This window comes from Nonomuraea mangrovi, assembly GCF_042681425.1.
In the GTDB taxonomy this organism is placed as follows: domain Bacteria; phylum Actinomycetota; class Actinomycetes; order Streptosporangiales; family Streptosporangiaceae; genus Nonomuraea; species Nonomuraea mangrovi.
Genome location: NZ_JBHUFV010000061.1, coordinates 1 through 57,671, shown reverse-complemented (window position 1 = coordinate 57,671; position 57,671 = coordinate 1). Strand labels below are relative to the sequence as shown.

46 protein-coding genes (1 of these 46 running past the window's edge) are annotated in these 57,671 nt (G+C 72.3%); 22 read left to right on the top strand and 24 right to left on the bottom strand.

Annotation, left to right across the window (positions count from 1 at the left end; all coding sequences use genetic code 11):
* On the top strand, positions 1-173 hold the end of the coding sequence (locus ACFSKW_RS39115) for a GMC oxidoreductase (protein WP_379578738.1). It extends 1,561 nt beyond the left edge of the window; the window shows 173 of its 1,734 coding nt (coding positions 1,562-1,734); its start codon lies beyond the left edge, outside the window; it ends in the stop codon at positions 171-173.
* 127 nt (positions 174-300) lie between these two features.
* On the opposite strand, the gene ACFSKW_RS39110 is transcribed toward ACFSKW_RS39115, so the two are convergent.
* Positions 301-2,247, bottom strand: coding sequence for an alpha-amylase family glycosyl hydrolase (locus ACFSKW_RS39110; RefSeq protein WP_379578736.1), 1,947 nt, complete (start codon positions 2,245-2,247; stop codon positions 301-303).
* An 87-nt stretch (positions 2,248-2,334) separates the two neighbouring features.
* Between ACFSKW_RS39110 and fxsT the strand changes: the two genes are divergently transcribed.
* From fxsT to ACFSKW_RS39095, 3 genes are read left to right on the top strand one after another with little or no spacing between them, the layout of a single operon-like run.
* Positions 2,335-5,451, top strand: a complete 3,117-nt coding sequence (fxsT, locus tag ACFSKW_RS39105) for an FxSxx-COOH system tetratricopeptide repeat protein (RefSeq protein ID WP_379578734.1) — start codon at positions 2,335-2,337, stop codon at positions 5,449-5,451.
* A 38-nt stretch (positions 5,452-5,489) separates the two neighbouring features.
* Entirely contained in the window at positions 5,490-6,203 is a 714-nt protein-coding gene (locus tag ACFSKW_RS39100) for a DUF72 domain-containing protein (RefSeq protein ID WP_379578733.1), read from the top strand.
* An 11-nt stretch (positions 6,204-6,214) separates the two neighbouring features.
* A complete protein-coding gene (locus ACFSKW_RS39095) occupies positions 6,215-7,180 on the top strand; it encodes a magnesium transporter CorA family protein (protein ID WP_379578731.1) in 966 nt (321 codons plus the stop codon).
* On the opposite strand, the gene thrS is transcribed toward ACFSKW_RS39095, so the two are convergent.
* Positions 7,158-8,357, bottom strand: coding sequence for a threonine--tRNA ligase (gene thrS, locus ACFSKW_RS39090; RefSeq protein WP_379578729.1), 1,200 nt, complete (start codon positions 8,355-8,357; stop codon positions 7,158-7,160). The genes ACFSKW_RS39095 and thrS overlap by 23 nt on opposite strands.
* 124 nt (positions 8,358-8,481) lie before the next feature.
* Positions 8,482-8,946, bottom strand: a complete 465-nt coding sequence (locus ACFSKW_RS39085; RefSeq protein ID WP_379578727.1) for an adenylyltransferase/cytidyltransferase family protein — start codon at positions 8,944-8,946, stop codon at positions 8,482-8,484.
* 236 nt (positions 8,947-9,182) lie between these two features.
* On the opposite strand from ACFSKW_RS39085, the gene ACFSKW_RS39080 reads away from it, so the two are divergent.
* Positions 9,183-9,608, top strand: a complete 426-nt coding sequence (locus ACFSKW_RS39080; RefSeq protein ID WP_379578725.1) for an ATP-binding protein — start codon at positions 9,183-9,185, stop codon at positions 9,606-9,608.
* Here the strand turns inward: ACFSKW_RS39080 and ACFSKW_RS39075 are convergent.
* From ACFSKW_RS39075 to ACFSKW_RS39065, 3 genes are read right to left on the bottom strand one after another with little or no spacing between them, the layout of a single operon-like run.
* Positions 9,605-10,504, bottom strand: a complete 900-nt coding sequence (locus tag ACFSKW_RS39075; protein WP_379578723.1) for a helix-turn-helix transcriptional regulator — start codon at positions 10,502-10,504, stop codon at positions 9,605-9,607. The genes ACFSKW_RS39080 and ACFSKW_RS39075 overlap by 4 nt on opposite strands.
* On the bottom strand, positions 10,486-13,263 hold the full coding sequence (locus ACFSKW_RS39070) for a trypsin-like peptidase domain-containing protein (protein ID WP_379578721.1): 2,778 nt from the start codon (positions 13,261-13,263) through the stop codon (positions 10,486-10,488). Before ACFSKW_RS39070 ends, ACFSKW_RS39075 begins: the two co-directional genes overlap by 19 nt.
* The gene (locus ACFSKW_RS39065; RefSeq protein ID WP_379578719.1) at positions 13,260-13,568 is read right to left on the bottom strand and encodes a CU044_2847 family protein; all 309 of its coding nucleotides are present in this window, start codon (positions 13,566-13,568) and stop codon (positions 13,260-13,262) included. Before ACFSKW_RS39065 ends, ACFSKW_RS39070 begins: the two co-directional genes overlap by 4 nt.
* Positions 13,569-13,710: 142 nt before the next feature.
* On the opposite strand from ACFSKW_RS39065, the gene ACFSKW_RS39060 reads away from it, so the two are divergent.
* Positions 13,711-14,289, top strand: a complete 579-nt coding sequence (locus ACFSKW_RS39060) for a phosphatase PAP2 family protein (RefSeq protein WP_379578718.1) — start codon at positions 13,711-13,713, stop codon at positions 14,287-14,289.
* A 64-nt stretch (positions 14,290-14,353) separates the two neighbouring features.
* Here the strand turns inward: ACFSKW_RS39060 and ACFSKW_RS39055 are convergent, their stop codons facing one another.
* From ACFSKW_RS39055 to ACFSKW_RS39030, 6 genes are all read right to left on the bottom strand, one after another.
* The gene (locus tag ACFSKW_RS39055) at positions 14,354-15,700 is read right to left on the bottom strand and encodes a class I adenylate-forming enzyme family protein (protein ID WP_379578716.1); all 1,347 of its coding nucleotides are present in this window, start codon (positions 15,698-15,700) and stop codon (positions 14,354-14,356) included.
* Entirely contained in the window at positions 15,697-16,926 is a 1,230-nt protein-coding gene (locus ACFSKW_RS39050; RefSeq protein ID WP_379578714.1) for a cytochrome P450 family protein, read from the bottom strand. The genes ACFSKW_RS39055 and ACFSKW_RS39050 overlap by 4 nt, the downstream gene beginning before the upstream one ends.
* Before the next feature lie 2 nt (positions 16,927-16,928).
* A complete protein-coding gene (locus ACFSKW_RS39045; RefSeq protein WP_379578712.1) occupies positions 16,929-18,020 on the bottom strand; it encodes an NAD(P)/FAD-dependent oxidoreductase in 1,092 nt (363 codons plus the stop codon).
* Entirely contained in the window at positions 18,017-18,964 is a 948-nt protein-coding gene (locus ACFSKW_RS39040; RefSeq protein WP_379578710.1) for a cucumopine synthase-related protein, read from the bottom strand. The genes ACFSKW_RS39045 and ACFSKW_RS39040 overlap by 4 nt, the downstream gene beginning before the upstream one ends.
* 258 nt (positions 18,965-19,222) lie before the next feature.
* Positions 19,223-20,491: a M20/M25/M40 family metallo-hydrolase gene (locus ACFSKW_RS39035; protein ID WP_379578708.1), complete on the bottom strand. Its 1,269-nt coding sequence runs from the start codon at positions 20,489-20,491 to the stop codon at positions 19,223-19,225.
* Positions 20,492-20,623: 132 nt separating this feature from the next.
* Positions 20,624-21,697, bottom strand: a complete 1,074-nt coding sequence (locus tag ACFSKW_RS39030; protein WP_379578706.1) for a C39 family peptidase — start codon at positions 21,695-21,697, stop codon at positions 20,624-20,626.
* 97 nt (positions 21,698-21,794) lie between these two features.
* On the opposite strand from ACFSKW_RS39030, the gene ACFSKW_RS39025 reads away from it, so the two are divergent.
* From ACFSKW_RS39025 to ACFSKW_RS39015, 3 genes are all read left to right on the top strand, one after another.
* Positions 21,795-23,144, top strand: coding sequence for an SWIM zinc finger family protein (locus tag ACFSKW_RS39025; protein WP_379578704.1), 1,350 nt, complete (start codon positions 21,795-21,797; stop codon positions 23,142-23,144).
* Between the two features lie 102 nt (positions 23,145-23,246).
* Positions 23,247-25,700 (top strand): hypothetical protein, encoded by a 2,454-nt coding sequence (locus ACFSKW_RS39020; protein WP_379578702.1) that lies wholly within the window; start codon positions 23,247-23,249, stop codon positions 25,698-25,700.
* Complete coding sequence (locus ACFSKW_RS39015; RefSeq protein ID WP_379578700.1) at positions 25,697-28,591, top strand: hypothetical protein; 2,895 nt, start codon at positions 25,697-25,699, stop codon at positions 28,589-28,591. The genes ACFSKW_RS39020 and ACFSKW_RS39015 overlap by 4 nt, the downstream gene beginning before the upstream one ends.
* A gap of 71 nt (positions 28,592-28,662) precedes the next feature.
* Here ACFSKW_RS39015 and ACFSKW_RS39010 read toward each other — a convergent pair whose 3' ends face one another.
* From ACFSKW_RS39010 to ACFSKW_RS39000, 3 genes are read right to left on the bottom strand one after another with little or no spacing between them, the layout of a single operon-like run.
* Positions 28,663-29,781 (bottom strand): DUF5925 domain-containing protein, encoded by a 1,119-nt coding sequence (locus ACFSKW_RS39010; RefSeq protein WP_379578698.1) that lies wholly within the window; start codon positions 29,779-29,781, stop codon positions 28,663-28,665.
* A gap of 43 nt (positions 29,782-29,824) precedes the next feature.
* The gene (locus ACFSKW_RS39005) at positions 29,825-31,396 is read right to left on the bottom strand and encodes a serine/threonine-protein kinase (RefSeq protein ID WP_379578696.1); all 1,572 of its coding nucleotides are present in this window, start codon (positions 31,394-31,396) and stop codon (positions 29,825-29,827) included.
* A 10-nt stretch (positions 31,397-31,406) separates the two neighbouring features.
* On the bottom strand, positions 31,407-32,090 hold the full coding sequence (locus tag ACFSKW_RS39000) for a GntR family transcriptional regulator (RefSeq protein WP_379578694.1): 684 nt from the start codon (positions 32,088-32,090) through the stop codon (positions 31,407-31,409).
* Between the two features lie 117 nt (positions 32,091-32,207).
* Between ACFSKW_RS39000 and ACFSKW_RS38995 the strand changes: the two genes are divergently transcribed.
* Positions 32,208-34,040 (top strand): CASTOR/POLLUX-related putative ion channel, encoded by a 1,833-nt coding sequence (locus tag ACFSKW_RS38995; RefSeq protein ID WP_417629464.1) that lies wholly within the window; start codon positions 32,208-32,210, stop codon positions 34,038-34,040.
* Between the two features lie 107 nt (positions 34,041-34,147).
* On the opposite strand, the gene ACFSKW_RS38990 is transcribed toward ACFSKW_RS38995, so the two are convergent.
* The gene (locus tag ACFSKW_RS38990; RefSeq protein ID WP_379578690.1) at positions 34,148-34,813 is read right to left on the bottom strand and encodes an NAD(P)-dependent oxidoreductase; all 666 of its coding nucleotides are present in this window, start codon (positions 34,811-34,813) and stop codon (positions 34,148-34,150) included.
* Positions 34,814-34,906: 93 nt separating this feature from the next.
* Between ACFSKW_RS38990 and mtnA the strand changes: the two genes are divergently transcribed.
* The 5 genes from mtnA to meaB all read left to right on the top strand — a co-directional run bounded on the left by mtnA (position 34,907) and on the right by meaB (position 42,668).
* Positions 34,907-35,845, top strand: coding sequence for an S-methyl-5-thioribose-1-phosphate isomerase (gene mtnA, locus ACFSKW_RS38985; RefSeq protein ID WP_379578688.1), 939 nt, complete (start codon positions 34,907-34,909; stop codon positions 35,843-35,845).
* An 85-nt stretch (positions 35,846-35,930) separates the two neighbouring features.
* Complete coding sequence (locus ACFSKW_RS38980) at positions 35,931-37,796, top strand: peptidoglycan-binding protein (RefSeq protein WP_379578687.1); 1,866 nt, start codon at positions 35,931-35,933, stop codon at positions 37,794-37,796.
* Between the two features lie 69 nt (positions 37,797-37,865).
* Positions 37,866-39,536: a methylmalonyl-CoA mutase family protein gene (locus tag ACFSKW_RS38975; protein ID WP_379578685.1), complete on the top strand. Its 1,671-nt coding sequence runs from the start codon at positions 37,866-37,868 to the stop codon at positions 39,534-39,536.
* Positions 39,533-41,659 (top strand): methylmalonyl-CoA mutase, encoded by a 2,127-nt coding sequence (scpA, locus tag ACFSKW_RS38970; protein WP_379578683.1) that lies wholly within the window; start codon positions 39,533-39,535, stop codon positions 41,657-41,659. The genes ACFSKW_RS38975 and scpA overlap by 4 nt, the downstream gene beginning before the upstream one ends.
* Positions 41,660-41,699: 40 nt before the next feature.
* Positions 41,700-42,668, top strand: coding sequence for a methylmalonyl Co-A mutase-associated GTPase MeaB (gene meaB, locus ACFSKW_RS38965; RefSeq protein WP_379578682.1), 969 nt, complete (start codon positions 41,700-41,702; stop codon positions 42,666-42,668).
* A gap of 93 nt (positions 42,669-42,761) precedes the next feature.
* Here the strand turns inward: meaB and ACFSKW_RS38960 are convergent, their stop codons facing one another.
* The 4 genes from ACFSKW_RS38960 to ACFSKW_RS38945 are packed head-to-tail and all read right to left on the bottom strand — an operon-like array spanning position 42,762 to position 46,291.
* On the bottom strand, positions 42,762-44,819 hold the full coding sequence (locus ACFSKW_RS38960) for a CehA/McbA family metallohydrolase (protein ID WP_379578680.1): 2,058 nt from the start codon (positions 44,817-44,819) through the stop codon (positions 42,762-42,764).
* A 49-nt stretch (positions 44,820-44,868) separates the two neighbouring features.
* Positions 44,869-45,255: a hypothetical protein gene (locus ACFSKW_RS38955; protein ID WP_379578678.1), complete on the bottom strand. Its 387-nt coding sequence runs from the start codon at positions 45,253-45,255 to the stop codon at positions 44,869-44,871.
* Positions 45,252-45,665 carry an acyl-CoA thioesterase gene (locus ACFSKW_RS38950; protein ID WP_379578676.1) on the bottom strand — a complete coding sequence of 138 codons (414 nt, stop codon included), beginning with the start codon at positions 45,663-45,665 and terminating at the stop codon, positions 45,252-45,254. The genes ACFSKW_RS38955 and ACFSKW_RS38950 overlap by 4 nt, the downstream gene beginning before the upstream one ends.
* Before the next feature lie 2 nt (positions 45,666-45,667).
* Positions 45,668-46,291: a TetR/AcrR family transcriptional regulator gene (locus tag ACFSKW_RS38945; protein ID WP_379578674.1), complete on the bottom strand. Its 624-nt coding sequence runs from the start codon at positions 46,289-46,291 to the stop codon at positions 45,668-45,670.
* Between the two features lie 116 nt (positions 46,292-46,407).
* On the opposite strand from ACFSKW_RS38945, the gene ACFSKW_RS38940 reads away from it, so the two are divergent.
* The 3 genes from ACFSKW_RS38940 (at position 46,408) to ACFSKW_RS38930 (ending at position 49,678) form a co-directional block, all read left to right on the top strand.
* Positions 46,408-47,034: a TetR/AcrR family transcriptional regulator gene (locus ACFSKW_RS38940; protein ID WP_379578672.1), complete on the top strand. Its 627-nt coding sequence runs from the start codon at positions 46,408-46,410 to the stop codon at positions 47,032-47,034.
* Entirely contained in the window at positions 47,031-48,089 is a 1,059-nt protein-coding gene (locus ACFSKW_RS38935; RefSeq protein ID WP_379578671.1) for an acyltransferase family protein, read from the top strand. Before ACFSKW_RS38940 ends, ACFSKW_RS38935 begins: the two co-directional genes overlap by 4 nt.
* Positions 48,090-48,274: 185 nt before the next feature.
* Positions 48,275-49,678: a bifunctional phosphatase PAP2/diacylglycerol kinase family protein gene (locus tag ACFSKW_RS38930; RefSeq protein WP_379578669.1), complete on the top strand. Its 1,404-nt coding sequence runs from the start codon at positions 48,275-48,277 to the stop codon at positions 49,676-49,678.
* A gap of 115 nt (positions 49,679-49,793) precedes the next feature.
* Here the strand turns inward: ACFSKW_RS38930 and ACFSKW_RS38925 are convergent, their stop codons facing one another.
* Complete coding sequence (locus ACFSKW_RS38925) at positions 49,794-51,560, bottom strand: AMP-dependent synthetase/ligase (RefSeq protein WP_379578668.1); 1,767 nt, start codon at positions 51,558-51,560, stop codon at positions 49,794-49,796.
* Positions 51,561-51,675: 115 nt separating this feature from the next.
* The gene (locus ACFSKW_RS38920; RefSeq protein ID WP_379578666.1) at positions 51,676-51,822 is read right to left on the bottom strand and encodes a hypothetical protein; all 147 of its coding nucleotides are present in this window, start codon (positions 51,820-51,822) and stop codon (positions 51,676-51,678) included.
* A gap of 25 nt (positions 51,823-51,847) precedes the next feature.
* On the opposite strand from ACFSKW_RS38920, the gene ACFSKW_RS38915 reads away from it, so the two are divergent.
* The 3 genes from ACFSKW_RS38915 (at position 51,848) to ACFSKW_RS38905 (ending at position 55,090) form a co-directional block, all read left to right on the top strand.
* Positions 51,848-52,423 (top strand): CGNR zinc finger domain-containing protein, encoded by a 576-nt coding sequence (locus tag ACFSKW_RS38915; RefSeq protein WP_379578664.1) that lies wholly within the window; start codon positions 51,848-51,850, stop codon positions 52,421-52,423.
* Between the two features lie 131 nt (positions 52,424-52,554).
* Positions 52,555-54,126, top strand: coding sequence for an ABC-F family ATP-binding cassette domain-containing protein (locus ACFSKW_RS38910; RefSeq protein ID WP_379578662.1), 1,572 nt, complete (start codon positions 52,555-52,557; stop codon positions 54,124-54,126).
* A gap of 37 nt (positions 54,127-54,163) precedes the next feature.
* A complete protein-coding gene (locus ACFSKW_RS38905; protein WP_379578660.1) occupies positions 54,164-55,090 on the top strand; it encodes a hypothetical protein in 927 nt (308 codons plus the stop codon).
* 288 nt (positions 55,091-55,378) lie between these two features.
* Here the strand turns inward: ACFSKW_RS38905 and ACFSKW_RS38900 are convergent, their stop codons facing one another.
* A complete protein-coding gene (locus ACFSKW_RS38900) occupies positions 55,379-55,654 on the bottom strand; it encodes a TFIIB-type zinc ribbon-containing protein (protein WP_358143616.1) in 276 nt (91 codons plus the stop codon).
* Between the two features lie 59 nt (positions 55,655-55,713).
* Positions 55,714-56,577 carry a phosphotransferase gene (locus ACFSKW_RS38895; RefSeq protein ID WP_379578658.1) on the bottom strand — a complete coding sequence of 288 codons (864 nt, stop codon included), beginning with the start codon at positions 56,575-56,577 and terminating at the stop codon, positions 55,714-55,716.
* 456 nt (positions 56,578-57,033) lie between these two features.
* On the opposite strand from ACFSKW_RS38895, the gene ACFSKW_RS38890 reads away from it, so the two are divergent.
* Complete coding sequence (locus ACFSKW_RS38890; RefSeq protein WP_379578656.1) at positions 57,034-57,546, top strand: P-loop nucleotide/nucleoside kinase family protein; 513 nt, start codon at positions 57,034-57,036, stop codon at positions 57,544-57,546.
* The last annotated feature ends 125 nt before the right edge of the window (positions 57,547-57,671 follow it).

Below are 57,671 nucleotides of genomic sequence, written 5' to 3'. Positions count from 1 at the left end.
GCATCGGGGCCGACGCCGCCACCGGCGTGGTCGACCCCGACCTCAGGGTGTACGGCAGGCGCAACCTCTACGTGTGCGACCTGTCGGTCTTCCCGACCTCGCCCGCCGCCAACCCCTCGCTCACCCTGGCCGCGCTCGCGATGCGCTTGTCCGACCGGCTCGTCAACGGCTGACGCGCCGCCGATGAGGGCGGTGGGCCGGTGCCCCGTTCCCTCCCGGTGGCCGCCGTCCTGCCGGCCTGCGGACGGGTGCCTGATCCGCCGCGGGCGGCGGCGCGAACCGTCGCCCCCGGCGGGGCCGTCAGCGGTTGACGGCTACCAGGACCGACAGCGGCGGCAGGTCGTGGATCTCCACGTAGCGGGCCCCGTCGGGCGCGGCGAGTACGGGCACCGTCGACCCGACGGGGTGCTTGGTGCCGCCGCCCAGCTCCGCCGTGTTCGCGACGACGGTGAACGCCGTGACACCCGCGTTGATCCCCGCGTCCACGTGCAGTCTCGCCGTACGGGAGGCGTGGCCCGGGTTGATCACGCACAGCGCCTCGTCGTCGGCGAGGATGCGCGACCAGCCGACCACCTCGCCGGGTTCGGGCGCGGTGAAGGAGCCGTCCTGCCTGCCGAGTCTGCGCAGGTACTGCCGCCCCGCCGACAGGACGGGGTGCTCCTTGCGGGCCCGCAGCAGCATCCTGACGCGCTGGTAGACGTCGTTGTCCTGGTCGAAGACGTGGCGCCCCGAGGTGCCGAAGGGTCCGAAGCCGGGCAGGTCGGGGTCGGGGGCGTGCCCGCCGAGGACGCGTGGATGGTCGGGCCCGAACATCGCCTCGCGCAGGTAGATGTCGCCCGCCAGATCCCTGACGCCCCATCCGGGCAGCCACTTGCGCTCCTCCTGCTCGGGCCCGGTCAGGCCCTGCTCCATGCCGTAGTACAGGCAGGGGATGCCGAGGAGGAACAGCAGCAGGCCCGCGCCGACGACCGTCCGCGAGGGCGAGGACTCGGCGGAGCCGAACCGTGACTGCGGGAAGATCGCCAGGTCGTCGTGGTCGTCGAGCATGGAGACGTAGCGGCTGCCGAGCGCCCTGTGGGTGATGTCGAGCGGCAGCGTGAAGCGGCCGAACAGGTCCTCGGCCCTGGTCTGTCCCTCGGCGACCGAGCGCAGCGTCGCCCGGGTCTCGCCCGTCTCCAGGACGGCCGACAGGTTCTGCCCCACCAGCTTCAGATACTTCTCCTGGATGGTGTCGCCGCCGCCCACCTCGCCGACGATGAGGAAGTTCGACTTGCCGATCTGCTCGGCGTACTCCCTGATCGCCCCGCAGAAGGCGCGCGCGTGTTCGAGCGGGACGTGCTTGAGCGTGTCCACCCGCAGGCCGTCGAGGTCGGCGAGGGCGATCCAGTACTTGTAGATCTGGATCATCGTCTGCAGCCTGCTCGGCATGTCGATGTCGCGGCTGAACCAGTCGGCCCTCCTGTAGGGGGCGTTCGGGTCCTCGTCGCCGCCAGGGCCGAAACTGCCGCCGTCGCCGCCGGCCCGGGTGTAGGCGTCGTGGTGCTGCAGTTCCTCCGGCCAGACCCCGTGGTCGGGCAGCGAGGGCGAGGCCCCGTGCGGCAGCCTGCCGCCCCTACCGTCGCGCCACGCGCCGAAGGCGTAGGCCGGGCTCTCCCTGTACGGCGGGCGCCGCTCGTAGCGCGGCGCCCCCTCCTCACCGAGGTCGTAGTCCCACGTCTCGCCCGAGTGGTTGAGCAGCACGTCGAGGATGACCCTGATGCCGCGCGCGTGCGCCTGCTTCACCAGGTCGACCAGGTCGGCCCGGCTGCCGAGGCGCGGGTCGACCTCGAGGAAGTCCTGCACCGCGTAGCCGTGGTAGTCGTCGGGTTCGGCAGGGGCGCCCTCGACGCCGGCGACGGGGCGCTGCTTCCACACCGGACCGATCCACAGCGCCGTTACGCCCAGATCGTCCAGATACTCCAGCCGTGAAGCGACCCCCGACAGCGTGCCGCCCTGGTAGCGTTCCCGTCCTGATCTGGCCCACCGGTCCCAGCGCCATCCCTGGGGCCTCGCGGCCCACAGGTCGGTCCTGTCCAGGAGCGGGCGCTCGGTCTCCCTGCCGTCGCTGAATCTGTCGGGGAGCAGGAAGTAGATGACCTCACTCCGCCAGTCGACGGGGGAAGGGTGGTAATCCTGCCGCTCAGGCCACGGAGCCTCCCCGATCCTGCGCGGCGCGGATTGGCCGACGATCTCCTCGACGGTCGCCATAGGTGGCGCACCTCCAGATTCGTTTGGTTTCAGCCCAATGTGTGACGCGTTACAGTCGCTTGCAAGCATTCAGAAGGGAAGCGCAGCATGGAAGCCCGCGTGGAGATCGGGATTCTCGGCACGCTCGAGGTCTTGGTCGACGGCGTCCCTGCTGCGCTCGGCGGTCACCAGCGCGCGGCCATCCTCGCGGTGCTGCTGCTCCACCACGGTGACGTGCTCAGCGCCGACCAGCTGATCGACCAGGTGTGGGCTGGTCGTCCGCCGCGCAGCGCCACCAACACCCTGCACGCCCACGTCTCCAGGTTGCGCAGGACGCTGGGCGGCACCGCGCTGCTGCAGTCGCACGGGCCCGGCTACCGTCTGGTGATCGACCCCGAGCGGGTCGACGCGCACCGCTTCGAGAGCCTGGTGACGCGCGGCAGGGACGAGCTGGCCAAACAGGACTGGAGCGAGGCCGTCACCGTGCTCGACAGCGCGCTGGCGTTATGGCGCGGCCCCGCGCTGGCCGACTTCGGCGCCGACCCGTGGGCGCAGTTCGACGCGATCAGGCTGGAGGAGCTGCGTTACGCGGCCGAGGAGGGCCGCACCGACGCCGAACTGGCGCTCGGCCGTCACGCCGAGGTGCTGCCCAGGCTCGAGCAGCGCGTGGCCCGCCATCCGCTCAGGGAACGCTCCGCCGCCCAGCTGATGACCGCGCTCTACCGGTGCGGGCGGCAGGGTGAGGCGCTGAACGTCTACGAGCGCGTGCGCAGGGTCCTGGCCGACGAACTCGGTGTCGACCCCGCTCCCACCCTGCAGGCGCTGCACCAGGCCGTCCTCACCCACGACCCTTCGCTGACCGCTCCCGCCCACACGCAGGGCGCGGCCCCCTCCCGGTCGGCCAGGCCGTCCGCCCCGCGCCGCGTCTCCAACCTGCCCGCCCGCAACCGCGTCTTCTCCGGGCGTGAGGACCTGCTGGCCGAGCTCGGCCGCGCGCTGGCCTCCAGCCGCGCCGTCGCCCTGTACGGCCTGGCCGGCGTCGGCAAGACCCAGGCGGCCGTGGAGTACGCCCACAGGAACGCCGCCGACTACGACGTGACGTGGCGCGCTTCGGCCGCCGAGCCGCTCGCTCTGGCCGGCGCCATGGAGGACCTCGCGCTGCGCCTGGGCGTCCGCGAGCGCGCCGACAGGGGCGAGCTGGTCACCGCGCTGCGCGACAGGCTGGCGGGCATGGGCAGGTGGCTGATCGTCCTCGACGACGTCGAGGACGCCTCCCTCCTCGAACGGCTGCTGCCCGACGGCGGCGAGGGCCACGTGATCATCACCTCGCGCAACCCGGCGTGGGGGCTGCACGCCGTGCCGCTGCGGATCGACCCGTTCTCCAGGGAGGAGTCGGTCGCCTTCCTCGAGCGGCGCCTCGGCCTGCCCGGGCGTTCCTCGGGCGCGCCCGAACTGGCCGACCAGCTCGGAGACCTGCCGTTCGCCCTGGAGCAGGCCGCCGCCTACAGCGAGCAGACCGGCATGACCTTCGAGGAGTACGCCGACCTGTTCCGGCGCAGGGCCGACAAGCTGCTGAGCAGGGCGGGGGAGCGCGACCAGACCTTCTCCACCGCCTGGCAGCTCGCCTTCGAGCGCGTGCGGGCCGCCTCGGCCTCGGCCACCGAGCTGCTCTACCTGTGCGCGTGCCTCGGCGGCGACGGCCTGTCGCTGCGGCTGCTGCGCGGCCTGGCCGGGGTGCTGCCGCCCGCCCTGGAGGCGGCCGTCGCCGACGAGGTCGGCCTGCAGGACGCCATCGCCCACCTGCTGCGCCACTCCCTCGTCGACCGCGACAGGGGACGGCTGCGGATGCACAAGATGGTCAGCGTCGCCGCCATGGCCACGCTGTCGCGGGAGGGCCGGCAGGAGTGGCTGCTGCGCGGCGTCCACCTGGTCGAGGCCACGGCGCCGGCCGATCCGGAGAACCCGACGAACTGGCCGCACTGGGACGAGGTGCTGCCCGGTCTGATCCACCTGGCGGGGCAGTCGGACAACCTCGACACCGTGCCGCCCGCCCTTCCCCAGTTGCTGTGCGGCGCGGGCCGCTACCTGACCACACGCGCGGCCTTCGACAGGGCGGCGTGGCTGTTCGAGACCTCGCTGACGCTGCTGCGACGCGCGGGCGGCTCCGACTCCGATCTCGCGGCCGTGCTGACCGAGCAGGGCAAGCTGCTGGAGGTGGTCGGCGACCTGGAGGGCGCGAGGACCGCGCAGGAGCAGGCGCTCACACTCGCCGAGGGCGCCTTCGGCCCCGAGCATCCGGGCGTCGCCTACGTGCTGAAACGCCTCGGCGACGTGCTGGTCTGCCAGCGGAGGCTGCCCGAGGCCAGGCAGACGCTGGAACGCGGCCACGGCATCCTGGCCGCCCGCGACGACGCCGACGGCAGGGAGCTGGCCAGGATCGGCCGCGACCTGGGCTTCGCCGCGTGGCTCGCCGGTGACCTGGCCGCCGCCCAGCAGTGGCTGACCAGGTCGCTGACCGCCTCCCGCAGCCTGCTCGACCCCGGCCACCCCGACGTCGCCCACGCGCTGTCGGGCCTGGGCCTGGTGCTGCAGGACGCCGGCCGCGCCGAGGAGGCCATCAAGCTGCAGGAGCAGGCGCTGGCGCTGCTGGCCGGCGTCTACGGCGAGGAGCACCCCGAGGTGGCCCACACCCTCGACAAGCTCGGTTACGCGCTGCGCCTGGTGGGCCGCTTCGACGAGGCGAGGATGAGCCACGAGCGCGCGCTCGCCATCCTCGAGGCCTGCTACGGCCCCGTCCACGGCGAGGTCGGCATGCCGCTCACCAACCTCGGCCTGGTCTACCAGGACATCGGCGACCACGACATGGCCCAGGCGCACCAGGAACGGGCCATGAGCGTCTTCTCCTCGGTCTTCGGCCCCGACCACCCGCACGCCCAGCTGGGCGCGCGCAGGCTCGGCGTGGCCAGGCTCCTCGGCGGCCGCGTGGTGGAGGCGAGGGAACTGCTCGAACGGGCCGTGTCCGGCACCGAGCGGGCGCTCGGCCCCGGCCATCCCGACGTGGGGCGCGCCCTGCTCGACCTGGCCGCCGTCCACGAGCACCTCGACGACCTGGCCGCCGCGGCCGAGTGCCGTACGCGCGCGGAGAGGATCCTGTCCGCCGCCTACGGCCCCGACGCCCTCCAGAGCGGCGGAGGCTCGCCGTCGCTGCCCGCCGGATCCGGCTGAGGCCGCCTGGCTTGCCGCGGCAGGGGTAGAGGCCCGGCATGGAGACGCTCGTGGGGACCTCCGGCTGGCAGTACCGCGACTGGCGGGGCGTGCTGTACCCGGAGAAGGTGCCGCAGCGGCTGTGGCTGGAGACCTACACGCAACACTTCCGCACGGTCGAGAGCAACAACGCCTTCTACCGCCTGCCGTCCACGCGGACGTTCGAGGAGTGGGCCGAGCGCACACCCGACGGGTTCGTGATGGCGGTCAAGGCCAGCAGGTACCTCACCCACATCAAGCGGCTGACCGACCCCGAGGAGCCGGTCGAACGGCTGATGGGCGCGGTCGAGGGCCTGAAGGGCAAGCTCGGCCCGATCCTGCTGCAGCTGCCGCCCACGCTCAAGGCCGACCCCGGCAAGCTCGACCGCTGCCTGGCCTGCTTCCCGCGCAGGGTGCGGGTGGCGGTGGAGTTCAGGCATCCCTCGTGGTGGACCGACGAGGTCAGGAGCGTGCTGGAGGCCCGCGAGGCGGCGCTGTGCTGGGCCGACAGGGAGAGCAGGGTGCTGAACCCGCCGTGGCGGACCGCGAGGTGGGGCTACGTCAGGCTGCACGAGGGCAGGGCCACCCCCAGGCCCGCGTACGGCGAGGCCGCGCTCCGAACATGGGCGCGACGCGTGCACGAGGCCGGATGGCGGGAGGCCTACGTCTACTTCAACAACGATCCAGGAGGTGCCGCCGTCCGCAACGCCGCGCGGTTCGCCGAGCTCGTCTAAGGTGGACGGTCATGGTGCGAACCCGCCTTTATCGCGACGGCGTCCTCGTGTCGGAGGGCTTTCCCGTCGCGGAGGTCTCCGACCACGTCTCCGACCCCGGCAACGTCGTCTGGTTCGACCTGTGCGCGCCCACCGCCGCCGACCTGGAGAGCGTCGCCGAGGAACTGGGGCTGCACACGCTGGCGGTGGAGGACGTCTTCCAGGAGCACCAGCGGCCCAAGGTCGACGTCTACGACAGCCACCTGTTCATCACCTCCTACTGGCTGCACCTGGAGGACGGCAGGCTCCACTCCGTCGAGGTCGACGCCTTCGCCACCCGCAACGCCCTGGTGACCGTGCGCGAGAGCGAGCACTTCGACATCGGCAAGGTGACCGCCCGATGGGACGCCGCCGGCGCCCTGGCGAAGAACGGGGTCTCCTTCCTGCTCCACGGCCTGCTCGACTACGTCGTCGACGCGCACTTCGAGCTGGTCGAGCACTTCGACGAGCAGGTCGAGAAGCTGGAGGAGCAGCTGTTCGAGGAGCGCCCGATGACCAGGGAGGACGCCAGGAGGATGTTCACCCTGCGCAAGAACATGGCGGGGCTGCGCAAGGTGGCCGCGCCCATGCGCGAGGTGGTCAACACGCTGTTCCGGCGTGACCAGCTGCTGGCCACGCCGGAGATGGCGCCGTACTACCAGGACCTCTACGACCACGTGCTGCGCGTGGCCGAGTGGACCGAGAACCTGCGTGAACTCATGAGCAACCTCCGTGAGACCCACATGTCACAGCAGGGGTTCAGGCTCAACGAGATCATGAAGAAGCTCACCAGCTGGGCGGCGATCATCGCGGTGCCCACCATGATCACCGGCTACTACGGCCAGAACGTGCCGTACCCGGGGTTCGGGTCGGGCAGCGGGTTCTGGAGTTCGACGATCATCATCGTGATCGCGTCGGGGGTGCTCTACGTGGCGTTCAAAAAGCGGGGCTGGCTCTAGCCGCCATCCAGGCCAGCAACTGCGCGATCGGCCTGGCCTCCTGCCTGCTGCCGTCGCGCAGCCGCAGCGCCGCCTCGCCCAGCCCCGCCTCGGCGGGGCCGACCACCAGCTGGTAGGGCACCAGCCTGTGCGACCTGATGCGCGCCCCCAGGGTGCCGTGGTCGGGCGCCGCCATCGACGCGCGCAGACCCGCTGCCACGCCGCGCCGTACCAGCTCCTCGGCCGCGGGGACCTCGGCGTCGGTGACGGGCAGCACCACCGCCTGGACGGGCGCGAACCAGGCGGGGAAGGCGCCGCCGTGGATCTCCACGAGGTGCGCCATCAGGCGTTCGAGGCTGCCGACCAGGCTCCTGTGCACCATCACGGGCCGGTGGAGCGCCTGGTCGGGGCCGATGTAGGACAGATCGAAGCGGCCGGGCTGGAACAGATCGACCTGGACGGTCGACAGGGTGCTCTCGCGCCCCTGAGGATCGACCACCTGAATGTCGATCTTCGGGCCGTAGAACGAGCCCTCGCCGCGCTCCTCGTCGAAGGCGCGGCCCCGGGCACGCAGCGCCTCCCGCAGGATGGCCTCGGCGCTGCTCCACATGGCGGGGTCGTCGACGTACTTGGCGCCGTCGCCCCTGAGCGAGAGGCGGTAGCGGGCGGGCACGACGCCGAGCTGCCCGTGGGCGGCCTCGATCAGGTCGAGCGCGGCCGACACCTCGGCGGCGGCGGCGTCCAGCGGGCAGAACACGTGGCCGTCGTTGAGCTGGATGGCCCGCACCCTCGACAGTCCGCCCAGCACGCCCGACAGCTCGCCCCTGTACATGCCGCCGAGCTCGGCCAGGCGCAGCGGAAGATCCCTGTGGCTTCGCGGCCTGGCGGCGAACATCAGCGCGTGGTGCGGGCACAGGCTGGGCCGCAGCACGAACTGCTCGCCGCCGACCTCCATCGCGGGGAACATGTCGTCGCTGTAGTGCGCCCAGTGCCCCGATCTCTCGTAGAGCTCGCGCTTGCCGAGCACGGGCGAGTTGACGTGCTGGTAGCCGTTGCGGCGTTCGAGCTCGTGCACGTAGTCCTCGACAGCCCTGCGCACGGCGGCGCCCGCGGGCAGCCAGAACGGCAGTCCCGAGCCGATCAGCGGGTGGGTGTCGAAGAGGTCGAGCTCGCGGCCGAGCCTTCGATGGTCGTTCATGATGAACCCTTCGGAAAACGAGGGCGAACGACCAGCGATCCCCGGGCGTTCGCCCGGGGAGCATGGAATCAGCGCGCCGGGAACGGGTCCGGCGTCGTCGTGACGATGGCGCGCTGCATGGGGGTCATCCTAGCCCAGCGTTGACGATCCTGGTCGTCGAACGGCCGGGGATCATCTCCAGCTCCCAGCAGCGCGCGCCCAGGAGCGCCGCGGCCGCGCACCTGCCGCCCGCGTGCGGATCGCCCGCCGTGTGCGCGAGCGCGCCGGGCTGCATCGGGGCCAGCAGGTCGATGTAGTCCTCGGGGCCGTGCGCCTCCGGCGGGCCGGTCACGATGAACACCCCCGACACCGAGCGCAACTCCGCCAGCACCTCGGCCCGCTCGGCGGCAGGGTTCAGCGGCCTGCTCGGGCCCTTCCACGCGCGCACGCGCGGATCGTCCTCCACGCCGACGACCAGCGGCAGGCCGCGTTCGGCCACCGACCGCAGGTAGCGGACGTGGCCCACGTGCAGGATGTCGAAGACACCCGTCACGACCGCTGCGCCAGGCTGCTCGTACGGCTGCACCCAGACGGCCTCCAGGCTGCTCACGCCCAGGTTCCCCTTCCAGTCGCCTCATCCGATCGCAGCGTACTCGGTCGGCCGCCCCGGTTGACGACCCGCCCGCCGGTGAGGAGGAAGCGCGGATCGACGACGGCCAGGCCGGAGCGTGATGGCGCCGGACCTGATCCGGTTCCGCCCAGCAAGAGCATTCCTACCTTTTCGTGACGCCTCCTGCCCGCGGGGCGCCGCGTCCTTACAAGGTCGCCGCAGTCGGGGAGGTCGCCGTGGAACCGCCGGAGTACGACAGTTGGACCCTGCCAGGAGCACCCGACCAGGTCGCCACGGCCCGCCGCCTGGTGACCACCGCCCTCGGATCCGGACATCCGCTGCACGACGACAGCGTGCTGCTGACCAGCGAGCTGGTCACCAACGCCGTCGTGCACTCCGCCTCGCGTGACGGCGGCACCTTCACCCTGACCGTGCTGTCCACCGGGACGAGGGTGCGCGTGTGCGTCAAGGACGGCGGGTCCGAAGGGCCGCCGTGCGCCTGCCGTACCGCCTCCCCGACCGCGCAGAACGGGCGGGGCCTGCCGTTGCTGGAGGCGCTCAGCCACCGCTGGGGCTACACCAGGGAGAACGGCGTCAACACCGTCTGGTTCGAACTGCTGCTCGTCACCGTGCCCGCGGGCTGGGCGGCGGCGGGCGTCTAGAGGTCGATCACGCACAGGCCCTCCGCGAGGGCCTTGGTGGTGACCCTGGTACGGCTGTCGCAGCCCAGCTTGGCGAAGATGTGCTCCAGGTGGGTGGTGACCGTGCGGACGCTCAGCACGAGGGCGGCGGCGATCTGCGGGTTGGAGTCGCCCGCCGCCACCCTGGTCAGCACCTGCACCTCCCGCCCTGTCAGCTCGTAGGGCAGGCAGCAGGCCCGCTCGGCCACCACCACCCCCTGAAGCTCGCCGTGCGAGCCGACGCCCGCGCGCAGCATCCGCACCTCCCGCCACTGGCCGCCCGAGTCCTGCCAGAGGCCGTGCCTGCTCAGCTCCCGAGAGTCGAGGAAGGCCCGGGCGTGGGCGGCGATGGCCGGGTCGGCGGCCACCACGTCCGACCTGGCCGCGCCCGCCACGTCGCGCACCACGCCGCCGCGGTCGAAGGCCACGGCGGCGAAGCCGCTCGGCAGCCCGACGGGGTCGATCACGCACCGCGTCAGGTCGGTGACGTGGGCCAGCGTCGGCGACAGCGCCGCCATGACCGTCCGCGCGTGCTCGGGGAAGCCGGGCGCCGACAGGTGCAACAACCCCGTGTAGCGGCCCTCGGCCAGCAGCAGCGGCGTGGTCAGCCCCTGCCGCCAGCCGTAGGAGGCCAGCTGCGCGGGGTCCATCGGGTACGGCTCGCTCCCCCCGCCCCGCCGTTCCCTGATGACGGGGACGCCGCTCAGCCCGTCGGAGACCAGGCTGCGGTGCCGTCCCGTGACCGGGTCGAAGGCGACGAACTCGTAGGCGTCCAGCGGGATCACCCGGCGTAGCGCCCGCATCGCGCCATGCGCGCCCTTACGGCCCGCCACCTGGAACCCGACCTCGGCGCAGGCGCTCAGCGTGATCTGATCCACCGCGCCATCATGTCGCATCGCCGCCGATGCCGGCTGTCCAAGGTCGGGTCGGCGGCCAGCCGCGACAGCAGCGCGGGGTCGCCCAGCTGCTCGGCGGCGAAGACCCGCCACTGCCGGCCGAGGCCGGGGTCGGCGGCCAGCCGCGCCTGGTCCTGCCCCCAGAAGACGCGGTGGAAGCCGCCGAGCGTGGGATCGTTGGCCAGCTCGTCCAGCGCCGCCCTGCCGTCCTCGGGGCACCAGTCCTGCAGCAGGAGGCAGGCGAAGACCCTGGGCAGGGCGGGCACCCGCGGATCCCGAAGCGCCGCCCACGCCTGCTCGGGATCCTTGGCGCGGGCCACGTGCGCCATGCGCTCCCACGCCTGGTCCGGCGCGGGAGGAAACGGGTCGGGGGTGCCGGGCCGCAGCTCCTTGAGCCGCTCGAACGCGGCTCTGCGCCATGTCACCCCGACCGTGCCGTCCTCCAGCAGCGCCGCGTACAGGTCGGCCTCGTCCAGATCTCTCGCGCAGGCGAGGCGGTCGTCGTCGTCCATGCTCGGATCGGCGCTGAGCGCCCGCAGCAGTTCGGGCTGCCCGAGGAAGCGCGCGATGCCCAGCCGGTCGTGGCTCCTGTTCGCCGGGTCGGCCGCCTGCCTGCCCAGCAGCGCCCGCCCCTCCTCGGGCGCCACGTCGAGCAGCTCGGCCATGTGCCCGCCCGCGTCGTGGATCGTGAAGCCGCCCACCTCGGGGTCGGCGGCGAGCCGGGCGAGCGCCTCCAGGCCCGCGGACCTGTTCAGCAACGCCAGTGAGGTGGCGGCCAGGACACTGTCGTCGGCCCATTCCCAGCCGAACTCCCTCAGCGCCTCCGGCACCGCCTGGAGGCGGCCTTCGACGACCTCACGCAGCGTCCGCTCGGCCGCCTCCAGCGTCCCGCCGCGGACGGCGACGCCCTCGCGGGCCAGCGCCGCCACCAGCCTGGCGTGGGCCAGGCGGGGCAGCAGGAACCTGTGCGGGACGGGCTCGGTCAGGTCGACACCCCTGTCCTTGAGCAACGCCGCCATGAACAGGTCCAGCGAGTTCTGCCTGCCCGCGCCGAGCATGATCCGCCAGCGGGCCAACCGGCCCGGCCGCCGCTCGGCCAGCCGGCAGGCGGCCAGGTACTCGGCGATCGTCCTGTGCGCGAACGCGAAGCCGCCGGAGCGCTCCACCATGAGACCGCTGCGGCGCAGCATCTCGGCGGGCGCCAGGTCACCGGGGTCGGCGTCCTCGGTGATCACCTTGAGGGCGACGTCCGTCAGCAGCCGCCTGTCGCCTTCCCTGCCCGCCTTGCCCAGCAGGATCCCCACGAACCGCTCGTACAGCTCGGCCCTGGTGGGCGGCAGCGGGTTGCCGGGGGACTCGGCGAACACCAGGCAGATCATGGTGGCGATGAGCGGGACGCGGGCCAGCGGACCGAGCGACAGCCGCGTCATGAAGCGCTCGACCATGGCGGGCACGTCGTCCAGGCCCAGCGCGGTGAACCAGCGCGTGGCCAGGACGGGGAGCTGGGCGTCGGCGAGGGGCTGGATCTCCACGACGGGGAAGCGCTCGCCGTACAGGACGGACAGCTCGGCCTGGGGCAGCGGGCGGCTGGTGACCACGAACCTGTAGCGGTCGTCGCGCCACCACCTCGCCACGGCGCGCAGCACCCGCGCCCGCGCCTCCTGCCCCTGGAGCTCGTCCACGCCGTCGACCAGCACCAGCCACGGCACGCCTGGCGCGGCATGCCGGGCCAGGAGCTCCGCCAGGTCGAGATCGTCCACGCTGGATCCGAGCGTCGCGTAGACGCCTTCGGCCAGGGCCCTCGGCAGCGGCAGGTCGCCGGCCAGCGCCGCCGCGGGGACGAGCACGGGTACCCGCCGGTCGTCGGCCGCCAGTGCCAGCAGGTGCCTGAGCAGACTCGACTTGCCGGCACCTGGCCCGCCGACCACGAGGCCGCCGCCGTACTCGTCGACCAGGGACGCCGCGTCGAGGTGGCGGGCCGGGCCCGTGGCCGCCAGCGCGTCGGCCTGCTGGCTGACGTAGACGGTGTCGAGGCGGGGCGCGAACGCGACGCCCAGGCCGTACGGATGGCGGCCCGCCTCCGTGCGCGCGGCGGCCAGATACGAGCGCACCCTCGGGCCGAGCGCCTGCCAGCCGCCGGCGCCGATCTGCTCGTCGTCCAGCAGGCCGAGCCAGCCGGGCGCGGTCGACAGCGACGGCAGCGCGCTCCTGATCACGGGGACGGGCACGAGCCTGGCGCCTGGAGGCCCGCCCGCGGGTTGGTCGGAGCGGCGCAGCAGGCCGCACACCCCGCCCGTGCGCCAGTTCAGCACGGGCGCGCCGCTGAAGCCCTCCATGGCGCGTCCGTGCGTCACCCTCAGCAGGTCGTCCCTGCCGCGCAGGCGTGAGGGGCCGTCGTAACGGAAGGAGACCGAATCGCCCGAGCGGTAGGGGCCGCCAGGGAAGCCGAACGCCCACAGCTCGTCGCCGGGCTCGGCCTCGGCCGACAGCCCCGCCCACAGGTCCGCCACCTCGCCGTCGCAGCGCAACAGCGCCAGATCGAGATCGGGCAGCCACTCGGCCACCCGGAGGGAGAGCTCCCGCTCGTTCCAGCGCCCCGTGACGGGGTCATCGGGGTCACTCACGACGTGCGCGCAGGTCAGGACCTCGCCGGGCCCCACGAACACTCCCGAGCCGACCAGGTCGCCCGACTCCAGCGCCACGCAGACCGAGCGAGTCGCGGCCGCGAGCCGCGCCCTCACGTGGCGGGCTCCTCCCATTCGAGCGTCACCTTGATGGAGGAGGTCGCGCTGCCCTTGCCGAGCACCGCCACCAGACTGCCGGTCTCCGCGGCCACCTCGCAGCCGAACTCCACGGAGAAGCGCGACGCGCCGCTCTTCTTCAGCGACTCCGTCAGCGAGGAGGAGAAACGGGTGAGGGCGTCGGTCACGTCCTGGAGGGAGGCGGCGGTGCGGCGACCGGCGATCTCGCGCTCCGCGCCGTCCCCGGTGACCTCGACGTACATCTCCACTCCCTCGCCAAGGGAGATCGGCATTCTGTCTCGCACGAGATCAACTGTGGCCCAAACGCCGTCCGGGCGCCAGGTCGAACTCCGCACGGAAGGACGGGGCCGGTGCTCTGATTGCCTCCACCGTCCGGCTCGTGACAGGTTGGATGACCATGAACCGAGACGGGGGTACGCGCGGGTGATGACCAGGATGGCCGGTTGGGTGACCGAGGCGTTCGCCCCCCAGGTGCTGGTGATCGCCATGCCTCCCGCCGTCGGGCTGATCGCCCAGGGCTGGAGCGGCGCCGCCTGGGGGCTGCTCGCCTCCGCCCTCTGCGGCGGCGTGCCCGCCACCGTCATCGCCGTCGGTGTCCGCATGGGACGGCTCGACTCCCGCCACCTGGTCGACAGGTCCCGCCGTACGGGACCGCTGCTGGCGGCCGTGGCAGCCGTGCTCGTCGCGCTGGTCCTGCTGGTCCTGCTGGGCGCCCCCACCCTTCTGGTCGCCACCGTCACCGCGATGCTGGCCGCCCTCGCGGTCACCGTGCCGGTGACGCTGCGCTGGAAGATCTCCTTCCACGCGGCCGTGTCGGCCGGAACCGCCGTGGTCCTGGCCCACGTGCTCCCGCCTGTTCCGACGGCGCTGGTGGGCGGCGCGCTGGTGGGCCTGGTGTGCTGGGCCCGCGTCCGCCTCGCCCACCACAGTCCCGCCCAGGTGATCGCGGGCGCGCTGGTGGGCGTCGCGACCACGTGGGGCACCCTGGCCGCCTTCGGCGTGTGACGCGCCTCCACATGAGGCCGCGATGACGACGGGCGGGCGTCGTCATCGCGGGGTCTCGATACCGTCAGGTGGTCGCGGGCTCGGCACCGCCGGCTCGCCTGACCACCGTGCCGGCCACCGCGTGACCGCCTTCACACGGCACCCCGAGGACGGCGGCGTCCGCCACGGCAGGGTGGCTGGTCAGGACGTGCTCGATCGGGTGGGCGTAGACGCCGTCGGCCGGCCTGTTGTCGACGCGGTCGACGAGGAACAGGTAGCCGTCGGCGTTCAGGTGGCCGAGGTCGCCGGTGCGGACCCAGCCGTCGCGCAGCGTCGCGGCGGTGCGCGCGGGATCGCCGACGTATCCGCTCATGATCTGGGTCGACTGCACCCACACCTCGCCGACCTGGCCGACCCGCAGCGCGCGGCCCTCCAGGTCGCGCACGCACACCTCGACGCCCTCGAGGGGCCGCCCGACCGAGGTCACCCGGTCGGGGCGCAGATGGTCGAGCGGCGACAGGGTGGTGACGAAGCCGGCCTCGGTGAGCCCGTAGCACTGCAGTGCCACGGGTCCGAGCCCCATCACCACCTCCCTGCTGCGCGTCGGCACCGCGGCCGCGCCGCCGTACAGCACCAGCCTCAGGGTGCCGGGTCCCTCGCCGAGCGCCACGGGTCCCATCCGGCCTGCCAGCTCGTACAGCTCGATCGGCCGGCCCGCCAGGGTGTGCGTGACGCCCTCCCCGGCGATCATCTCGTGTTCGCGGCCCACGTCGGCGTCGTCCAGCAGGACCGCGGTGCCGCCCGTCGCCAGCGTCCACAGCACGAGCTGGTCGGGCACGTAGTGGCCGGGCGCCACGAGGAAGCGCCACGGCTCGGGCGCGAGCGTCGCCCGCGCCGCCGCCAGGTGCGCCCGCTCGGCCCTCTGGCTGAAGGCGACGGCCTTTGCGCCGCCTGTGGTGCCGTTGGTGAACGCCACCGCGGACAGCGACTCGGGCAGCACCTTCGGCGGGCCGACGAGGCCGCCGTGCGGCGTCGAGAACAGGTCCGCGTCGAGCCGGTAGACGATCGGCACGGGGTAGGCGTCGAGCAGCCGCTCGGCGTCGTCCTGCCGGCAAGGCTCGTGGAGCAGGACCGTGGTGCCGAGCATGCGCATGGTCTTGACCGCGGCCTCGATCGGCAGTCCCGGCAGCAGGTGGACGACGGGGCAGCCGAGCTCGAGCATCACGAGCCTGGCGACGGTGCTCTCGGGCTGCCGGCCCGACATGCAGGCGATCGTGTCGCCGCGCCGTACCCCGCGGGCCCGCAGCACGGCCGCCGCGCCCGCCACCATCTCCAGCACGTCGTCGCCGGTCAGACGGCGCCGCCCGCACACCAGCACGTCACGCGGGCCCGCCGCCCTGACGCCCGCGAAGACGCTCTGGCCGAGGCTCATTCCGCCCTCCTTCCGAGGACCACGGGCAGGTGCCTGGTGCTGTTGCCCAGCACGGTGCCGAGCGGCCGCCAGCCGTTCTCCTGGTTGGCCAGCCGGATGTCGGGGAAGGCCGCGAACAGCGCGGCCAGCGCCACCTCGCCCTCCAGCCTCGCCAGCGGCGCCCCCAGGCAGAAGTGCGATCCGTGCCCGAACGACAGGTGGCTGGGCGTGGGGGCGGTCACATCGAACCGGTCGGCCCGCTCCCCGTAGCGGTCGGGATCGCGGCCCGCCGAGGCGAAGCAGCCGATGACGGCCTCGCCCTTGCGCACCGGCACCCCTTCGATCTCGAGATCCCGTACGGCGTAGCGCATCGGGAAGTGCGCGATCGGCGAGTCCCACCGCATGGTCTCCTCGACCACCGCGCTCCACGGCCACGCCCCCGAGCGGACCGCGGCGAGCTGCTCGGGATGCGTCAGCATGACCCGGGAGGCGTTGGTGATGAGGTTGACGGTCGTCACGTGCCCCGCGATGAACAGCAATTCGACCGTGTCCAGCACCTCCGATCGGGTGAGCCGCGCGTCGCCCTCCTGCTCGGAGGCGGCGATCAGGTCGGTGATCAGATCCTCGCCCGGCGTCTCGCGCCGCATCTCGATGATCTCGTCGAGCAGCCTGTACAGCTGTTTGCGGGCGTCGGTGACGTCGTCGGGGGTGTCGCCGACCCTGGCGGCCACGTCGGTGAGCTCGTGGAGTTCGTCCCGCAGTGAGGGCGGGACGCCCATCAGCTCGGAGATGACGTCGCGCGGTATCGGATAGGCGAACTCCAGCCGCAGGTCGACAGGGCCCGGCGGCATGGCCGCCAGCCGGTCGATGTGATGGGCGACGAACTCGGCGATCCTCGGACGCAGCTCCTGCACCCTGCGGGCGGTGAACGACCTGGACACCGGTGAGCGCAGCCGGTGGTGGTCCTCACCCTCCGCGTTCAGCATGGACGTGTCGAACGCGAGCCTGCTGACCGCGGTGTCGAGGGGCGCGGCGGCCTTGGCCGCCGGGTCCCAGTATCTGATGTCCCTGGACAGGTCGGGGTGGGTGAGGACGACGGCCAGCGTGGCGTAGCGGGTGGCCGCCCACGCGCGCACCCCCTCGACCTCCACCGGGATCAGCGGTCCCGCCTCCCGCAGCCGCACGTTGTCGGCGTGCACGTCGGGGGTGGCGGGGTCGAGGACGAATTCGGCGTGTTCGATGTCCATGGTCACCCCACTCGGTCTGGCCTTGCGGTCAGCATGGTCGTGTCGAACCCGGGATCCTTTCCGAGATAGAGGTCGCGCACCAGCTCGCCCGCAGCGGGCGCGTTGCACAGGCCGTGGCCGGAGAAGCCCGCCGCGTACAGGAACGCGGGCGGCCCTGGCAGGTGGCCGATGAACGCGGTGCGGTCGGGGCTGGCGTCGCGGACGCCGGTGACGGCCGTGTACAGCCCGGACCCCGTCAGGCTCGGATAGACGACGGCGAGCTGGGCGGCGACGCGCCGCCGCCACGCGCCTCTGTCGGGACCCGGGTAGCCCATGCCGATCAGCAGCCCGTCGCCGCGCATTCGTACCAGCAGGCCGCTGGCGGCGTGCAGGGTGATCGGGATGTCCGGCATGGGCGGCAGCGGATCGGTCGTGAGCAGTTCCTGGACGATCGGCTCGGTGAGCGGCAGGTCCACTCCCGCCGAGCGGGCGAGTGGGGCCGACCACGCGCCGGCGGCGCACACGACGGCGTCGGCCGTGATCGCGCCGCCGGCGGTCTCCACCCTGCCCGCGTCGGCGTCGATGGCCGTGACGGGGACGCCGGTCAGCAGCCGCGCACCGGCCCGCCTGGCCGCCTCCGCGTAGCCGTCGACGATCGCGGCGGTGTCGGAGACGTACGCCTCGGCCGACCAGGCGGCCGCCAGCAGCGGCAGGTCGCCGCTGATGAGCGGGTTGAGCCGCCTGGCCTGGTCGGCGTCGATCAGCTCGACGTCGACTCCCGCCGCCCGCTGGGCGGGCAGGTCGGCCTCGAAGGCCGCTATCTGGTGCTGTTCGGTGAACAGCACCAGATAGCCGACGCGCCGCAGCGGCAGGTCGAGGCCCGGCCGGATGGAGAAGTCGCGATAGGCGGAAAGGCTCCGCACGGCCATCGCCGAGCTCACCGGGTTGCCGGCGAAGTAGGCGCGCACGACGTCCGCCGTGGCCCGCGACGCGCCCGATCCGAGCGCGTCGCGTTCGAGCAGCATGGTGCCGACGCCGGCCTCCGCCAGGTGGTAGGCGATCGACAGTCCGATCACCCCGCCGCCGACGACCACGACCTGTGCGTGGGTGGTCATGCGACCGCGCTCTCACGGCGCAGGTGGTCGCCCAGCTGCCACGGGAACAGGTGCAGGTTCCAACCGCCGAGGCAGTTGACGTAGAGCGCCATGTGCGCCATGAGGGCGACGAAGTCGTCGCGGTCGTCGATTCTGTCGATGCGATCGAGGACGCGCTGGGTGAAGGACCACACCTTCTCCAGGCCGCAGTACCCGAGGAACTCTCCGGGGGTGGCGATCAGGAGGCGCGCCATGTGGCGCAGCGCCTCCAGCGACATGTTCTCGTAGGCGGCGCGCACCAGGCCGCCGTAGCTGGCGTAGCCCAGAGGGCGGGTCTCGCCGTTGACGAACAGCACCGTCGTCAGGACGGTCTGGAAGCTGCCCGCCCCCGAGGGGATGCGGCCTTCGTGCAGGTCGACGAGTTCCTGTGGCGGCTCCAGCCAGTTCCGTTCGGTCTCGGCGTGCAGGTCGCCGATCAGCGCGTCGGTCTCCTGGTCGCGGGCCTTCAGGCGCGGCAGGCTGTGCCCGCCGGCCCCGCCCGCCCTGCGTACTTCGGCGATGACGGGCTTCTTGGTCGTGTAGACCGCCTCCCACACCGCGTGGCCCGCCTCGACGAGCGAGTCGAGGTCGTCGGGGAGGATCCTGCCGATCGGGGTGGCGGGCATCGGCTCGGTCAGCTCGCCGTACTTGATGCCGAGGTGCTGCAGGCGCGAGGCGAAGATCGTGCCGTCGGGTTCGAAGCGCCGGTCGTCGACCTTGTAGGTGGCCGCTTGGTGCAGCAGCCCGTGGACCGGGGCGACGTGGTAGAGGTGGTGACCCGCCACCAGGGCGTGGCCCTGCAGGCTGCGGTACGGCAGCGCGTCCCACAGGCTTTGCGCGAGAGCGGCGTTGCGCTCATCGAGTTCGGCGGTCACGGTGATGCCTAGTCCGGGCCAGCCGATTTCTACGCGTTTCGGATTAGTCACAGTATGTGATGCTAGCAGCACGTTTAGTAGCCATACAGCCGAAATGTCCGATTTGACGGTGCGCTGACCGTCCCCAGGCGCGGCCGTTCCCACCGCTTGTCACAGTCGCCCGCCTGGGTCATCGGCCCGCGCGGCCGTCCCGGAACGCCGGGTCCGCATACCGGAACGGCGGCACGGGGCGGGCGGATGCACCCGCCCCGGACGGCCGAACGACGAACGGGGCGGCCCGGCCGGAAGACCGTCGACCGCCCCGGCCGGTCAGGCGTGAGTGAGCAGGCGGGTCAGGACACGGGTGCCGAACTCCAGGCCCTCCACCGGCACGCGCTCGTCCTTCCCGTGGAACATGCCGAAGTAGTCCAGGTCGGGGCGCAGCATCAGCGGCGCGAAGCCGTACCCCTTGATGCCGATCCTCGCGAAGGACTTCGCGTCGGTGCCCCCGCTCATCACGTACGGCACCGGCCGCGCCCCTGGATCCTCGGCCACCAGCGCCGCCCCCAGCTCGTCGAAGAACGCCGACGGGTACGGGGCGGCGGGCGCGTCCTCCAGGTTGACGAACTCGCGGGTGATCTTCGGGCCGAGCAGCTCGTCGATCGTGGCGAGGAACTCCTCCTGCAACCCCGGCAGGTAGCGGCCGTCCACGTGGGCCGAGGCCGTGGAGGGCACGACGTTGACCTTGTATCCGGCCGACAGCATCGTCGGGTTGGCCGAGTTGCGGATCTGGCCCTTGAACAGGGTGCCGAGCGCCCCCAGCCGGGCCGCCTCCTCGTCCAGGCGGTCGAGGTCGATCGGCCGGCCGATGACCTCCGACAGGTTCTCCAGGAGCGCGGCGACCGACGGCGTCAGCCGCACCGGCCACTGGTAGGAGGCGACCCGCGACAGGGCGTGCACCAGCGTGGCCACCGGGTTGTCGACCGCGGGCCTGGACCCGTGGCCCGCGACGCCGTGCGCGGTGAGCTCCATCCACGAGGTGCCGCGCTCGCCGACCGCGATCGGGTAGACCCTGACGTCGCCCGAGGTCACGCTGAACCCGCCGGACTCGCTGATGGCCTCGGTGACGCCGTCGAACAGTTCGCGGTGCTCGGTGACGGCGTGGCGGGAGCCGTAGTCGCCGGTCGCCTCCTCGTCGGCCAGGAACGCCAGCACCAGGTCGCGCTTCGGCCGCACCCCTCTGGCCTGCAGGTCGAGCACGGTGGCGATGGTCATCGCGCACGAGCCCTTCATGTCGACCGCGCCCCTGCCGTACACGCAGTCGTCGACGATCTCGCCGGAGAAAGGATGCATCTGCCACTCGGCGGGATCGGCGGGGACCACGTCGAGGTGGCCGTGGACGAGCAGCGCGTCGGGCGAGTCGCCCTCGACGCGCGCCACGACCGTGGTGCGCCGTGGCGCGGACTCGAAGACGACGGGCTTGAGGCCCGCGTCGGCCAGCAGCGTGGCGACGTACTCGGCGGCCGGGCGCTCGCCCGAGCCGGGATTGGTGGTGTCGAACCTGATCAGGTCGGAGCAGATCTCGGCAACGCTCTTCACATCATCCCCACAAAGGTCGTTTCAGCAGGAGGCGGCGACAGTCTCGGTCCAGGCTCGTCCGTCGCGCGCGAGCCACGCCCGCCGCCCGCCGTACTCCACTCCAACCCCATTCGTCGTGATGACCCTCATGGATCACCAGTTGCCGTCGGATGGAGGAAGGGGGACCTCCGGCGGGTGGAGGACGTAGACGATGCCCGCGCTGCCCGAGCCCCGCAGCCAGACGTTCTCGAACGCCGCCCTCGGGTAGACCCGCCGGACGCCTTCCGTCGCGGGGTCGTTGGCGATCACGTCGCCGGCGGCGGTGAATCCGGTGACGACCATGATGTGACCGGTCGTGGAGTAGCCGGCGCCGGGCAGCTCGTGCTCCTTGAACGACTGCGAGGTGATCACCGGGATGCCCGCGGCGATGAGCAGCTCCAGCTCCGCCAGCGAGCGCAGCCGCGTCACGAACCCGTCCAAACCGTACCGCCCGGCGTAGGCCACGCTGAAGGGCCAGTTGCCGCACCCCTGGTAGCTGTGGTCGTACATGTCGCGGGCCGCGTGGTCGACGGCCGGGCACGGATCGGCCGGATCGACCCACGCGAGCTCCTCGGCAGACGGGCCCCTTCCCCAGAAGCCGAGCACCATCGTCACCGAGGAGGGGCTGCACCAGGACCCGCCACCGCCGTCCCACTCCGGGTAGTGGCCGGCGTGCACCCGCTGCGAGAGCGCGGGAACGGGCAGCTCGATCCCGCTCGCCCTGCCGGGAGGCGTCGGCCGTACGGGGGCCGGAGAGCCGGAGGCCATCACGCTGAAGGAGGTCACGCTCGCGCCCGTGCCGTACAGGGTGACCCGCGCCTGGTAGGCGACCAGCGGGCGCTTGGCCACCAGGGTGTCGACGGCCACGTCGCCGTCCTCGTCGCCCTGACCAGGCAGCGACGTGCGGCGGATGTCGGCGGCCGTCTCCGCCCACCTGCCCATGACGTACCAGCGGGTGCGGCGGCCGTCGGCGGTCCTGCCGCGCAGCTCCACCTCCAGCCAGCTGCCCGCAGGGGTGCGCGCCGTCCACGACGGCACCAGCTCGGCCGCGGGGAAGCCGGTCTCGACCTCGGGGCTCGTCCAGGTGGCGTAGTCCCAGACCGCCGCCGCGCCGCCGAACGGGTCGTGATAGCCGCGGGAGCCGCGCTCGACCGGCGCGGAGGGCTGGAAGGCGACACGGGATATCACCTGGCCGATTGTGGAGGAAGGCCAGGTGGGGCGCATCGGAAGGTTTACGTACTCGCGGCCCGCCGTTTTGTCGGAGACGATCTCTATCGTCCCCGGCATGACGAACGCGGTGCAGGCGTACTCCTACGCCGGTCCCTCCACCCTCACCCACGGACAGCTGGGCCTGTCCACCTCCGGCGGAAGGGCGCTGACGGGACCACAGGCCCATCCCCGATTCTTCAGCGGCCTGCTCACCCAGGCCGCGCCGGCCGCGGCCGCGCTGCTCGCGGTGGCCGACGTCGCCATGGCCCGCTACCACCAGCCGCGCCCCGGCTGGACCCGCGACCCGGTGGTGACCTGCGACGGCGACCGGCTCAGGTTCGAGTCGTTCTCCGCCTGCGGCGGCGTCTACGCCAGGCTCGACGTGCTCGGTCCCGCACTCGACGGCGAGGTGGTCGACAGGGGCACCACCAACGTCGACGTCAACGGCCCGCTGCGCGAGGCGCTGGCGCGGGTCGGCGGCAGGGACCCGCTCCACCTCGGCGTCGGCCCCGACGAACTGGCCGTCACCACGCTCGACGGCGCGGTGGTGGAGAAGAAGGTGCCGCTGCCCGCCCGCTGGCTGCGCGGCTTCGCCGAGGTGCAGGTGATCGCGGCGGGCTTCGATCTGCGCGCGGAGCTGCAGGGGCCGCTGGCCGTCCGCTTCCTCCGCTCGCTGCCCAAGCGCGCGGGCGCCGACGTGTGGGCCGTGCCCGCGGGCCGTGACCTGCGGGTCTCCGAAACCCGCGGCCCCGGCGCGGTACGGCTGGCGGGGGCCGGACGCCTGGCCACCCTCCACCCGCTGCTGCGCTTCGCCAGGGCTCTGCGCGCGTACGGCCCCGCCACCGCCGACGACCACATGGCCAGCGCGTGGGAGCTCGAACTGCCGGGCATGCGCTACACGCTGTGCGTGTCGCCGCAGCCGTACCGCGGCTTCTCCGGCGAGGGCGCGGTCCTCGACGACCTGTCGAGTGACACGGCCGCCGACGACGCCGACGTGGTGGGGATGCTGCTCAACTTCGAGCCCTCCGTCGAACTCGGCCTTCTGGCCGAACGCTCCGGGCTGCCGGTCACCCGGGTACGGGCGGCGCTCACCCAGCTCGGCACGGCGGGCAGGGTCGGCTACGACCTGCACGAGGCAGGCCACTTCCACAGGGAGCTGCCCTACGACAGGGTCCACGTCGCCGAGCTCAACCCCCGGCTGCTCGCGGCCCGCCGCCTGCTGGAGACGGGCGCGGTGCGGCTGACGGGCGCCGACACGGCCGAGGTCACCACCTCCGGCGGCGTGCGACGGGTGCGCATCGGGGAGGGCGCGTGCACCTGCGAGTGGTGGTTCGACCACCGCGGCTCGCGAGGGCCCTGCAAGCACGTGCTCGCCGCCAGGATCGCCGCCCGTTCCGACGCCGAGACGCCCGAGGTGGTCGCGTGAGCGCCTGGCAGACCGTGCAGTCCGACGCCGAGACGCCCGAGGTGGTCGCGTGAGCGCCTGGCAGGCCGTGCAGTCCGACGCCGAGACGCCCGAGGTGGTCGCGTGAGCGCCTGGGCGGCCGTGCGGACGGCGCTGCGCACCGGCGACCCGGCCACGGTCGCGGCCAGGGTGACCCGCCTCGACGAGGCGGGCCGCAGGGAGGTGGCCGCCGAGTTACCGGCGGCGCTGCGCGAAGGGCGCGCCTGGCTCGGCGAGCCCGCGTGGACCGAGGGCATGCGGGTCGCCGGCGCCGGCACGCTGGGCGGCGTCGCCGCGGTCGTGTCCTGGCTCAACAGGCGCGACCTCGAACCGTGGACGGGAGCCGCCGCCGACCCCGCCCTCCTGCTCCACGTCCTGGCCGCGCGCCCGCTCGACTGGCAGGCCGACCTCGCCGTCCGGCTGACCCTGCGCGCGCGCACCGTCCGCAACCGCAACCTGCCCCTCGCCGTCGAGCTGCTGCGCAGGACCGGCGCCACCCCGCCGGAGCACGACCCCCTCGTGGCCGCCTGGATCTCCAGCCCGCCCAGCGCCCACGGCCTGCGCCACGACCCGCTGCTGCCCGCCCTCCTGCCGAGGATCTTCGAGGCGGAGGGCGTGGGCAGGGCGCTGCGCCACGAGCGGAGCGAGCCGCTGACCGCGGGCACCTGGCTGGCCAGCCTCCGCGTGCTCGAGAACCAGCGCGCGATCGACCGCGACCTGCTCCTCGACGGCTGCCTCCGCCGCTTCCTGCGCGGCGGCTCGGCCACCGACCTGCGCTTCTTCACCCGCCTGCACGAACTGCTCGAACCCTCCCACGACGAGGTGCACGCCCGCGCCCGCGACTACCTGCGCCTGCTGCCCACAGCCCCAGCCGGCGTCGCCGGGCTGGCGCTCAGGCACCTGCGCCGCCTCAGGCTCGATCGCGCAGACCTCGCCGAGGCGCTCGACGGCCTGCTGTCCAGACCCGAACGCAAGCTGGTCGTCGAAGGGCTGCGCTGGCTGGACGAGGCGGTCGAGGAGTTCGCGGGCCTCGACGCGCTCGCACCGTCGCTGGCCTGCGCGTTCGCCTGCACGTCGCGGGAGGTTCAGGACAGGGCGGGCCGCCTGGCCATCGCCCACGCCGACCGCTTCTCTCCCGCGGGGGCCGAGGCCATCCGCACGGCGCTGCCCCTGCTGCCGCCCTCGGTCGGCGAGCCGCTGGCCGCGGCCTTCGGCGGCCAGGCCGCGGACGCCGACCCGTTCACGCCCGGCATCCTGCCGCGCGTGCGCGGACCCGAGCCGTTCCATCCGCGCGCCCTGCCGCCGGCGGCGCTGGCTCGCGGCCTGGAGACCGACTCCGGATGGCAGGGGGTGGAGTCCTGGCTCGCGTCGTTCGTCCGCCAGGCGGCCGACGACCCCGGCGCCCTGCGCGACGCCTTCACCCGCGGCGGCAGGACGGGCCGCGGGACGTGGGACGGGTGGCTGTGGGAGCACCAGTGGGCGCTCGCGATGGGCCACGAACCCGGCGCCCGGCAGGGCCGGATGCCGCACTCCGGCGAGGTCTCGGCGCCGCACTACGTGACGCTGCGACGCTTCGCCGAGATCAGGACGGCGTACGCGGAGGGGACGCTTCCGCCGTACCTGCTGGCCACCCCGACCGTCACCGACGGCCACCTCTACCCGGACGTGCTGCTCACCCGCCTGGAGGGCTACGAGCGCGCGGGGGTCGCCGCCATGGACGCCGACCTGCAGCAGGCACTGCTGCGCCTGCCCCGCCTGATTCCGCCGGAGATCGTCGCCAGGGCGCGGGCGCTGACCGCCGCCGCAGGCAGGACCGCCGCCGCGTGGCTCGCCGAGCGGCCGCGACCCCGCGTCACCATCGACTGGAGCGGCATGCCGGTCCCACGCGTCGAGGCCGAGCCGACCGGGCTGGAGCTTGTGGACCTCCTCATGACCGGCGTCACGCCATACCCGTTGCGCGATCACGGCGAACGGCTGGCGTCGTGGCCCTCCGTCCTGCCCTCCGACCGGGACGTGGTGGCCGCGCACTGCCTGCCGTACGTGCTCAACCGGTGGAGCGACGCGGGCGCCGAGAACGCGACGGCCCTGGCCGTCGCCGAAGGGCCGGCGGGGGAGGGGACGGCGCTGCTGCTCGCCGTCCTCCTCACCGAACAGGAAGGCGACGCGGTGCCGGCGATGGCCGCCAGGGGAGAGTTGCCCTCCGCCGAGCTCGGCCGCCAGCTCGCGTTGCTGGTTCGCACGCGAAGGGCCAGGCTCACGCCCGCCCTCGACGCCCTCGAGACGGCGGCCGTCGCCGGCGCGCACCGCGAGGTGTGGCAGGTCCTGGCCGGCCTGCTGCCCGCGCTGCTGCCCGGCGACGGCGAGCGCCCGCAGGCGGCTCACACCGAGGCGCTCGGGCTGGCCGTACGGGTGGCCGGATGGGCGGGCGCTCGCGGCCCGCTCCCCGCCGTCGCCAGGGCGGCCGCTCGCAAGGGCGCCAGCGGCTTCTCCCGTACGGCCCGCGACCTCCACCACCTCCTGGAAGGAGCCACGCGATGAGCGCATGGATCAGCGCACCCGACAGAGAGCGGGACGGCGCATGGGACAGGGTGCGGCGGCACATCGAGCGCATGGACGCCGCCGCCGTCGCCGCCCTGGTCGTGAAGCTGGGCCCGGACGACAGGAAGGCGGTCGCCGCGGAACTGCCCGGATATCTGGCCGCCCTTCGAGCTCACGCCAGGGTGGGGGAGCGGGTCACGCCGTTGCGGGTCGCGGGCGCGGGCACGATCGGCGGGGCGGCGGGCGTGGTGTCATGGCTGCACCGGCGCGACTTCGCTCCTCGATGGGCGGTCCTGCACGACACCGAGCTGCTGCTCGACGTACTGTCATCACGGAGCGAACCGTGGCTCGCGGACCTGGCGACCCGGACGGCCCTGCGGATCCGCGCCGCCGACGACCCGGGCGTGCCGCTGGCGCTCGCCCTGCTGCGCCGGACAGGGGCGACCCCGCCCGCGCACGATCCACTGGTGGTGGCATGGGTGGCCGAGGACGTCCCGCACGGCGTCGCGGCCCTGCGCGCCGACCCGCTCCTGAAAACGCTCCTGCCGCGGCTGTTCGAGGCCGAGGGCGTCGGCCGCCGACTCCAGCACGTCAAACCCAGCACCGCCGTTCCCCCTCCCGGACCTGCCGGCCCGTCCCCCACGCCGACCGCGCCCACACCGACGACGCCCACCCCCGCTCTCACACCGACGACTCCCACGGCCGCTCTCACACCGACCACCGGCCCACGCGCCGTCGCCCCGCCCGTGGCCGCGACATCCTGGGCGGCGGCTCTCGGCGTGACGTCCTTCAGGGGCGTGTCCCGAGGCGGAGCCTCACCCGAGAACACCCGTGAGCCCGTGAGGTCGCACGGGCCCGGCACGGCACCCTCGCCCATGGCCTCCTCCTGGGGGGCGGCGGACGGCGGGACGTTCGGGAACGGCGCCGGAGCGAGGTCCGGGTGGCTCGACGGGTTGCGGGACCTCGCGGCGGAGAGCCCGGCCACCAGACGCCTGATGCTCGACGGGTGCGTCAGCCGTTTCCTGCGTGGTGGCGCCCCTCAGGACCTGCGCTTCTTCGCCCGCCTCCACGAGACGCTCGCCCCGGCACCCGACGAGGTCCGGCCCCGCCTGCGCGACTACCTGCGGCTGCTGCCCTCGTCCGCGGCGCCCGCCGCCGAGGTGGCGCTCACCCACCTGCGCGCCGCCGACCTCGACCCCGCCACCGTCACCGAGGCGCTGGAGGCCGTGCTGTTCAGGGCCGAGAGCGGCCTGGTCAGGAGCGGGCTGTCCTGGCTCGACCGGACGATGAAGCACGCAGGGGACCGGGCGGACGAGCTGGTCCCGTCGCTGGCCATGGCGCTGGGCCACCAGTCGCGGGCCGTCCAGGAGCACGCGACACGGGTCGCGCTCAAGCACGCCGCGCGCTTCGGCCCGCTCGCCGCCGAGACGATCAGAACGGCGGGCGAGCTGCTCCCGCCATCGCTGTCGGCACGGCTGGCCGAGGGGTACGGCGGCGAGATCGTGCCGGAGGAGCCGTTCACGCCGGCGGGCCTGCCGCCGCTGCCCGTGATGGACGACTTCCCCGACCTCCCCTCGACGCCCAAGGCGCTCGCCGCCACCCTCCACCGGCCGGGATGGGCGGCGTCCGAACGGTTCCTCGCCGGGTTCGTGAGGCTCGCGGCGAGCGACAGGGCCGGGCTGAGGACGGGCCTGGCGAGCGTGGCGGAGCTCGACGACAGGTACAGCGGCGGGCTGCCCGAGCCGACGCTGTGGTTCATCGACCTGGCCGTCGAGCTCGTCAAGCCCCGCAGGATCTTCAAACGGCGGAGGCACTGGCTGACCGATCCCGCCTCCGCGTCCGCGCCGCCGTTCGCGCTGGTGCTGCGGCGCTGCGCCGAGGTCTACGAGGCGCTGAGGAAGGACACGTTGCCGCCGCTGCTGCTCGCGACGCCGACCAGGTCCGACGGACGTCTCGACCCGTGGGTGTTCCTCGACCGGCTCGAGGCGGTGATCGGGGCGGGACACGAACCGCTGCCCGCCGACTTCCAGCAGGCGCTGCTGAGACTGCCCAGGCGGATCCCCGCCGGGGCGGTCGAGCGGGCCGCGGCGCTCGCCTCGGCGCGCACCTCGGCGGCCGGCCGTACGGCGGCGGCGTGGCTGGCCGGCGGCGGCCTGACCGACCCCCTCTCCACGGTGACCACGGTGGTCTCAGGAAGCCGGCTGTACTGGAACGACCCCACGCACCGGCTGGTGAGCACCCTGGAAGGGGAGCCGACGGGACTGCCGGAGATCGACGCACTCGCCAGAGGCACCTGGCACGACGCCTTCGTCGTCGGGGCGATGGACTGGTGGCCTGGCATGCTGCCCTCGCATCGGGAGGTGCTGGCGGCGCACCTCGTCCCCAGGCTGACCTCGCGGTGGCCGCTCGGTCCCGGGCGGTGGCTGGAGGCGATCGTGCGAGCCGACGGACCCGCGGGGCCGGCCACGGCCGTCCTGCTGGCCGGGGCGCTCGTGGACGCGACAAGCAGGGACGAGGCGGTGGCCGCGCTGCGGCGGCTGGCAGCGATGGGCGCGGTGCCTTCCTCGGCGCTGGGGCGGCGGCTGATGGAGCTGATCGACGGGGGAGAGGTGTCGCTGAGGGCGGTCGCCGACGCGTTGGAGGCGGCGGCGAGGAAGGGCGCGCACGCGCAGGTGTGGGAGGTGTTCGCCGAACTGCTTCCGCTGCTGCTGCCGGTCGCGGGAACCCGCCCCAGGGCCGGTCTGGCCCACCTGATCGAGCGGGCGCGGCTGGTGGCCGGGTGGGCGGGGGCACGCGGGGAGATCCGCGGGCTGGCCGCGGTGGCGTCGGGCAGGGGGTCGAGCCGGTTCGTCACCGAATCCCGCCGCCTCCACACCACCCTGACCGCCTGAACCGTTCGGACCGGACCGCCGCAACCCTCACCCGAGCGGTGACGAGGGCGGCTCTCGAGGGTGGCGGTCGGTCAGAGGTACAGGCCGGGGGTGTCGGGGGCGGCCGCAGGGGTGGTGGCGCGGCCGGAGCGGGCGGCGAACAGCTCCGCGAGCGTGGCCCCGTCGGCGCCCACCTGGCCGGCGAACTCCTCCGCCCCGCCGTCGGCCAGCCACCGCACGGACTCCTCGCGCGACAGCGGCCCCACCTCGACCTGCGCCAGGCACCGGCCCGGCCTGACCGTCGCAGGGTGCAGGCGGGCCAGGTCCTCGTTCGTGGTGATCGCGACCAGCACGTCGCGCCCCTGGCCGAGCAGGCCGTCGGTGAGGTTCAGCAGCCTCGACAGCCCCTGCCCCGTCGCCTCCTTCGCGCCCGCCCTGATCAGCTCGTCGCAGTCCTCCAGCACCAGGAGCCGCCAGCGCTCGCCGTCTTCGCCCGAGTCGCCGATGGCGACCTCCATCAGGTACCCGGGGTCGTTGAACAGCCGCTCGGGATCGAGCACGCAGTCGACCTGGCACCACTGCCGCCACTCTCTCGCGAGGGTCCGCAGCAGCGACGTCTTGCCGGTTCCTGGCGGCCCGTGCAGCAGGAGCAGCCTGCCGCTCACCTCGGCGGGCGTGACCGTCATGACCCGTCCCACGGCCTCGCGCACGCGCGCGGAGTAGTTGCCGCTGATCTGCTCCCACGACGGCGAGGTGATGGGCTTGTCGGAGCGACGGGGTCCGTGCGGGCCGAACCACCAGAAGCCCATCTCGATGTGGTCGGTCTCCGGCGGCGGCTCGACCGCGCCCTCGGTGGTCTTCGCCAGCACCGAACGGGCCAGCTCCTCGCTGACGGCGGTGACGCTGACCGTGGCGCAACGGTTGCGGTGGCGCACCACCCGCAGCGTCCAGCCGTCCCCGCAGAACAGGCGGGCGTCGGAGCCGTCCTCCTCCTGCGCGGTACGCACGAGACGGCCGTCGGGCGGGGTGAGGGCGGCCTCGGCGCGCACCCGCTCGAGGCTGGCCAGGCGGGCCCACGGCTGCGTGCCCGTCGCGAACGGCGACAGCGCGAGCGCGTCGACGATGTCGACGGCGGAGTCGGAGTCGTCGACCCAGATGTTCATCGGCAGTTCGGCGGCGGCGGGGAAGCGGACCTCCTTCAGCACGGACATGCCGTCAATGATCCAGACTCCGCCCGCCCGCGTCGACTGCTTTTCAGCCTTTGCGCAGGTCTCCGGTCTGCTGAACCATGTTGAGACCTGGGACGTCGCGCCACAGGTAGCGCAGCACGCCGCCGCCGAGGCTCAGCTCGATCGTGCCGGGGACGCAGCCGCTCTGCTGCGTGAGTTCGAAGGTGAGCCTGGTCTTCTCGACCTTGGTGAGCTTGATGTCCTCCTCGCAGGCGACCTGGGCGTCCTTCTCGGTCCACGCCGCGGTGCTCGCGCCGGTCCTCAGTACGACGGTGTTGTCGGCGCCGTCGGGGTCCAGCGGGTTGGTGCTGCTGGTGTGCCCCGACCAGCGGCCCGCGAAGGCGGCGGGGATCTTCAGCTCCTGCGCGTGCTGGGACGCCGGCGGCGAGGAGGCCTGGCCGGTCGAGGATGCCTGGCCGGTCGACGGGGTCGGGCCGGTGGACGAGACCGGCTCGGCGGGGGACGGCCGGCCGGTCGGGGAAGACGAGGCGGTGGGCGAGGCGCCGCCCCGATCGGCCGTCTTGAGGCTGGGCAGGTTGATCAGCACGATCGTGCCGCCGGCGAGCGCGGCCACGGTGACGGCGGCGGCCGTGAGGAGGAGGCCGCGCCGGCCGCGCCGCGCGCCGCCCTGGGTCGTCAGCGACGCCCGCCCAGGATCCGTGGGGCCACCCCCGGAAAGGTGCGGCGGGCCGGGCGGGGGTGCGCCTCCGGAAGGGTACGGCGGGCCGCCGGGCGGGGGCGCGGTGCCGGGAGCGTTCGGCGGGCCGCTCGGCGGGGGCGCGTCGGCGGGGGCCCGCGCGGGACCCGATCGCGGATCGACCAGCGACATCATGAGCGTCCGGGCGGACGGACGCCGCCCCGGATCCTTGGCCAGCGCGTCCGCCACCATGCCCCGCAACCGGGGTGGCAACGCCGACAGGTCGGGCTCGGTGTGCAGCACCCTGTGAAGGACGGCGGGCACGGTGTCGGCGCCGAAGGGCGTGACCCCCGTGGCCGCGAACACCATCGTCGCCGCCCACGCGAACACGTCGGACGCGAACGACGCGGGAGAGCCGCCGATCTGCTCGGGTGCCAGGTAGGAGGGCGTCCCGATGAGGCCGGAGGTCTGCGTCGAGGAGCCCTCGGCCCTGGCGATGCCGAAGTCGACCACTCGGGGCCCGTCGGGGCCGAGCAGCACGTTCGACGGCTTGAAGTCGCGGTGCACGATGCCCGCCGCGTGGATGGCGGCCAGGGCGGTGGCCGTGCCCACGAAGAGGCGTTCGAGGTCACCGCCGCGCAGCGGGCTCCCGTCGCGCACCCGCTCGAACAGCGAGGGGCCATCGATGTACTCGCTGACCACGTAGGGGCGGCGCCCCTCGGTCCCTGCAGTCAGCACGGCGGCCGTACAGAAGGAGGCGACGCTCTCCAGCGCGGCCAGCTCCCTCGCCAGCCTGGCGCGGGTCTCCGGGTCGCTGTGGGTGAGCAGCTTGACCGCCACGGGCCTGCCCGAGCGGTCGTGAGCGAGGTAGACGACGCCCTGGCCACCCTCGCCCAGGCGGCCGGCCAGCCTGAACCCGCCTAGCTCCAGAGGGTCGTCAGGCGTCAGGGGGGTGAGCACGAGCGCTACACTACCGAGCCCTGCGCCGCGAATGAGTGGCCTGAATGGGGTCGATGTCCTCCACCGACCAGCCGCGCGCCATGGCCAGCGAATCCTGCCTGCCGTCGGCGACGTGGCGCAGCGCGCAGGCCGCCGCCTTGGCAGGGTCGCCCGCCGCGATCGCCTCGTAGAGTTCGGCGTGCTCCTGGCTCTGCCGTCCGGGATCGCGGTCGGAGGTGAGGCGGAACAGCCGGTGCAGGCGGGCGTCCAGCGGCCGCATCAGGTCGGCCAGCAGCGCGTTGCCCGAGAGGGAGACCAGCTCGTGGTGGAAGTCGGCGTTCGCGGCCGCGATGCCGGCCCTGTCGTCGCTCGCGATCGCCTCCCCGGCCCGTTCCATGCACGAGCGCAGCCTGGCCAGCCCTTCGGCGTCGACCCGTTCGGCGGCCAGTCGCGCTGCCAGCGCCTCCAGGCTCTCCCGTACGTCGAACAGGTCGCGCACGTCGTCGGGGGTGAAGGGGCTGACCAGCGCGCCCCTGCCGGGCACCAGCACCACCAGGCCCTCGGCTGCCAGTCGCCGCAGCGCCTCGCGCAGCGGGATCCTCGACACCTGGAGTTCGGCCGCGAGGTCCCGCTCGATCAACCGCTCGCCAGGGCGCAGCTCGATCTCGACGATGCGTCGTTTGAGCGTCTCGTAGGCCAGGTTCGCGGTGGTCACGGGACAAGGGTAAGCGCCCCCTCGGTCATGATTTTTCGTCGCATGAAAGCCCCTGTACCTTTTGCCGTTGGTCGAGGTTCATTCACGGGGAGGTAATCGGTGTCTGTGCGCGAGCGCATGCGTTACTGGTTCGACAACACCATGTCCAAGGGGACCGCCTCGCTCATCGGCTGGCTCGCCGTGGTGTCCGTCGCGATCGTGCTGGTCGTGGCAGGAATGACCGTCTGGCTCACCGACGAGCCGGAGGGCTCGAGCCCCGGCGAGGTGCTGTGGCTGGCGCTCATGCACGCGATGACGCCCAGCAAGGTCGCCAGCGACAAGGGCAGCACCGCCTTCCTCGCGGTGATGTTCATCGGCTCGCTGGCCGGCATCTTCATCGTCAGCATCCTGGTCGGCCTGCTGTCCAACGGGCTCAAGCAGAAGATCGACCGGCTGCGCAGGGGCCGGTCGATGGTCGCCGAGAGCGGTCACACCGTGGTCCTCGGCTGGTCGGACCAGATCTTCACCATCGTCGGCGAGCTGGTGAAGGCGCACGCCAGCCAGCGCGGCTCGGTCATCGCCGTCATGGCCGACCGCGACAAGCTCGACATGGAGGAGGAGATCAGGGAGCGCATCGGCGACACCGGAAGGACCAGGCTCGTCTGCCGTACGGGACGGCCCACCGAACCGGGCGACCTGCGCCTGATGAACCTCGGCCGGGCCCGCTCCATCGTCGTCCTGTCGCCCGACGGCGAGGACCCCGACGCCCACGTCATCAAGATCCTCCTGGCGCTCGCCAAGCGCGCGGGCGACCACCCGCCGGTCGTCGCCTCGCTCACCTCCAGCCGCAACATGGCCGCCGCCCGCCTGGCCGGCGGCAGCCAGGTCCACCTGGTCGACTCCGACGACACCGCCTCCCGCCTGATCGTCCAGTCCTCCCGGCAGTCGGGCATGTCCGTGGTCTGCATGGACCTGCTGAACTTCGACGGCGGCGAGATCTACCTGCGCTCCGACGCCGCGCTGACCGGCCAGTCGTACGGCGAGGCGCTGCACGCCTACGAGACGGCGACCGTCATCGGCCTGCGCCGCCCTTCCGGTGTCGTGCTCAACCCGCCCATGGACACCGTCATCGGCGCCGACGACCAGGTCATCGTCATCGCCCACGACGACTCGCTCATCCACCTCGCCTCGGGCGCCGCCTCGTACTCGGACAAGGACATGGCGACGGCGCAGGCCGTGCCGCCGGAGACCGAGCGCACGCTCATCCTCAACTGGAACGCCCGCGCCGAGCACATCGTCCGCTACCTGGACGGCTACGTCGCGCCAGGCTCGGTGCTGGACGTGGCGGCCGACCACCCGAAGGCCGGCACGGGCCTGAGCGGCCTGCGCAACCTCACCGTGAACGTCAAGGAGTGCGACACCACCGACAGGTACGCGCTCGAGGCGCTCGGCGTCGGCCTCTACCAGCACGTGATCGTGCTGTCCGACGACAGGTTCAAGCCGCAGCACGCCGACACCCGCACGCTGATGACGCTGCTGCAGCTGCGCGACATGCAGACGGCGACGGGCGAGCGGTACTCGATCGTCAGCGAGATGCACGACGAGAACAACCGCTCGCTGGCGGAGGTGACCGAGGCCGACGACATCGTGATCAGCGACACGGTGATCGGCCTGCTGCTGGCCCAGCTCGCCGAGAACAGGCACCTGGCCGACGTCTTCGGCTACCTCTTCGACTCGCGCGGCTCGGAGATCTACCCCAGGCCCGCCGCGTCGTACGTGACGCCGGGGTCGCGGGTGTCGTTCTCGACCGTCATCGAGTCGGCCAGACGGCGAGGTGAGACGGCGATCGGCTACCGGCTCGCGTCCGGCATCAACCAGGCGCCGCACTACGGGGTGGTGCTCAACCCGGGCAAGAACCAGCCGGTGACGCTCGCCGCGGGCGACTCGGTGATCGTCCTGTCCGAGCGCTAGATCCCGTACGGCGGGCCGGGCCCAGGCCACCGGGGTCACCGGTGGCCGCCCGTCGTCCACGCGCGCTCCAGCGGGACTCCGGACCCCGCCGTCACGCCGTGCCCTGATCAGTAGGCGATTCCCACGCTCCTCCCGACGCTGTCCTGCCGCTCGACGACCCTCAGCAGGAAGTGGGCGACGTCGGCGCGCGAGATGTACCTGCCGCCTTTCAGATTGCGGTCGAAGGCCGTCCTGTAGGTCCCGGTCAGCGGCTTGTGGGTCAGCCGCACGGGCCGCACGGCGGTCCAGTCGAGGCCGCTGTCGCGCAGGACGTCCTCCATCCTGGCCAGGTCGGCGTAGGTGCTGCGCAGGACGGCCTTCAGCACCGGGTAGAGCAGGTCGCCCATGACGATCCCGTCGCCGGGGTCGCGCCGGGGCGGGTGGGGGCGGCCGGGCGACGCGACGGTCCCGACGGGGGCCGCGCTGACCGCGACGAGGCGCCTGACGCCCGTCGCCTTCATCGCCAGCGTGATGGCCGTGGTGCCGCGCCACGTGACGCCCGCCTCCGAACCCGAGCGGGGGCCGAGGCAGGACACGACCGCGTCGACGCCGTCGAAGGCGGGCTCCAGCCCGGCGGGGCCGGCCGCCGAAAGGTCGGCGCTCACCGCGCTGACGGGCCGCGACAGCCTGGCGGGGTCGCGGACGACCGCCGTCACGTCGTGCCCCGCGTCGACGGCCTGCTCCAGCAGGTGCCTGCCGACGCCGCCCGTGGCGGCGATGATGGCGAGTCTCATGGTCGTCCTGCTCCTCTGTCGAATCGTGGCTCATCTCCATGACGATCGGCCGATGTGAAATGTGACCGTCCGTGCGATTGGTACCGTGCGCGTGTGAGGACGATCGACTGGGTCGGAGGGGCCATCGAGCTCATCGACCAGACGCTGCTGCCGGACGAGCTGGTCAAGCTGCGCATCACCACCGTGGACGAGCTCGTCGACGCGATCCGGCGCCTGGCCGTCAGAGGTGCCCCCGCCCTTGGCGTGGCGGGGGCGTTCGGCGTGGTGCTGGCCGACGGTGACAGGAAGGCCATCGCCCGCCTGCGTGCCGCCAGGCCGACCGCCGCCAATCTGGCATGGGGCGTCGACCAGGCCGCCGCGCACCTCGAGGAGGGACGCAAGGCGGTGCTCGCCAGGGCCAAGCGGATCAGGGACGAGGACATCGCCGCCTGCGTGGCCATGGGCGAGCGCGGCGCCGACCTGCTCGAAGGCGACAGGCTGCGCGTCATGACCATCTGCAACACCGGTGCTCTCGCCACCGTGGAGCGCGGCACCGCGCTGGGCGTCATCCAGACCCTGCACGAGCGGGGGCGCCTGGCCGAGGTGCTCGCCCTGGAGACCAGGCCGCTGCTGCAGGGCGCGCGGCTCACCGCGTGGGAGCTGGAGCGGATGGGCGCGCCGTACCGGCTGGTCGCCGACTCCGCCGGGCCGTACCTGCTGGCCAAGGGCGGGGTGGACGCGGTGCTGATCGGCGCGGACAGGATCGCCGCCAACGGCGACACCGCCAACAAGATCGGCTCCTACTCGCTCGCGCTGGGCGCCGAGCGCGCGGGCGTGCCGTTCATCGTGGTCGCCCCCGAGACGACCATCGACGCGGCCACCCCCTCGGGCGAGCACATCGAGGTCGAGGACAGGGGCGACGACGAGGTGGTGAACGTCCGGGGCGTGCGCATCGCGCCCGAGGGCGCCCGCGCGCTGAACCCGGCGTTCGACGTGACGCCCCACGACCTGATCTCCGCCATCGTTACGGACCGGCGGGTCTTCAGGCCCTAGCCAGACCAATAATCGACATTTCCGGGATCTGTCCGTACACCCCGCGTTACGCTCGGTTGTCACCATCCTCACCCGGGAGATCGTCGTGGCCATCGATCTTGTCTCGCGCCGTGACTGGCGCGCCCGTTCCCCGCGCGGCAGCTACACCCAGCTCGACTCCACCAGGGGAGTCAAGGTCCACTACACGGGCGGCAGGGTCGATCCGGGCATCGTGCGCGACCATGCCAAGTGCGTGGCGCTGGTGCAGTCCATCCAGAACTTCCACATGGACTCCAACGGCTGGATCGACATCGGCTACTGCGTGGACGAAGAGACGGAAATCCTCACTCAGGTGGGCTGGAAGTCCTACAAGGAGCTTGACGTCGGAGATCTCGCTCTCACCCTCAACCATGAGCTCGGCGTCTCGCAGTGGCAGCCGATCCTCGAGGTGTGCGTCTTTCCGTCCAGAGAACGAGAGATGATCCGGATGGAGGGCGTCAGTCATTCCTCGCTCACCACTCCGCAGCACCGTTGGCCGGTGGAGCGTTTCCGTAGGCGCACCGGCACCACACGGCAGAAGGGCCAAGACGGGAAGTGGCTGCCGACGGGCAAGGCTCCTCGCGCACTGACGACACATGAGCGGCTCTGGGCGACGACAGAGACACTCGGCTATTGGGACCGGATCCCGATCGCCGCTCCGTGCGGAGACCTGCCGGTGGAGCCGAAATGGTCCGACGCCTTCGTCGAACTCGTCGCGTGGTTCTGGACGGAAGGGCATATCAAGAGGCTTCGAGACGGGCGCCGGGCCACCAGCGTGGCCCTGTACCAGTCAATGGAAACCAATCCCGGCTACGTCGCGCGCATCAGAGCCGCGCTGACGGCCACGTTCGGCCCACCGGTCGAGGAGTTCCCTCGCGTCGGCGCACGTACCGACGGGAATCCCCGATGGCGCGAGTGCGTCAACCGGCATCTGGCGGAGTTCCATCTCTCCGCGGACGCAGGACGGCGCCTGCTGGAGGTCGCGCCTGACAGGGTGCCGAGCCATGAGTTCCTGCTCTCCCTCACCCGGGCGCAGTTGTCCCTCTTCATCGAGTCTTCCCTGGCCGCGGACAACGCGGGCGAGGAGATTCTGGCGCAGAAGAGCCGGGCCGCAGCCGAAGCGTTCATGTTCGCCGTGATCCTTTCAGGCAAGGCGGCGTCCTTGCGCGTGAGGCCTCCAACCACAAGCTGCTCCAGCGAGATGTGGCAGGTCAAACTGGGGCGTCTGCACCATTTCAGCCCCCGTCCCGCCGCGTTGCGCCAGTCGACATTCGCTGTCACGCGCGAGACGTACACCGGGGAAATCTGGTGCCCACGTACGGAGAACCAGAGCTGGCTGGCGCGCCGCAACGGCACCGTCTACTTCACCGGCAACACCTACATCGGGTGCCCGCATCGCAAGGTGTTCGAGGGTCGGGGGGCGCACCATCTGCCCGCGGCCAACGGGGCGGGGCTCAACTCGGGCCACTACGCGGTGCTCGGCCTGGTGGGCAACGCCGGGCTGATCCAGCCGCCCGACGGCGTGCTGCACGCCATCCTCGACGCGATCCAGCACCTGCGCGACGAGGGCATGGCGGGGCGCGAGATCAAAGGCCACCGCGACGGCTTCAACACCGACTGCCCCGGCGACTCGCTCTACGGCTGGGTCAGGCGCGGCGCGCCCAGGCCCGGCGGGCAGGAGCCGCCGACGCCTCCGCAGGCCCCCGCCTTCCCCGGGCGGCTGCTGAGGTTCCCGCCCGTGATGCGCGGCGAGGACGTGCGCACCTGGCAGCGGCAGATGAAGAAGCGCGGCTGGACCCTCGACGTCGACGGCGCCTACGGATCCGACTCGCGCGACGTGTGCCGCCGCTTCCAGCGCAACCAGAACATCCCCGACGACGGCGTCGTCGGCCCCACGACCTGGCGGCTCACCTGGGAAGCGCCGCTGCCCTGACCCGTCACGAGCCGCGGATACCCGCCCCCGGATCAATGTTCTGGAGCGGGTGCGCCTACCATCCAAGGCATGAGACTCGCCGCGGACTTTCCGTCGACGACCCGGGACGACTGGCGGGCCCTCGCGCTGGGCGTGCTGCGCAAGTCGGGCGTGGAGTCGGACTCGCCCGAAGCCGCTCTGGGCACCGACACCTATGACGGTGTGCGGATAGCGCCTCTCTACGACGCGGGCGACCTGCCCGAGCTGCGCGCCCCCCGCGCCCCGCACCGGGGCTGGGACGTACGGCAGCGGCATGCCGTACCCGACAACGAGGCGGTGCTGGCCGACCTGGAGAGCGGGGTCACCTCGCTGTGGCTGGCGGTCCCCGTGGAGGACCTGGCGCGCACGCTCGACGGCGTCCACCTCGACCTGGCGCCCGTCGTGCTGGAGGCTGGGGAGCGCACCGCCGAGGCGGCCGACGTCCTGCTCGGGCTCGGCGCCTCCGTCAGGGGCAACCTGGGCGCCGGGCTCGGCGGCGACGCCGTCGAGCTGGCCCTGCGGTGCGCGGCCGAGCATCCGGGGTTGCGGGCCATCGTCGTGGACGGTCTGCCGTACCACGACGCGGGCGGGAGCGACGCGCAGGAGCTCGGCTGCTCGCTGGCGGTGGGGGTGGCGCACCTGCGGGCGCTGACCGCGGCGGGGCTGCCCGTGGAGGCCGCCCTGGGCCAGCTGGAGTTCCGCTACGCGGCCACCGCCGACCAGTTCGCGACGATCGCGAAGCTCCGGGCGGCGCGACTGCTGTGGGCGCGGGTGGCCGAGGTCTGCGGCGGGCAGGGCGTCCAGCTCCAGCACGCGGTGACCAGCTCCGCGATGATGACGGCGCGCGACCCGTACGTGAACATGCTGCGGACCACGCTGGCGTGCTTCGCCGCGGGCGTCGGCGGCGCCGACGCGGTGACCGTGCTGCCCTTCGACGCCGCCGTGGGCGCGCCCGACGCCTTCGCCAGGCGGATCGCGCGGAACACGCAGGTCCTGCTGCTGGAGGAGTCGGGCGTGGGACGGGTCGCCGACCCCGCGGGCGGATCGTGGTACGTCGAGCGGCGCACCGCCGACCTGGCCGCCAGGGCCTGGGCGTGGTTCCAGGAGATCGAGGCGGCCGGCGGCGTCCAGGATGCCGGTGAGCTGGTGACCGCGCGGATCGCGCAGACGAGGGCGCGCAGGGACGACGACGTCGCGCACCGGCGCTTCCCGATCACGGGCGTGAGCGAGTTCCCCGACCCGCGTGAGCGCCCCCTGCGGCCGTCCCCGGCCAGGAGCGAGGGGGCCAGGAGCGGCGGGGTCCGGTACGCGCGGCCCTACGAGGAGCTGCGCGACCTCGCCGACGCCCAGCCCGAGCGGCCCAGGGTCTTCCTCGCCACGATCGGTCCCGTGGCCGCGCACACCGCCAGGGCCTCCTTCGCGGCCAACCTCTTCCACGCCGGCGGCCTGGAGACCGTCTCCTCGGGGCCGAGCACCGACCCCGAGGAGATCGCACGGGCCTTCACCGACTGCGGCGCCGCCGTCGCGTGCCTGTGCTCGACCGACAAGCTGTACGGCGAGCACGCCACCGCCGTCGCGCAGGCGCTCAGACGGGCGGGGGCGAGAAGGATCTGGCTGGCGGGGAAGGGATCCCACGAGGGCGTGGACGCGACCCTGTACGCCGGATGCGACGCGCTGGACGTCCTCCGCACGACCTTCGACGACCTGGGAGTGGTTCGATGATCCCGGACTTCACGAACATCCCGCTGGCGCCCGTGGGATCCGGCGGCGGCGCCGAGGGCGAGCCGTGGGAGACGCCTGAGGGCATCGCCGTCAAGCCGGTCTACACGGCGGACGACGTCGAAGGGCTCGACTTCCTGCGGACCTACCCGGGCGCGGTGCCGTATCTGCGCGGGCCCTATCCGACGATGTACGTGAACCAGCCGTGGACGATCAGGCAGTACGCCGGCTTCTCCACCGCCGAGGAGTCCAACGCCTTCTACCGCCGCAACCTCGCGGCAGGGCAGAAGGGCCTGTCCGTCGCCTTCGACCTGGCCACGCACCGCGGCTACGACTCCGACCACCCACGCGTGGCGGGCGATGTCGGCATGGCGGGCGTCGCCATCGACTCCATCTACGACATGCGGCAGCTGTTCGAGGGCATCCCCCTCGACAGGATGTCGGTGTCGATGACCATGAACGGCGCCGTGCTGCCGATCCTCGCGCTCTACATCGTGGCCGCCGAGGAACAGGGGGTCGCCTCCGAGCGGCTGACGGGGACCATCCAGAACGACATCCTCAAGGAGTTCATGGTCCGCAACACCTACATCTACCCGCCGGGGCCGTCGATGCGGATCATCTCCGACATCTTCGCCTACACCAGCACGCACATGCCGAAGTTCAACTCCATCTCGATCTCCGGCTACCACATCCAGGAGGCGGGGGCCACCTGCGACCTGGAGCTGGCCTACACGCTCGCCGACGGCGTGGAGTACCTGCGGGCGGGCATGGCGGCGGGGCTCGACATCGACGCGTTCGCGCCCAGGCTGTCGTTCTTCTGGTGCGTCGGCATGAACTTCTTCATGGAGGTCGCCAAGCTGCGGGCCGCCCGCCTGCTGTGGTCCAGGCTGGTGTCGGGTTTCGGGGCCGAGAACCCCAAGTCGCTCTCGCTCAGGACCCACTCCCAGACCTCCGGCTGGTCCCTCACCGCCCAGGACGTCTACAACAACGTCGCCCGCACCTGCGTCGAGGCCATGGCCGCCACGCAGGGCCACACCCAGTCGCTGCACACCAACGCCCTCGACGAGGCGCTCGCGCTGCCCACCGACTTCTCCGCCCGCATCGCCCGCAACACGCAGTTGTTGCTGCAGCAGGAGTCGGGCACCACGCGCGTCATCGACCCGTGGGGCGGCTCCTACTACGTCGAGCGCCTCACCCACGACCTCGCGGAGAAGGCGTGGCAGCACATCGAGGAGGTCGAGGCGGCGGGCGGCATGGCCCGCGCGATCGACGCGGGGCTGCCCAAGCTGCGCATCGAGGAGGCCGCCGCCCGCACCCAGGCGCGCATCGACTCAGGCAGGCAGCCCGTCATCGGCGTCAACAAGTACCGGCCCCAGGCCGACGAGCCGATCGAGGTGCTCAAGGTCGACAACAGCGCGGTGCGGGCGCAGCAGCTCGACAAGCTGCGCCGCCTGCGGGCCGACAGGGACGGCGAGGCCGTACGGCAGGCTCTGGAGAACCTCACCAAGGGCGCGGCGGGCGGCGACAACCTCCTCGCGCTCGCGGTCGAGGCCGCCCGCGCCAAGGCGACCGTCGGCGAGATCTCCGACGCGCTGGAGAAGGTGTTCGGACGGCACGCGGGGCAGATCCGCACCATCTCCGGGGTGTATCGCGACGAGGCGGGTCCGGTGAAGGGCATCGAGCTGGTACGGCAGGCATGCGCCGACTTCGCCGTCGCCGAAGGGCGGCGGCCGCGCATCCTGGTGGCGAAGATGGGTCAGGACGGGCACGACCGCGGACAGAAGGTGATCGCCACCGCCTTCGCCGACCTCGGATTCGACGTGGACGTCGGCCCGCTGTTCCAGACGCCCGAGGAGGTGGCGCGGCAGGCGGTGGAGGCCGACGTGCACGTCGTCGGCGTCTCCACGCTCGCCGCCGGCCACCTCACGCTCGTCCCCGCGCTGCGGGAGGCGCTGGCCGCCCTGGGCGCGGACGACATCATGATCGTGGTCGGCGGCGTGATCCCGCCGGGCGACTTCGACGAGCTGCGGGCGGCGGGCGCCTCCGCGATCTTCCCGCCCGGCACGGTGATCGCCGACGCCGCCCTCGACCTGGTGCGCGAGCTGTCCTCGCGGTTGGGCCACTGATGCTCCACGGCTCGCGCCCCGGGCACAGGAGGCCGGGCGGGTGGCGCGGGTGAGGACGCTCGACGACTACGTCCACGGTGTGAAGTCGGGCTCCCGCGCCTGGATCGCCCGCGCGATCACCCTCGTCGAGTCCACCAGGGCCGACCACGTCGAGCTGGCCCAGCGGCTGCTGGTCGAGCTCACCCCGCTGGCCGGTCACGCCCGCAGGGTCGGCATCTCGGGCGTGCCGGGCGTCGGCAAGTCGACGTTCATCGACGCGCTCGGCACCCGCCTCACCGAGCAGGGCCACAGGGTGGCGGTGCTGGCCGTGGACCCGTCGTCGACGCGGACGGGCGGCAGCATCCTCGGCGACAAGACCCGCATGTCCCGCCTGTCGGCCGACCCGCAGGCCTTCATCAGGCCCTCTCCGACCTCCGGCACGCTCGGCGGCGTCACCAAGGCCACCAGGGAGGCGATGGTCGTCGTCGAGGCCGCGGGCTACGACACCGTGCTCGTCGAGACCGTCGGCGTCGGGCAGTCGGAGACCGCCGTGGCCGACATGGTCGACACCTTCCTGCTGCTCAGCCTCGCCAGGACGGGCGACCAGCTGCAGGGGATCAAGAAGGGTGTGCTGGAGCTCGCCGACGTCATCGCGATCAACAAGGCGGACGGGGAGTTCGAGCTCGCGGCCAGGAAGGCGGCCCGTGAGCTGGCGGGCGCGCTGCGCATGCTCCGCTCCGAGGGGCCGCCGCCACCCGTCCTGACGTGCAGTGGGCTGACCGGCGGCGGGCTCGACGAGGTGTGGGGGCAGGTCATGGCCCACCAGGGCCGGATCGACCTGGCGGCCAAGCGGCGCCGCCAGCAGGTGCAGTGGACGTGGACGCTCGTGCGCGATCGGCTGCTTTCCGAGCTGCGCGGCAACCCGTCGGTGGCGGCGATCACGGCCGAGGTCGAGCGGGAGGTCCTCGAAGGGACCCTGACACCGTCGCTGGCGGCCGAACGCCTGCTGTCGGTCTTCAAGCGTCTCTGACCGCCCACGGCCGCCGATGCGCGGGCGCGGATCCGCCGCGGGCCGGACCGCACGGTGGCAGGGCACGGGGGCAGGGAGGCGGTGGCCTGGTGGTCAGGTCGCGCGGAGGCGGGCCCGGTAGACCTCGCGGGCTCGTTCCAGCAGTCCCAGGTGGTCGCCGAGTTGTTCGGGCGTGCGCAGGACGGCGTGCTCGCGCAGCAGCTCCTCCAGCGCGTCCAGCCAGTCCAGGCACCACCGCACGTCCTCGTGCCTGGCCACGCCCGCTCCCTCCACCTCCACGTACACCGGGCTGGTCAGCGCGTACGTCTCCCCCGTCATCGAGCGCGGGCACGGCCCCCCGACCGCCTCCGCGAGCACGTAGGTCGGCGACGAGACCCGCAGCGAGGCGGTCAGGGACTGGCCCTCCGACACCGCCAGCACCCCGTCCGCCGTGCGCAGGCGCAGCTCCGACACCTCGGCGCCGACGACCCGCGCGGTGACGCCCACCTCCGATCCGAGCGCCAGGTCCAGCACGGCGCCCGGCTCCTGCCCGTCGACCGACAGCTCCAGCCACGGCCCCGTCGTGGCGAACGTCCTGCCGCGCCGTACCGCGTCGGCGAAGGAGGCGGCGCTGAGCGCGCCCTCCACCCTGGCGTACACCCGCGCCCACCCCGGCGGGCTCGACTGGCGGTCCAGGTGGGTGAAGGACAGCATGGTGTCGGTCCCCGCGCTGACGGCCAGGCGGTTGCCCGCCCCGAGCAGCCGCCGGTACACGATCGCGGTGGCGCCGATGTGGGCGTGGGTGAGCACGTCGAGGCTGTCGACCAGGCCCAGCGCGGCGTCCACGACCAGCTCGCGGGCCGAGCAGTTGCGCGCCACCGGACGCACCAGGCGCCGGGGCGGGTCGTCCTCGGCCAGCGGCAGGCCGAACGGGTGGCTGTAGCCGAGCAGCGCCCCCGACTGGCGCAGCTCGCGCAGCGCGTCGGCGTTGGGCGGCCAGTCGGCCTCGCCCTCGAACCCGGTGTGGAAGCGTTCGGGCGGCTTGGCGGGGGCGAAGGCGTAGACATGGCCGAGCAGGTCGTTGCGGTACTCCACGCCCATCCTGGCCACGTGCGTGCCGTCCGACCACGGCAGGTCGGCTCCCGCCCAGTGGTCGAGCGCCTCCCTGTCGTAGACGCGCGCGCCCGACACGTTGCCCGCCAGCAGGTTCAGCACGTGCAGGTCCTCGCCGAGCTGGACGGCCGCGGCGTCGGCGGGAGCGGCGACGCGATCGCCCGCCCAGTTGAGGTGCACGTGCATGTCGCCGCCATACCAGCCGCGCGCGGCCGCGTCGTGGACCCTGCGCGGTGTCAGCCGTACCGTCCGCTCCTCGCCGGGGGCGAGGGTGACGGCGGTCAGCGCCTCGCCGTACTCCATGCCCCTGGTGACGGTGACCGTGAGCGTGTCGGCGGGCACGTCCAGCACCAGGTCGTCGCCGTGGAAGTACGGCAGGCCGTGGAAGTCGTGGCGGTGTGGCGCGCCGTCGGGGAACCAGCCGTGGCCGTCGGCGCCGAACACGCTCCACCGGCAGGGGAACCCGGCGCTCAGCCTGAGCCTGGCCGACGGCACGGTCCTGGCCAGCCGCGACAGGCTCACCGGAATGCCGTCGACGGTCAGCTCGCTGCCCGCCGCGACCTCGGCGAGCCACGCGCCCGCCCCGCGCAGCTCGCGCCGCACCCCGTCGACCTCCACCGCCACGGGACCGTCGCGCCACGAGTCGATCAGCAGCGGCACCTTCGGCGGCGGGCCGAGGACGGGGCGTGGGGTGCATTCCAGGCGCACCCCCTCATCGGCGATCCTGAGCGCGGCCAGCGAGCCGGGCAGCCGCCCCTCCAGCGTGTCGCGCAGGAGCACGTCGTAGTCGGGCTCGCGCAGGCGGGCGCCGAGCTCCATGGACGACGCGCCGGGGTGCCGCTCGGCCAGCCGGGTGAAGGCCAGCCCCCAGAAGCGGTCCATCAGCTCGGGCGGCAGCACCGCCCTGACCTTGAACAGCTTGACGTAGTGGATCTCCGGCTCACCCCAGGTGATGCCGTGCTCGCCGAGCAGCCCGCCGTACTCTCGCAGCGCGGCCGCGACCGTCGCCGGCAGCATCGGATCATCGCACATGGCCTCTCCCGCCTCGCGTGCCGTCATCCTGGCACGGTGCGGCGACGCGCCTGATTCCGTGGGGCGGCATTTGTCACTACGCGGATGCGGAATCCTCCACCACGTGGGACCAGGCTTCTTCCCAGAGGTCGCTCGCCTCGCTCGTCCACGTGGCGGAGACCAGCGCGCCCCTGCTCCGGTACGCGCGCATGATCTCCACGTGGGCGGGCAACCGGACGAACGCCCTGAGGTCGGCCTCCGAGCGCCACACCGACACCGAGCCGATGCGGCGCGCCCACGGCTCGGCCCACAGCCACAGCCCGACCGCGCCGTCCAGCTCAGGCCACAGCCTGCCCAGCCGCCATCCGGTACGGGCGGCCCGCGGCAGGTGCGCGGCCCTGTGCAGGCGGAAGTCGGTGAGACTGACGACGACGGCCCCCGTGCCCCTCGGCTCAGGGCCGGGGATCCACCGGCTCCTGATCACGCGGCGAGCACCTTCGCCGCGTCGCGGATCTCCGGGCTGAAGGGGGTGGGCCGCAGCGTCGCGGGGTCGAGGTTGACGTTCACCCTGCGACCCTCGGCGTGGACGGTCTGCCCGTCGGGGGACAGGACGCGGAAGCCGTAGACACCGCTGGTGTTGCCCATCCGCTCCATCCAGAAGTGCACCAGCGGCTCGCCCACGCCCATGATCGGCACGTGGTAGGTGATGCTGAACTCGCGCACGGCGAGGAAGACGTCCTTGAAGCGGGAGTGGGCGGGGTCGAAGTTCCAGCCGAGCTCGGTCCAGAACGCGGTGATGGCCCGCTCGACGAGCACGGAGTAGCGGGCGTTGTGCAGCAGGCCCATGGCGTCGAGGTCGTCGAAGTGGACCTGGACGGGACGGGTGTGGGACAAGGTCAATCCTCCGGGAGGAGCGATGGATCGGGGGAGAGGGCCCGCAGGCGGTCCAGGACCGCCCTGCGGGCATGGCCGAAGGCCCGCGGCCCGTCGCGCAGGCGGGAGTGGGTGACGGCGGCCTCGCCGAGCGCCTCGATCTCGTAGGCGAGCTGGGCGGGGTCGGCCCGCAGCTCGCCCCTGTCGACGGCCTCCTGGACGGACTTCTCCAGGTAGCCGAGCCAGTCGTTCATCGCCTCGGCCACCCTGTCCTTGACAGGGCCGGGACGGTCGTCGAACTCGACCTGGGCGACGAAGAAGAAGCAGCCGCCGGGCAGGACGCCCTTCTCGTAGAAGGCGAGTCTGGCCTCGTGCAGGGCCAGGACCCTGCGCACACCCTTGGGCACGGCGAGGGCGGGGGTGACGACGTGCTCCACCCATTGCCGCCTCGCCCACTCGACGGCGTCGAGCTGCAGCTGCTCCTTGTCGCGCCAGTGGGCGAAGAAGCCGGACTTGCTGACTCCTGCGACCTCGGCGAGACGGCCGAGCGTCAGCCCGCCGAGACCGTCGACCGAGGCCAGCGCCACGGCGCTTTCGAGGATGGCCTCTCTGCTGCGCTGCCCGCGCGCCTTCCTGCCGTCAGTCATGGCTTCACGGTAGCACAATAAGACCGATCGGTCGTTAAGATTGTTTTCCCGATCGCACGGCCACCGCGCGGGGCGGCGCGGAGTGCGACATTGGTCGACTGTGCTAGATTTTGGCCATGCGGTCAGAAAATGAGGCAACCGGCCAGAAGCCGCGATCGTTCATCGAGAAGGCCAGAAGAGCCCAGATCATGGCCGCGGCCATCGAGGTGATCGCCGAGGTGGGATTCGCCAAAGCCTCGCTCGCCCTCATCGCCAAGCACGCCGGCATCAGCAAGGGCGTCATCTCCTACCACTTCTCCGGCAAGGACGACCTGATGGAGGAGGTCGTGAACCACGTCTACTCCGACATCGCCGAATTCGTCCTGGCCAGAATGGAGGACAAGACCACCGCCACCGAACTGCTGCGCACCCAGATCCTCACCGTCGCCGAGCACATGCGCGAGCACCGCACCCAGCTGAAGGCCCTGGGCGAGATCTTCACCAATCTCCGGCTCCCCGACGGCTCCCCGAGATACGGCATCGCCGCCAACGAGGAGCTCTACCAGTCGCTGGAGCGGATCTACCGCTTCGGCCACTCCACGGGCGAGTTCAGGGAGTTCGACCCGCGGGTCATGGCGATCACCCACTCGGCCGCGGTGGACAACATGTTCGCCTACTGGTCGGTCCACCCCGAGCACGACCTCGACGCCCACGCCAGGGAACTGGCCGAGATCTTCGTCCGCGCCACGAAGGGGCCGCAGTGAGAAGGCTCGCCTACGTCGACAACCTGCGCGTGGTCCTCACGGTCCTCGTGATCCTGCACCACATGGCCCTCACCTACGGCACCATCCACGCCTGGTACGTCTTCGAGCCGGCGAAGGACCCCTCCGGAGTGGCGCTCGACGTCCTGGTCATGTTCGACCAGGCGTTCTTCATGGGCTTCTTCTTTCTCATCTCCGGCTTCTTCACCCCCGGCTCCTACGACCGCAAGGGCGGCGGCGCGTTCATGCGCGACCGGCTGGTACGGCTGGGCGTCCCGCTGATCGTCTTCCTCCTGCTACTCCGCCCCCTGGCCATGATCGGCGTCTACCAGGACTTCGACATGCCGTACTGGATGTTCTACATCGGGTCGTGGGACCCGGGTCCGATGTGGTTCGTGGAGGTCCTGCTGGTCTTCGCGGCCGTCTACGCCGTCATCCGCCGCTACGGCCGGATCCCCAGGTCGGGCCCCGAGCAGGCGCCAGGAGCGGCGCCGATCGCCGCCTACACGCTCGCGCTCGCCGCCGTCACCTTCGCCTGGCGCCTGGTCGTGCCCATCGGCCTCTACGTCCCGGTCCTCGGCCTGCCCACGCCGTCCCACCTGCCGCAGTACGCCAGCATGTTCGCGATCGGCGTGCTCGCCCACCGGCGTGGCTGGTTCGCCACGCTGTCGAGGCGGGCGGGCAGACTCGGTTTCGCCGCCGCGGGGCTGGGGACGCTGGTGCTGCTCCCCGTGCGCTTCATGTCCGGCGGAGCCGTCGCCGACCTCGCGCAGGCCACATGGGAGGCGGTGTTCGCTGTCGGTGTCATCATCGGCCTGCTGGTGCTGTTCCGCGAGCGCTTCAACGCGCAGGGGGCGCGCGGCAGGTTCCTGTCCGAGCACGCCTACACCGTCTACATCATCCACCCCGTCGTGCTGGTCGGCCTCGCCTACGCCTTCGCCTGGCTGCACGTAGCCGCCATCGTCACGTTCGCGGTCGTCTCCGCGCTCGCGCTGCCGCTGTGCTGGGGCCTCGCCTCCTTGACGCGCTCGCTGCCCGGCGCCAAGAGGATCCTTTGAGCGGCATGGGGCATCCCTGAGCGTCGCGGTGCCGGGGCCGTACCCTCACCTGTGAACCCATCGCCCCATCGTGGTGTGGCGCGGCACGCGAATCCGGCCGGCCCGCCGCGCGCCCGGGCCGCGCCGTGGCCCAGGGGCGGCACCGGGTGACGCTGAAAACGCACGAACGTGGGCAGGAGATACACATGCGACTCCGATCACGGCTGCACCGCCTCGACAAGCACCTGTACGCCGCCGTCGCGCAGGCCAGGCTGCCGGGCTTCGAACGCGTCCTGCCGCCGCTGTCCAGAGCCGCCGACAACGCGCTGCTGTGGGCCGGCGTCGCGGGAACGTTCGCGCTGAGCGGCAGGAGACGCCTGCGCAGAGCCGCGACCAGGGGGCTGCTCGCGGTCAGCCTCGCTAGCCCTCTGGTCAACCTGGCGGGCAAGCAGGCCTTCGGCCGCAAGCGCCCGGTCTCCGACGCGCTGCCGCTGGCCAGGCTGCTCAAGACGCCGCTGTCGGCGTCGTTCCCCTCGGGCCACTCCGCCTCGGCCGCGGCCTTCGCCACGGCCGTCGCGCTCGAAGCCCCCGCAGCGGTCGCCGTCCCTGTGTCGGCGCTGGCGGCGGCCGTCTGCTTCTCCCGTGTCTACACGGGCGTGCACTACCCGGGCGACGTGCTCGCGGGCGCGGCCATCGGCGTCGCCGCCGGGCTCATCACCCGCCGCATCTGGCCGGAGGCGGCCGAAGCGGGCAGGGCGCGCGCCTCGGCCACCGCCCCCGCCTTCGACGTCGACCCCTCGGGCGAAGGGCTCGCCGTCGCCGTCGACCCCGCCGCGGACGAGCTGGAGGAGACGCTCCGCAAGGCCTTCCCCAGGGCGGAGTTCGTCCCGCTCGCCGCCATCGACAACGCAGGAGGCAAGGCGCTCGCCGTCGCGGGCGGCGACGGAACCGTCAACCGCGGCGCCCAGGCCGCCCTCGACCACGGCAAGCCGCTGCTGGTCGTCCCCGCCGGTGCGCTCGACCCCTTCGCCGCCGAACTCGGCATCGCCGACGTGGAGGAGGCAGTCGCCGCCTACCGGGCGGGCGAGCTGGCCGCCGTCGACGTGGGCGAGGTCGCCGGCGGGGTCTTCGTCAACAACGCCGGCCTCGGCATCTACCCGTCGCTCGCCGGGCGCACGGAGGCCAGGCAGAAGCGGATCGGCAAGTGGCCCGCGCTGCTGTGGGGCCTGGCCGAGGTGCTCCGCCGCGACGTCGAGCCCGTCGACGTGGTCGTGGACGGCGTGCCGTACCGGGCGTGGTGGCTGTTCGTGGGCAACTGCCGGTACGGCTCGCGCGGCCCGGGTCTCGGGCGGCGGGCCAGACTCGAGGACGGGCTGCTCGACGTCAGGCTGATGACCGCGGCCCGGCGGCTGCCCAGGGTACGGGCGTTCGGGAGCGCGGTGGGCGGACGGCTCGGGCTGTCACGGCACTACCGGCAGTGGCAGGCGGACACCGTGCGCGTGGAGACGCCCTCCGGGGCGGTACGGCTGGCCCGCGACGGCGAGACGGTCACCGCCCGCGGGCCGCTCACGTTCGCCAAGCGCCCCCGCTCCCTCCACGTCTTCCGCTGACCCGAACCCCGCCGGCAGCGCCGCCCATCCGGCGAAGCACGGCTCCCCGCCGAAGACCTCCCGCGCACGGGAGGCCGGAGGGCGGCGGAAGCCTGCTCCGAGAACGTCCGGCAGGTCAGACGACGTTGGCGTTGGTGTAGAACGCGTCCAGCGTCTGCCCGTAGTGCTCCTCGACCACCTTCCGCTTGATCTTCAGGCTGGGGGTCAGCTCCCCGGTCTCCACCGTGAAGTCGTTGGCCAGGATCGCGAACTCCTTGATGGTCTCGTAGCTCGCCAACCCCTCGTTGACCTGCTTGACCGCCCTGCCGACCTCCTCCCGCATCCGCGGGTGCTCGCGCAGCTTCTCAGGGTCGTCAGGCAGCCCCTCCGCCGCGGCCCACGGCCGTACGACCTCCATGTCCAGCGTCACCAGCGCGGTGCAGAAGTTGCGCTTGTCCCCGTGCACGAACACGTGCGACAGGTACGGGCACGCCGCCTTGATGCGGCCCTCGAGGTAGGTGGGCGCCACGTACTTCCCGCCCGAGGTCTTGATCAGCTCCTTCTTCCTGTCGGTGATGCGCAACCGCCCCGCCTCGTCGAGTTCACCGATGTCGCCGGTGTGCAGCCAGCCGTCCTCGAGCGTCTCGGCGGTCTCCTCCGCGAGCCCGTGGTAGCCGCGCATGATGCCGCGCCCGCCGATGAGGATCTCGCCGTCCTCGGCGATGCGGACCTCGGTGCCGGGCAGCGGCGGCCCGACCGTCCCCAGGCGGACGCTGTCCGGCCTGGTGAGGAAGCTGCCCGCCGACGACTCGGTCAGACCGTACCCCTCGAGGATCGTCAGCCCCGCGCCGTCGAAGAACTCGGCGACGTCCTGGGAGAGAGGGGCGGCACCCGAGATGAAGTAGCGGATGCGCCCGCCGAAGCGTCCCCTGAGCTTGGCGAACACCAGGCGGTCGGCCAGCGCGTACTCCAGGCGCGTGGTCAGCGGGAGCGCGGCGCCACGCTGGCGGGCCCTGCTGACCCTGATGCCCGTCCTCTTGGCCCAGTTGAAGATCCGTAGTTTCGCGCCGCCCTCGCGTATGACCGTCGCGGCGACCGTGTTGTGGATCTTCTCGAAGATGCGCGGCGCGGCGGCCATGAACGTCGGCCTCAGCTCGCCCAGGTTCTCGGCGATCTTGTCGAGGCGGCCGTCGATCGCCGTCGGCACGCCGATGTCGATCATCACGACCTCGAGGAGCTTGCCGAACGAGTGCGACAGCGGCAGCCACAGGAAGTGCAGGTCGTCGGGGCCGATCAGATCGATCTTGCGGACGGCGTCCGCGGCGTACAGCCAGTTGTCGTGGGTCAGCTCCACGCCCTTGGGTCTGCCGGTGGTGCCCGAGGTGTAGATGAGCGTGGCCAGATCCTCCGGCTTGATCACGTCGATCATGGCGTCGTAGTCGCCTTCGGCGCGGACCTGGTCGATCGGGACGACCCAGCCGTCCTCGCTCGCGGTGCCGTCGATGACGACGACGTGGCGGACGCCGGGCAGGTCCTTGCGGACGGAGGCCAGCTTCGCGACCTGGTCGTCGTTCTCCGCGATGACCAGCGTGCTGCCGGAGTCGTTGATGACGTACGCGCACTCGGCGGCGGTGTTGGAGGGGTAGATCGTCGTGGTGGCCGCCCCCGTGGACAGCACGGCCAGGTCGGTGAGCACCCACTCCAGCCTCGTCGAGCAGAGGATGGACACCCTGGCCTCGGCGGAGGCGCCGAGTTCGGCCAGGCCCAGCGCCAGCGGGCGCACCCGCTCGCCCACCTGAGCCCATGTGAGCGATTCCCATCCGGTGCCCGCTGGGTGACGATAGGCCTCGGCGTCGGGGGTGGCCTTGATCCGATCGCGCAACAGAGCGGGAATGCTGGACATTCCTGACCTCCGGTGAGGGGGACGACTTGGTGCGCACTCTAGGCCGAATGCGGTGTGTCAGTCGATGGTCAGGATCAGTTACCTTCGGCGGTTCCCTCACCAGTGGTCACGATCTTCACACGGTGATCACCCGTTGGGCCGGAGTGGTCGCGACGTTCTCGTGATCGGCCGTGCGCACCTCCCACGCGCCGCACTCGCAACGCAGGTAGGAGATCACGCCATCCGACGTCACGTGGGACGAGATGAGCGTCATGGAATGCATGCCTCCAACCTGATGTAATGCCCTTATGCATTTCAACGCTTACGGCGGCAACGGCGCCGCTCTGTCGGCGGACCTGGTCAACGCCTCCGTCTTCACCCCCGAGGCGATCACCCCGCTGCTGACCAGGAACGAGATGCTGCGCGCCGACCTCACGCCCGACCAGGCCGACGAGCTCGGCAGGTGGGCGAGAAGGCTCGACCCCGTCTTCGGCGAGACGGACCAGGACGCCCAGATCGCCCTCGTCAACGACCTGCTGGCGATCACGGCGGCCACCCCGTACATCAGCGCGCACGACGGCCGCAGGCCGCACCTGCACTTCTTCGCCCTCGGCGCCGACATCGTCGCGCGGGCCAAGGACACCACGGCGGGCGGGCTCGCCATGGCCATCTGCTTCTCGGACGGCCGCCGCCTCGGTCGCTGCGACAGAAACGGCTGCCGGACCGTCTACGTCGACACCTCACGCAACGGGCGGCGCAGGTTCTGCTCGCTGGCGTGCGCCAACCGCGTCAACGTCGCGGCGCATCGGGCGCGAACCCTTGCGCAGGATCGTGAGCCCGGGTACGGTGACCCGGTCGCATCACCAAGCCGTGGAGGCTGTTGACGTGGAGTTCTGAGGTCGCGGGCACCGCGCCGTCTCGCCCTGTCGTGGGCACGTGCGCACCTGGACCTCGGGCGTCTTCGCGGTGGTTCCCGCCAAGTCATGAAATTCGACTTTCTGACGGGAGCTCCTCTATGTCATTTTCCGTAGTGATCGACCATGTCTCCTACACCTGGCCCGACGGCACCCGAGTGCTCGACGGGCTCGACGCCGCCTTCCCGGCCGGGCGCACCGGCCTGATCGGCGCCAACGGGTCGGGCAAGTCCACCCTGCTCAAGATCATCGCGGGGGAGTTGCGCCCCCGGTCCGGCTCGGTCAGCGTCGCGGGGCAGGTCGGCCACCTGCCGCAGAACCTGCCGTTGCGCGGTGAGCTCACGGTCTCCGACCTGCTCGGCATCAGCGCGACCAGGGCCGCGCTGCACGCCATCGAGGCGGGCGACGTGCGGGAGGAGCACTTCACCGCCGTCGGCGACGACTGGGACGTGGAGGAACGGGCGGTCGCCCAGCTGTCGACGCTCGGCCTCGGCCACGTCGGACTGGACCGCACGGTCGCGACGCTGTCCGGCGGTGAGACCGTCATGGTGGGGCTGGCCGCCCAGTTCCTCCACCGGCCCGACGTGCTGCTGCTCGACGAGCCCACCAACAACCTCGACCTCGACGCGCGGCAGCGGCTCCACGCGGCCGTCTCCGCCTGGCCGGGAGTGCTGGTGGTCGTCAGCCACGACAGGCACCTGCTCGACCTGGTCGACCAGGTCGCCGAGCTGCGCGACGGCGCCGTGCGCGTCTACGGCGGCAACCTGACCGACTACGAGCGGATGCTCGCGGCCGAGCAGGAGGCCGCAGAGCGGATGGTCAGGGTCGCCGAGGCCGACCTGCGCAAGCAGAGGCGCGAACTCGTCGAGGCCAGAGTCAAGCTCGCCCGGAGGGAGCGCTACGCCGACAAGATGTACGCGCGCAAGCGCGAACCGAAGATCATCATGCAGGCGCGCAAGCGCGAGGCCCAGGTATCGGCGGGCAAGCACCGCATCATGCACGAGGAGAAGCTGGAGCAGGCACGCGAGCGGCTGAACGAGGCCGCGCAGGCCGTGCGTGACGACACCGGGATCCGCATCTCCCTGCCGGAGACCGCGGTCCCCGCGGGGCGCGTCGTCCTGTCCTTCGATACGGCGAGCCGTACCGAAGGCTCCGTCGGACGTCTGGAGGTGCGCGGGCCGGAAAGGATCGCGCTGCTCGGCCCGAACGGGTCCGGCAAGACCACCCTGCTCGAGGCCATCATGGCGGCGGGGGCGCAGGTTCCGGTCGGCTACCTTCCGCAGCGGCTCGACATCCTGGACGGGAGGCTCAGCGTGGTCGACAACGTGCGCGCGCACGCACCGGGCGCCTCGGTCAACGAGGTGCGCGCGCGCCTCGCGCGCTTCCTCTTCAGGGGCGCGCGGGCCGAGCAGCCGGTCGGCACGCTGTCGGGCGGCGAACGGTTCAGGGCGGCGCTGGCGGCGCTTCTGTCGGCCGACCCGCCGCCACAGCTGCTCCTGTTGGACGAGCCGACCAACAACCTCGACCTGAAGAGCGTCGAGCAGCTGTCGCAGGCGCTGGCCGCCTACCAGGGCGCGCTGATCGTGGCCAGCCACGATCTTCCGTTCCTTCGGGGGCTCGGGATCACCCGATGGCTCCAGCAGGATCGGGACAGCGGTCTGACCGAATCGTAATTGACGGCAGGGGATCAGCCGGGCGATAGTGTGGCAGATGGTTGCCCCCCGGTTGATCTCCTGCGCGCTCGGCCTGGCGATGCTCACCCTGACCGCGTGCACCGCCACCGCTCAGGGGCCCGCGGAGACCTCCCCGGGAGTCGCGACATCCACGAGCAGCGCGCCCGCCCTCACGGCCGACGCCTACCGCGACGCGCTGAGCGAGCAGCGCGCGAAGGTGCGCGAAGCTCTCGCCTCGGTGTCCTCCGCCAAAACGATCAAGACGCTCAATGATCGTATGGAACGTGCCGAAGAGACCCTCCGCGGCGCCGCCGACGCCCTGTCCGCACTCGCACCGCCCGTCGAGGCCAGAGTCCAGCACGAGACGTACGTGGCCAGCCTCCAGAACTTCACCACCGAGCTGGGAATGACACTCGGCAAGGTGGGGGGAAGGGACATCTGCACGGCAGGTGGCGTCTTCAGCGACGTGGCGGACAAGCTGCAGGCCATGGACCAGGCGGGAAGGTCGTTGAAGGCGCTCGGCGACTACCCGGCCGACGTGGTGCCGGTCAAGGCGGGCAAGAAGCAGACCCGGCGGCCGGCCAACGGGCGGTTCCTGCGCTCGGAGCGGCTCAACGGCCGCAGCTCCCTGCTGATCGACAACGGCGGGTCGAGAGACGCGGTGGTGACCGTGCTGCGCGGGAAGGGCAAGGCGTTCACCGTCTTCGTGCGGAAGCAGTCGACGTTCAAGGTGAAAGGCGTGCGGGACGGAACGTACGAGATCTTCTTCACGCACGGGGTGGACTGGGACGGGAAGGCGTTCACCCGGTCGTGCAGCTTCGAGCGGTTCGAGAAGCCGGTGCGGTTCAGGACGACCTACACGGCGACGCAGATCCGGTGGCACGACTGGCGCGTGACGCTCCACTCGGTCACCGGCGGAAACGCTCCCACGACCGAAGTCGACCCCGGCTCCTTCCCTGGCTGACCGCCTGACCTCTGCGTGTCCGCCTTCCGTGTCCGCACCATCGGCCCGCGGAAACGTGTCCGCACTGTGGGCCCGTGGAAACGTGTCCGCACCATTGGTCCGCGGAGCCCGTGCTGTCGGCCTGCGGAAACGTGTCCGCGTCGCGGGCGGGGGGCGACGTGTCCGCGCCGTCGGCCGGAGCGTCTTCACGCCATCGGCTCGGCGGAACGTGTCCGGTCCATCGGGTCGTGGAAATGCGGAAGGGCCGCGGCCCTCGCGGAACGAGGTCGCGGCCCTGCCCCATCGAGGTCAGGAGGAGAACAGCATCCCGAGGAAGCTGTCGTGCCTGCGCCGGTGGCCGTAGTGCCCGCCACCGTAGTGCGGGGCGGGGGCGCCCCACGCCGGGGCCCCGTGCGCGGGGGGCGGAGGCGCGGCGGGCGGGGTGTGGTACTGGGACTCCATGCGAGTCAGCGTCTCCAGCTCGCCGTAGTCCAGGAAGATCCCTCGGCAGTTCTCGCACTGCTCGATGTGGACCCCGTTGCGCTCATATGTCCGCATATTGCCGCGGCACTTGGGGCACTGCATCTGGCTTGATCTCCTTGCCCTTTGGCGGGATGTAACTCTGTCTTGCGTGCGCCACTATGTCAGCCTTGTTTGAGGCCGACAATCCTGCCGCACGACTGGACCAACGATTGTTCTACCTCGTCCAGTTCCCGGTCTTCCCTGTGCGCATGGCCGACGGCCACAGCGGCGAGCTGCACGGTGACCGCTCTGGCCGGGATGTCCAGCCGTGCCCATGGGTCGTGAGGATCGAGCGCCGGCCCGCCGGAAGCCAGGTAGGCGTTCAGAAACCGGCCCCAGGTGTCCGCGTCGAGCAGGCCCGCGGCGAACCACGCCGCAGGCCTGGCCAGGTCCCACGCCGGGTCGCCGACTCCGAGGTCGTCCACGTCGATCAGCAGCCATCGATCGGAGCGGTGCACGAGCTGTCCCAGATGCCAGTCGCCGTGGGTGAGCAGCCGGGGAACGGGCTCGGGTTCGGGCAGCGCCGCGAACGCCTGCCGTACCACTCGCTGAGCCGCTCCGTCTCCCGGCATGCCGGTGACCGCCCGCGCCATCCGCTCCGGCCCACCGGCCTCGGGCAGCGGCGGCACCATGGTCAGCGGTACGGCATGCAGCCGCGCAAGCAGCCGCGCGCCCTCCTCCCATGGAGCGGCGTCAGGGTCGTCGCGCCCGACCGGCGTACCGGCGGGCCATACGGTCACCGATCTTCCACATACCGTCCGCACTTCACGGTCCAGCGGGGGCAGCATCACCCCCGTCAACGCGGCAGACGCCGAGGCTTTGAGCCTCAGCCGCAGGGGAGCCTGCTCATCCCTGGCCGAATGCGCCTTGACCACGACCTCACCGCGCCGGACGACGACGACGTCGCTCCTCGTCTCATGCCGGGTCGGCTCCCCGGCCCCGCCGTACTCGCCGGCCATTCGCGACAGCTCACCCTCGAGATCCACCCGCAAAGCCTACGAGCCACCGTTTATTGGGTGGTCCCTCCGCCTGGATCCCTGAGAGGCTCGCCACGACGTTCCCAGCCGACGGCGCTCGAGGGTGCACGGGCCGCCCCTCACCGCGGGCCCTCACTGACGGGGGTGGGGGAATCGGCTGCTCACGTGCTCTGGGGCGGCGTCGCTCCGGCCGGTGAACGGAGGTTCCTGGGAGAACCCCGCGACCGGGGCGGCGGGTGGCGCCTGCGATCGGGGTGGCCGTCGAGAGGCGAGTGCCCCACGATCGGGCTAAGGCCGGTGGTGCCTGCGATCGACCGGGGCGGCCGGCGGGAGGGATGCCCTCGTTCGGGCGGAGGCCGGTGGTGGCTGCGATCGACCGGGGCGGTCGGCGGGAGGGATGCCCTCGTTCGGGCGGTCAGCGGGAGACGCCCGCGATCGGGCGGCGGGCGAGTGAGCGGAGGACGCGTGCACCAGTCGAAGGACCGGCCTGGACGGCTGATCCTCCTCTGCGGTCTGCCGGGTGCGGGGAAGACCACTCTCGCCAGGCGGCTGGCCGCGGACCTGCCCGCCGTACGGCTGTGCCCCGACGAGTGGATGGCGGGGCTCGGCATCGACCTCTTCGATGAGCAGGCGCGCGACCTGCTCGAACGACAGCTCTGGCGGCACGCGCGGGAGCTGCTGGCTCTCGATCAGAGCGTGATCCTCGAGTACGGCTTCTGGACGCGCGGCGAGCGGGACGAGAAGCGGCTCGCCGCCCAGGCTCTTGGCGTGGGGGTCGAGCTCCACTACCTGGATGTCCCCTTCGAGGAGCTGTGTCGCAGGGTGGAGGCCCGTACCGCCGAGGGCGCCGCGCACACCGCTCCCATCACCCGCGAACTCATGACCCGGTACGCCGCGCTGTTCGAGGCTCCGGACGCCGGAGAACTCGCCCTGTTCGACGACCATGCAGATCCGCCTGCCCCCGGAACCGGCCGCTGAATTGCGCCCGCGCAGTGGTGACGCGCGTTCTGTGAGGTCATGACGGATTTTCCGGTACGCCGGTGCGTTGATTTGACGGTTGGCGGAGTCGTACATAGAGTTCACCAGTCCCACCCAGTCGGCGA

Coding starts and splice junctions, on each gene's coding strand:
- ACFSKW_RS39110 (WP_379578736.1), bottom strand. CDS start 2,247: ATGGCGACCGTCGAGGAGATCGTCGGCCAATCCGCGCCGCGCAGGATC.
- fxsT (WP_379578734.1), top strand. CDS start 2,335: ATGGAAGCCCGCGTGGAGATCGGGATTCTCGGCACGCTCGAGGTCTTG.
- ACFSKW_RS39100 (WP_379578733.1), top strand. CDS start 5,490: ATGGAGACGCTCGTGGGGACCTCCGGCTGGCAGTACCGCGACTGGCGG.
- ACFSKW_RS39095 (WP_379578731.1), top strand. CDS start 6,215: ATGGTGCGAACCCGCCTTTATCGCGACGGCGTCCTCGTGTCGGAGGGC.
- thrS (WP_379578729.1), bottom strand. CDS start 8,357: ATGAACGACCATCGAAGGCTCGGCCGCGAGCTCGACCTCTTCGACACC.
- ACFSKW_RS39060 (WP_379578718.1), top strand. CDS start 13,711: ATGACCAGGATGGCCGGTTGGGTGACCGAGGCGTTCGCCCCCCAGGTG.
- ACFSKW_RS39055 (WP_379578716.1), bottom strand. CDS start 15,700: ATGAGCCTCGGCCAGAGCGTCTTCGCGGGCGTCAGGGCGGCGGGCCCG.
- ACFSKW_RS39050 (WP_379578714.1), bottom strand. CDS start 16,926: ATGGACATCGAACACGCCGAATTCGTCCTCGACCCCGCCACCCCCGAC.
- ACFSKW_RS39045 (WP_379578712.1), bottom strand. CDS start 18,020: ATGACCACCCACGCACAGGTCGTGGTCGTCGGCGGCGGGGTGATCGGA.
- ACFSKW_RS39025 (WP_379578704.1), top strand. CDS start 21,795: ATGACGAACGCGGTGCAGGCGTACTCCTACGCCGGTCCCTCCACCCTC.
- ACFSKW_RS39015 (WP_379578700.1), top strand. CDS start 25,697: ATGAGCGCATGGATCAGCGCACCCGACAGAGAGCGGGACGGCGCATGG.
- ACFSKW_RS39010 (WP_379578698.1), bottom strand. CDS start 29,781: ATGTCCGTGCTGAAGGAGGTCCGCTTCCCCGCCGCCGCCGAACTGCCG.
- ACFSKW_RS38995 (WP_417629464.1), top strand. CDS start 32,208: ATGCGTTACTGGTTCGACAACACCATGTCCAAGGGGACCGCCTCGCTC.
- ACFSKW_RS38990 (WP_379578690.1), bottom strand. CDS start 34,813: ATGAGACTCGCCATCATCGCCGCCACGGGCGGCGTCGGCAGGCACCTG.
- ACFSKW_RS38975 (WP_379578685.1), top strand. CDS start 37,866: ATGAGACTCGCCGCGGACTTTCCGTCGACGACCCGGGACGACTGGCGG.
- scpA (WP_379578683.1), top strand. CDS start 39,533: ATGATCCCGGACTTCACGAACATCCCGCTGGCGCCCGTGGGATCCGGC.
- ACFSKW_RS38960 (WP_379578680.1), bottom strand. CDS start 44,819: ATGACGGCACGCGAGGCGGGAGAGGCCATGTGCGATGATCCGATGCTG.
- ACFSKW_RS38945 (WP_379578674.1), bottom strand. CDS start 46,291: ATGACTGACGGCAGGAAGGCGCGCGGGCAGCGCAGCAGAGAGGCCATC.
- ACFSKW_RS38940 (WP_379578672.1), top strand. CDS start 46,408: ATGCGGTCAGAAAATGAGGCAACCGGCCAGAAGCCGCGATCGTTCATC.
- ACFSKW_RS38930 (WP_379578669.1), top strand. CDS start 48,275: ATGCGACTCCGATCACGGCTGCACCGCCTCGACAAGCACCTGTACGCC.
- ACFSKW_RS38925 (WP_379578668.1), bottom strand. CDS start 51,560: ATGTCCAGCATTCCCGCTCTGTTGCGCGATCGGATCAAGGCCACCCCC.
- ACFSKW_RS38920 (WP_379578666.1), bottom strand. CDS start 51,822: ATGCATTCCATGACGCTCATCTCGTCCCACGTGACGTCGGATGGCGTG.
- ACFSKW_RS38915 (WP_379578664.1), top strand. CDS start 51,848: ATGCATTTCAACGCTTACGGCGGCAACGGCGCCGCTCTGTCGGCGGAC.
- ACFSKW_RS38910 (WP_379578662.1), top strand. CDS start 52,555: ATGTCATTTTCCGTAGTGATCGACCATGTCTCCTACACCTGGCCCGAC.
- ACFSKW_RS38905 (WP_379578660.1), top strand. CDS start 54,164: ATGGTTGCCCCCCGGTTGATCTCCTGCGCGCTCGGCCTGGCGATGCTC.
- ACFSKW_RS38900 (WP_358143616.1), bottom strand. CDS start 55,654: ATGCAGTGCCCCAAGTGCCGCGGCAATATGCGGACATATGAGCGCAAC.